This is a genomic window from Nocardia elegans NBRC 108235 (genome assembly GCF_001612845.1).
In the GTDB taxonomy this organism is placed as follows: domain Bacteria; phylum Actinomycetota; class Actinomycetes; order Mycobacteriales; family Mycobacteriaceae; genus Nocardia; species Nocardia nova.
On the sequence record NZ_BDBF01000015.1, the window covers coordinates 113,758 to 167,973 of the forward strand.

Annotated in this window: 46 protein-coding genes and 1 pseudogene (1 of these 47 only partly in view); 25 read left to right on the forward strand and 22 right to left on the reverse strand. The window is 69.7% G+C overall.

The annotated features are described in order from the left end of the window. The 4 genes and pseudogenes from NE2_RS12905 to NE2_RS12920 form a co-directional block, all read left to right on the forward strand. Positions 1-329: the final stretch of a CaiB/BaiF CoA transferase family protein gene (locus NE2_RS12905; protein WP_084494001.1), read on the forward strand. 967 nt of this gene lie to the left of the window's left edge; 329 of the gene's 1,296 nt are visible here — the last part of the coding sequence; its start codon lies off the left edge, out of view; it ends in the stop codon at positions 327-329. After that, positions 316-1,158 carry an enoyl-CoA hydratase/isomerase family protein gene (locus NE2_RS12910; RefSeq protein ID WP_063026190.1) on the forward strand — a complete coding sequence of 281 codons (843 nt, stop codon included), beginning with the start codon at positions 316-318 and terminating at the stop codon, positions 1,156-1,158. Before NE2_RS12905 ends, NE2_RS12910 begins: the two co-directional genes overlap by 14 nt. After that, positions 1,151-2,295, forward strand: a pseudogene (locus tag NE2_RS12915) (thiolase family protein). The gene NE2_RS12910 and the pseudogene NE2_RS12915 overlap by 8 nt, the downstream one beginning before the upstream one ends. A 13-nt stretch (positions 2,296-2,308) precedes the next feature. Then, the gene (locus NE2_RS12920; protein ID WP_063026145.1) at positions 2,309-3,457 is read left to right on the forward strand and encodes an acyl-CoA dehydrogenase family protein; all 1,149 of its coding nucleotides are present in this window, start codon (positions 2,309-2,311) and stop codon (positions 3,455-3,457) included. 60 nt (positions 3,458-3,517) lie between these two features. Here the strand turns inward: NE2_RS12920 and bfr are convergent, their stop codons facing one another. From bfr to NE2_RS12935, 3 genes are all read right to left on the reverse strand, one after another. After that, a complete protein-coding gene (gene bfr / locus NE2_RS12925; protein ID WP_063026146.1) occupies positions 3,518-4,000 on the reverse strand; it encodes a bacterioferritin in 483 nt (160 codons plus the stop codon). Positions 4,001-4,058: 58 nt separating this feature from the next. Beyond that, a complete protein-coding gene (locus NE2_RS12930; RefSeq protein ID WP_063011840.1) occupies positions 4,059-4,250 on the reverse strand; it encodes a (2Fe-2S)-binding protein in 192 nt (63 codons plus the stop codon). 156 nt (positions 4,251-4,406) lie between these two features. Further along, the gene (locus NE2_RS12935; protein ID WP_233429766.1) at positions 4,407-5,402 is read right to left on the reverse strand and encodes a GlxA family transcriptional regulator; all 996 of its coding nucleotides are present in this window, start codon (positions 5,400-5,402) and stop codon (positions 4,407-4,409) included. 107 nt (positions 5,403-5,509) lie between these two features. Between NE2_RS12935 and NE2_RS12940 the strand changes: the two genes are divergently transcribed. From NE2_RS12940 to NE2_RS12950, 3 genes are all read left to right on the forward strand, one after another. Beyond that, on the forward strand, positions 5,510-6,823 hold the full coding sequence (locus NE2_RS12940) for an MFS transporter (protein WP_425438051.1): 1,314 nt from the start codon (positions 5,510-5,512) through the stop codon (positions 6,821-6,823). A 45-nt stretch (positions 6,824-6,868) separates the two neighbouring features. After that, entirely contained in the window at positions 6,869-8,251 is a 1,383-nt protein-coding gene (locus NE2_RS12945; RefSeq protein WP_063909377.1) for a serine hydrolase domain-containing protein, read from the forward strand. Between the two features lie 169 nt (positions 8,252-8,420). Beyond that, positions 8,421-9,527 carry a baeRF11 domain-containing protein gene (locus NE2_RS12950; protein WP_063026147.1) on the forward strand — a complete coding sequence of 369 codons (1,107 nt, stop codon included), beginning with the start codon at positions 8,421-8,423 and terminating at the stop codon, positions 9,525-9,527. Positions 9,528-9,636: 109 nt separating this feature from the next. On the opposite strand, the gene NE2_RS12955 is transcribed toward NE2_RS12950, so the two are convergent. After that, positions 9,637-10,518, reverse strand: coding sequence for a GyrI-like domain-containing protein (locus tag NE2_RS12955; protein ID WP_167356736.1), 882 nt, complete (start codon positions 10,516-10,518; stop codon positions 9,637-9,639). Positions 10,519-10,728: 210 nt separating this feature from the next. On the opposite strand from NE2_RS12955, the gene NE2_RS12960 reads away from it, so the two are divergent. After that, a complete protein-coding gene (locus NE2_RS12960) occupies positions 10,729-11,613 on the forward strand; it encodes a universal stress protein (RefSeq protein ID WP_063026149.1) in 885 nt (294 codons plus the stop codon). Positions 11,614-11,645: 32 nt separating this feature from the next. On the opposite strand, the gene mgtA is transcribed toward NE2_RS12960, so the two are convergent. Next, positions 11,646-14,378, reverse strand: a complete 2,733-nt coding sequence (gene mgtA, locus NE2_RS12965) for a magnesium-translocating P-type ATPase (RefSeq protein WP_084494003.1) — start codon at positions 14,376-14,378, stop codon at positions 11,646-11,648. Between the two features lie 165 nt (positions 14,379-14,543). Between mgtA and otsB the strand changes: the two genes are divergently transcribed. After that, positions 14,544-18,515 (forward strand): trehalose-phosphatase, encoded by a 3,972-nt coding sequence (gene otsB, locus NE2_RS12970; protein WP_267888182.1) that lies wholly within the window; start codon positions 14,544-14,546, stop codon positions 18,513-18,515. Between the two features lie 129 nt (positions 18,516-18,644). Here the strand turns inward: otsB and NE2_RS12975 are convergent, their stop codons facing one another. The 4 genes from NE2_RS12975 to NE2_RS12990 are packed head-to-tail and all read right to left on the reverse strand — an operon-like array spanning position 18,645 to position 21,294. Then, positions 18,645-19,220 carry a hypothetical protein gene (locus NE2_RS12975; RefSeq protein ID WP_174553934.1) on the reverse strand — a complete coding sequence of 192 codons (576 nt, stop codon included), beginning with the start codon at positions 19,218-19,220 and terminating at the stop codon, positions 18,645-18,647. Further along, positions 19,217-19,900, reverse strand: coding sequence for a hypothetical protein (locus NE2_RS12980; RefSeq protein ID WP_063026151.1), 684 nt, complete (start codon positions 19,898-19,900; stop codon positions 19,217-19,219). Before NE2_RS12980 ends, NE2_RS12975 begins: the two co-directional genes overlap by 4 nt. Beyond that, on the reverse strand, positions 19,887-20,837 hold the full coding sequence (locus NE2_RS12985; protein WP_030516380.1) for a universal stress protein: 951 nt from the start codon (positions 20,835-20,837) through the stop codon (positions 19,887-19,889). Before NE2_RS12985 ends, NE2_RS12980 begins: the two co-directional genes overlap by 14 nt. A gap of 46 nt (positions 20,838-20,883) precedes the next feature. Next, positions 20,884-21,294, reverse strand: a complete 411-nt coding sequence (locus tag NE2_RS12990) for a hypothetical protein (protein WP_063026152.1) — start codon at positions 21,292-21,294, stop codon at positions 20,884-20,886. Positions 21,295-21,550: 256 nt separating this feature from the next. Here NE2_RS12990 and NE2_RS12995 point away from each other — a divergent pair, with 256 nt between their 5' ends. From NE2_RS12995 to NE2_RS13010, 4 genes are read left to right on the forward strand one after another with little or no spacing between them, the layout of a single operon-like run. Beyond that, positions 21,551-22,309, forward strand: coding sequence for an SDR family NAD(P)-dependent oxidoreductase (locus NE2_RS12995; RefSeq protein WP_063026153.1), 759 nt, complete (start codon positions 21,551-21,553; stop codon positions 22,307-22,309). A gap of 2 nt (positions 22,310-22,311) precedes the next feature. Continuing rightward, entirely contained in the window at positions 22,312-23,277 is a 966-nt protein-coding gene (locus NE2_RS13000) for an Acg family FMN-binding oxidoreductase (protein ID WP_063026154.1), read from the forward strand. Between the two features lie 4 nt (positions 23,278-23,281). Continuing rightward, entirely contained in the window at positions 23,282-23,887 is a 606-nt protein-coding gene (locus NE2_RS13005) for an Rv1733c family protein (protein ID WP_063026155.1), read from the forward strand. A 40-nt stretch (positions 23,888-23,927) separates the two neighbouring features. Beyond that, positions 23,928-24,848 carry a universal stress protein gene (locus NE2_RS13010; protein ID WP_063026156.1) on the forward strand — a complete coding sequence of 307 codons (921 nt, stop codon included), beginning with the start codon at positions 23,928-23,930 and terminating at the stop codon, positions 24,846-24,848. A gap of 30 nt (positions 24,849-24,878) precedes the next feature. Here NE2_RS13010 and NE2_RS13015 read toward each other — a convergent pair whose 3' ends face one another. Next, positions 24,879-26,597 (reverse strand): GAF domain-containing sensor histidine kinase, encoded by a 1,719-nt coding sequence (locus tag NE2_RS13015; RefSeq protein WP_063026157.1) that lies wholly within the window; start codon positions 26,595-26,597, stop codon positions 24,879-24,881. Between the two features lie 236 nt (positions 26,598-26,833). Here NE2_RS13015 and NE2_RS13020 point away from each other — a divergent pair, with 236 nt between their 5' ends. Next, a complete protein-coding gene (locus NE2_RS13020; RefSeq protein WP_063026158.1) occupies positions 26,834-29,338 on the forward strand; it encodes a cation-translocating P-type ATPase in 2,505 nt (834 codons plus the stop codon). 7 nt (positions 29,339-29,345) lie between these two features. Here NE2_RS13020 and NE2_RS13025 read toward each other — a convergent pair whose 3' ends face one another. The 6 genes from NE2_RS13025 to NE2_RS13050 form a co-directional block, all read right to left on the reverse strand. Then, entirely contained in the window at positions 29,346-30,350 is a 1,005-nt protein-coding gene (locus tag NE2_RS13025) for an Acg family FMN-binding oxidoreductase (protein ID WP_063026159.1), read from the reverse strand. 84 nt (positions 30,351-30,434) lie between these two features. Then, positions 30,435-31,079 carry a response regulator gene (locus tag NE2_RS13030; RefSeq protein ID WP_030516389.1) on the reverse strand — a complete coding sequence of 215 codons (645 nt, stop codon included), beginning with the start codon at positions 31,077-31,079 and terminating at the stop codon, positions 30,435-30,437. Positions 31,080-31,178: 99 nt separating this feature from the next. After that, positions 31,179-31,640 (reverse strand): DUF2267 domain-containing protein, encoded by a 462-nt coding sequence (locus NE2_RS13035; protein WP_063026160.1) that lies wholly within the window; start codon positions 31,638-31,640, stop codon positions 31,179-31,181. After that, complete coding sequence (locus NE2_RS13040) at positions 31,624-32,133, reverse strand: pyridoxamine 5'-phosphate oxidase family protein (RefSeq protein WP_267888183.1); 510 nt, start codon at positions 32,131-32,133, stop codon at positions 31,624-31,626. Before NE2_RS13040 ends, NE2_RS13035 begins: the two co-directional genes overlap by 17 nt. Positions 32,134-32,236: 103 nt before the next feature. Then, on the reverse strand, positions 32,237-33,058 hold the full coding sequence (locus tag NE2_RS13045) for a sigma 54 modulation/S30EA ribosomal C-terminal domain-containing protein (RefSeq protein ID WP_063026161.1): 822 nt from the start codon (positions 33,056-33,058) through the stop codon (positions 32,237-32,239). Between the two features lie 92 nt (positions 33,059-33,150). After that, a complete protein-coding gene (locus NE2_RS13050; RefSeq protein WP_063026195.1) occupies positions 33,151-33,768 on the reverse strand; it encodes a mycothiol-dependent nitroreductase Rv2466c family protein in 618 nt (205 codons plus the stop codon). A gap of 130 nt (positions 33,769-33,898) precedes the next feature. On the opposite strand from NE2_RS13050, the gene NE2_RS13055 reads away from it, so the two are divergent. The 4 genes from NE2_RS13055 (at position 33,899) to NE2_RS13070 (ending at position 37,112) form a co-directional block, all read left to right on the forward strand. Beyond that, positions 33,899-36,052 carry an MMPL family transporter gene (locus tag NE2_RS13055; RefSeq protein WP_063026162.1) on the forward strand — a complete coding sequence of 718 codons (2,154 nt, stop codon included), beginning with the start codon at positions 33,899-33,901 and terminating at the stop codon, positions 36,050-36,052. A 67-nt stretch (positions 36,053-36,119) separates the two neighbouring features. After that, positions 36,120-36,389 (forward strand): metal-sensitive transcriptional regulator, encoded by a 270-nt coding sequence (locus tag NE2_RS13060; RefSeq protein ID WP_030516394.1) that lies wholly within the window; start codon positions 36,120-36,122, stop codon positions 36,387-36,389. A gap of 36 nt (positions 36,390-36,425) precedes the next feature. Next, positions 36,426-36,668, forward strand: a complete 243-nt coding sequence (locus NE2_RS13065) for a YgaP family membrane protein (protein ID WP_063026163.1) — start codon at positions 36,426-36,428, stop codon at positions 36,666-36,668. Positions 36,669-36,707: 39 nt separating this feature from the next. Beyond that, positions 36,708-37,112, forward strand: coding sequence for a DUF302 domain-containing protein (locus tag NE2_RS13070; RefSeq protein ID WP_063026164.1), 405 nt, complete (start codon positions 36,708-36,710; stop codon positions 37,110-37,112). A 63-nt stretch (positions 37,113-37,175) separates the two neighbouring features. Here the strand turns inward: NE2_RS13070 and NE2_RS13075 are convergent, their stop codons facing one another. Both NE2_RS13075 and NE2_RS13080 read right to left on the reverse strand, forming a co-directional pair. Then, a complete protein-coding gene (locus tag NE2_RS13075; RefSeq protein ID WP_084494004.1) occupies positions 37,176-37,958 on the reverse strand; it encodes a GAF domain-containing protein in 783 nt (260 codons plus the stop codon). Continuing rightward, on the reverse strand, positions 37,955-38,656 hold the full coding sequence (locus tag NE2_RS13080; RefSeq protein WP_063026166.1) for a GAF and ANTAR domain-containing protein: 702 nt from the start codon (positions 38,654-38,656) through the stop codon (positions 37,955-37,957). The genes NE2_RS13075 and NE2_RS13080 overlap by 4 nt, the downstream gene beginning before the upstream one ends. A gap of 242 nt (positions 38,657-38,898) precedes the next feature. Between NE2_RS13080 and NE2_RS13085 the strand changes: the two genes are divergently transcribed. Then, positions 38,899-40,146: an APC family permease gene (locus NE2_RS13085; protein ID WP_063026167.1), complete on the forward strand. Its 1,248-nt coding sequence runs from the start codon at positions 38,899-38,901 to the stop codon at positions 40,144-40,146. Positions 40,147-40,152: 6 nt separating this feature from the next. On the opposite strand, the gene NE2_RS13090 is transcribed toward NE2_RS13085, so the two are convergent. From NE2_RS13090 to NE2_RS13105, 4 genes are all read right to left on the reverse strand, one after another. Next, positions 40,153-41,142: an Acg family FMN-binding oxidoreductase gene (locus tag NE2_RS13090; RefSeq protein ID WP_063026168.1), complete on the reverse strand. Its 990-nt coding sequence runs from the start codon at positions 41,140-41,142 to the stop codon at positions 40,153-40,155. Positions 41,143-41,224: 82 nt separating this feature from the next. After that, positions 41,225-43,546 carry a phosphoenolpyruvate synthase gene (ppsA, locus tag NE2_RS13095; protein ID WP_063026169.1) on the reverse strand — a complete coding sequence of 774 codons (2,322 nt, stop codon included), beginning with the start codon at positions 43,544-43,546 and terminating at the stop codon, positions 41,225-41,227. A 103-nt stretch (positions 43,547-43,649) separates the two neighbouring features. Beyond that, on the reverse strand, positions 43,650-45,680 hold the full coding sequence (locus NE2_RS13100; protein ID WP_174553935.1) for an erythromycin esterase family protein: 2,031 nt from the start codon (positions 45,678-45,680) through the stop codon (positions 43,650-43,652). Continuing rightward, entirely contained in the window at positions 45,677-46,885 is a 1,209-nt protein-coding gene (locus NE2_RS13105) for a site-2 protease family protein (RefSeq protein WP_084494005.1), read from the reverse strand. The genes NE2_RS13100 and NE2_RS13105 overlap by 4 nt, the downstream gene beginning before the upstream one ends. A gap of 493 nt (positions 46,886-47,378) precedes the next feature. On the opposite strand from NE2_RS13105, the gene NE2_RS13110 reads away from it, so the two are divergent. The 6 genes from NE2_RS13110 to NE2_RS13135 all read left to right on the forward strand — a co-directional run. Then, entirely contained in the window at positions 47,379-47,630 is a 252-nt protein-coding gene (locus NE2_RS13110; RefSeq protein ID WP_030516404.1) for an SHOCT domain-containing protein, read from the forward strand. Between the two features lie 53 nt (positions 47,631-47,683). Beyond that, positions 47,684-49,729 carry an NAD(+) synthase gene (locus tag NE2_RS13115; RefSeq protein WP_063026170.1) on the forward strand — a complete coding sequence of 682 codons (2,046 nt, stop codon included), beginning with the start codon at positions 47,684-47,686 and terminating at the stop codon, positions 49,727-49,729. A 129-nt stretch (positions 49,730-49,858) separates the two neighbouring features. Next, positions 49,859-51,673, forward strand: a complete 1,815-nt coding sequence (gene acsA / locus NE2_RS13120) for an acetate--CoA ligase (RefSeq protein ID WP_063026171.1) — start codon at positions 49,859-49,861, stop codon at positions 51,671-51,673. After that, on the forward strand, positions 51,670-52,692 hold the full coding sequence (pdhA, locus tag NE2_RS13125) for a pyruvate dehydrogenase (acetyl-transferring) E1 component subunit alpha (RefSeq protein ID WP_218018602.1): 1,023 nt from the start codon (positions 51,670-51,672) through the stop codon (positions 52,690-52,692). The genes acsA and pdhA overlap by 4 nt, the downstream gene beginning before the upstream one ends. Next, on the forward strand, positions 52,689-53,657 hold the full coding sequence (locus NE2_RS13130) for an alpha-ketoacid dehydrogenase subunit beta (RefSeq protein WP_063026172.1): 969 nt from the start codon (positions 52,689-52,691) through the stop codon (positions 53,655-53,657). Before pdhA ends, NE2_RS13130 begins: the two co-directional genes overlap by 4 nt. A 1-nt stretch (position 53,658) precedes the next feature. Then, the coding region (locus tag NE2_RS13135) for a biotin/lipoyl-containing protein (RefSeq protein ID WP_157110935.1) at positions 53,659-54,216 on the forward strand (558 nt) is incomplete at its 3' end.

The window sequence follows — 54,216 nt, forward strand, 5'->3', positions numbered from 1 at the left end:
GCTACAACCGGCCCAGCGAGGTCCTGGCCCACCCGCAACTGTCCGAGCGCGACCGCTGGCGCGGTATCGACACCCCGAACGGGCCGATTCCGTCCCTGCTGCCCCCGGCGGTGATAGAGGGCTACCACCCGCCGATGGGCCCGGTGCCGGGCCTGGGGGAGCACACCGATGCGGTACTGGCCGAAATCGGCTGCAGCGCAGGCGAGATCGCTCGATGGCGGGCGGCGGGCGTGATCGGCCCCCGAGACGCAGGGGTGGCTGCCGCTCATGTGCGTGGCAGGGGGCGTGGCCGCCGCCCGGAACGGGAGCACCGTCATGGTCTCGCATGACCCGGTCCTGCACTGCGCCGATCACGCGGGTGTGCGGACGCTGACCTTGAATCGGCCGCATCGCAAGAACGCGATCGACGCCGAACTGTGGGCGGCGCTGCAGGACGTGCTGCGCGCCACTGCGACAGATCTGGATGTGCGCGTGGTGGTTCTCACCGGCGCGGGTGGCGAATTCTGTTCCGGCGCCGATATTTCCACGCCCGACAACACCCATCCGGCCTATCGGATGCGGGCGCTGACCGAGGTGGCGCTGGCCCTGCACGAACTACCCATGCCGACCGTGGCGAAGGTGCGCGGCGTGGCGGTGGGTGCCGGCTGGAATCTGGCGCTCGGCTGCGACTTCGTCGTCGCCACCCCGCAGGCCCGGTTCTCCCAGATCTTCGCCCGGCGCGGGCTGTCCCCGGATCTGGGCGGCACCTGGCTGCTGCCCAAGATCGCCGGACTGCAACAGGCGAAAAGGCTTGCGCTGCTGGGCGAGACGATCGACGGCGAACAGGCGCGCGAACTGAACCTCGTGACGTGGCTGTGCGACGACGCCGAACTCGACGGCTTCGTCGACGACCTGGCGGCGCGGCTGGCGGCGGGACCGCCGGTGGCGCTGGCTCAGACCAAGGCCCTGCTCAACGAGGGCGCCGACCGCAGTCTGCGGGAGGCGCTGGCCGGGGAGGCGCGGGCGCAGGGCATCAATTTCGCCACCGCCGACGCACCGGAGGCGTTCGCGGCCTTCGCCGACAAACGCCCGCCCCGGTTCACCGGCCGCTGGACGGTTACCAGACCGCCGATCCGCCGTGCGGATCGGCCCGACGACGAAGGTCGAACAGATGCGTGAGGTAGTCATCGCCGCGGCGGTCCGCACCCCGATCGGCAAACGCAACGGCGCCCTGGCCGATATCCACCCCGTGGACCTGTCCGCGCTGGTGCTGACCGCATTGGCCGAGCGCACCGGTCTGGATCCGGCGCTCGTCGACGACGTGATCTGGGGATGCGTCTCGCAGGTCGGCGACCAGTCGTCGAATATCGGCCGCTATGCGGTCCTGGCCGCGGGCTGGCCGGAAGCGGTTCCCGGCACCACGATCAACCGCGCATGCGGATCCAGCCAGCAGGCGGTCGATTTCGCCGCCGCCGTGGTCGGCTCGGGACAGCAGGACCTGGTGATCGCCGGCGGTGTGGAAGTGATGAGCCGGGTGCCGCTGGGCTCGGCCCGCGCCACCGGGATGCCGTACGGGCCGAAAGCCCGTGCGCGCTATCACGATTTCTCCTTCGACCAGGGATCTCGGCCGAACTGATCGCCGAGAAGTGGGGCTTGTCCCGCACCCGTCTCGACGACTACGCCGCGCGCTCGCACGAACTGGCGGCCGCGGCCGTCGACCGCGGGGCCTTCGACGACCAGATCGTCGACGTGCCCGCCGGTTCGGCCACGGTCGGCGCCGACGAGGGCATTCGCCGCGGCACCTCCGCCGATACGCTGGCCCGGCTGAAACCGGCCTTTCGCGCGGACGGGGTGATCCACGCCGGCAACTCGTCGCAGATCTCCGACGGCGCGGCCGCGGTGCTGATCACCACCCCGGACAAGGCACGAGACCTGGGGCTGACACCGCTGGTCCGCTATCGCGGTGGCGCGGTGACCGGCGCGGATCCGGTGCTGATGCTCACCGGCCCGATCCCGGCGACGGAGAAGGTGCTGCGCCGGTGCGGGCTGTCGCTCGCCGAGATCGGCGTGTTCGAAGTGAACGAGGCGTTCGCGCCGGTGCCGCTGGCCTGGCTGGCCGAAACCGGCGCCGACCTCGGCCGGATGAATCCGCTGGGCGGGGCCATCGCGCTCGGCCATCCACTCGGCGCCTCGGGCGCGGTATTGCTGACCCGCATGATTCATCACATGCGCGACAACGGCATTCGCTACGGCCTGCAAACCATGTGCGAGGGCGGCGGCACCGCCAACGCCACCGTCGTCGAACTGCTGAACTGATCGGAGGACCGGCGTGCGCCGAGAACTGTTCACCGCCGACCACGAATCGTTCCGGGCACTGGCCCGCGAATTCATCGACAAGCATGTGGTCGAGAACTACCCGGACTGGGAACGCGCCGGCCGGATACCGCGTGAAATCTTCACGCGGCTGGGCGAATTGGGCCTGCTCGGCATCGCGATCCCCGAGGAGTACGGGGGAGCGGGGCTGCGCGACTACCGCTACAACGTGGTGCTGCAGGAGGAGGCGGCGCGGGCGCTGGTCACGCTGTCGACCGTGCGCACTCAGTTGGACGTGATCCTGCCGTACTTCCTCGACTACGCCGACGCGGCCCAGCGCGAGCGCTGGTTTCCCGGCCTGGCGTCGGGCCGGCTGCTGACGGCCATCGCCATGACCGAACCCGGCACCGGATCCGATCTGGCCGGGGTGCGGACCACTGCCGTCCGCGACGGTGATCACTACGTTCTCAGCGGAGCCAAGACGTTCATCACCGGTGGGCTGCTGGCCGATCTGGTGATCGTGGTGTGCCGGACCTCGACCGATCCGGACAACCGCCGGCACGGGCTGACGCTGCTGGTCGTGGAGGACGGCATGCCCGGCTTCTCGCGTGGCCGGGTGCTGGAGAAGATGGGCTGCAAGGTGCAGGACACCGTCGAGCTCTCCTTCGACGAGGTGCGGGTGCCGGTGGCTAACCGGCTCGGCGAGGAGGGCGCGGCATTCGGCTACCTCGGCCACAATCTGCCTCAGGAACGGCTGACCGTCGCGGTCGGATCGGTCGCGCAATCGCGCGCCGCGCTCACCGCCACTGTCGACTATGTGAAGCAGCGCAAGGCATTCGGCACGCCGGTCGCCTCGTTCCAGAATACGAAGTTCGAACTGGCGGCCATGTCCGCCGAGATCGAGGCGGCCCAGACCATGCTGGACCGGGCGGTGGCCGACCTGGTCGACGGGGAGCTGTCCGGGGCCGACGCCGCGCGCGTGAAGCTGTTCTGCACCGAGGTGCAGGCCCGGGTGGTCGATCGCTGCCTGCAGCTGTTCGGTGGCTACGGCTACATGATGGAATATCCGATCGCGCGGCTCTACACCGATGCCCGGGTGGCGCGCATCTACGCCGGAACCAGTGAGGTGATGAAGACGATCATCGCCAAATCGCTGGCGTTGTAGGCGCTTTCGGCGCACCGGCACCCGGCCGCGATGCCTCGGCGGCCGGGTGCTGTGACGGCGTCAGTCCCCTTCGGGGGTATCGGTGTAGCGCTGCAGATAGAGCTGTTCGCCCAGCGCGCTCAGCAGTTCGAGCTCGGTTTCGAGGTAGTCGACGTGACTTTCCTCGTCCTCGAGGATCGACTCGAAGATGCGGGCGGAGGTGACGTCACCGCGCGAGCGCATCAGCTCGATACCGCCGCGCAGCCGGGTCACGGCCTCCATCTCGATCTCGAGGTCGGCGCGCAGCTGTTCCGGGACGGTCTGGCCGATCCGCAGCGGGTTGAGCTTCTGGTAGTTCGGCAGACCTTCGAGGAACAGGATCCGATCGGTGAGGGTTTCGGCGTGCTTCATCTCATCGAACGATTCGTGGCGCGTGTGCTTGGCCAGCTTGGGGTAGCCCCAGTTCTCCTGCATCTTGGCGTGCAGGAAGTACTGATTGATCGCCGTGAGCTCGGCCGTCAACTGCTCGTTGAGCAGCGCGATGATTTCCTTGTCGCCTTCCATGATGTGTGATCGTGGCACAGATCACAGATCAGGGGAATGAGCGGGGTGCGTGTCGGTGTCAGGCAGCGGTCGACTCGGCCGGTGCGTCGGTGCGCGCCCGGCCTATCGCCTCGGCCAATCGGGCGGTGCACGAGCCGCAACCCGGCTTCCAGCCACAGGCCTTCTTGACTTGTCTGGTCGAACAGGCGCCGGCGGCGACGCAGGTGTGCACGTCCGCTTCGGAGACGGCATTGCAGATGCAGATGTACACGGTCGGCCTCGGATGCTCTGACGACAATTGCAGGGTCTTTTCGAGAGGTAAGCCTCGCCTAAACAGGTAACCCTTGCCTAAGGTAGCACCCGGGTAGCGGGGGTTGTCAATGGGTCGGCGCGTGCGTCGCGGACATGCTCCGGGCAGGGGACGTGCTCACCGCGTGACCGGCTGCTCTCGCTGCGCCCTCGGCTGCCGGAAGGTCCTTCGATAGGCGATCGGCGCGACGCCGAGCTGAGTGCGCAGGTGGTGGCGCAGCGAGGCGGCGGTGCCCATACCGGCGGCCCGCGCGACCTCGTCGACGGTGAGTGCCGTGGTTTCCAGGAGATGGCGCGCGTGGCGCATCCGCTGGTGCAGGATCCAGGCGCCGGGTGCCGTGCCGGTCTCGGCCTTGAAGCGGCGGGTGAACGTGCGCACGCTCATCCGGGCGTGTGCGGCGAGGGTGGTGAGATCCAGATCATCGCTCAGTCGCGCGAGCGCCCATTCCCGGGTGGCGGCGGTGCTTTCCGCACCCGGATCGGGGACCTGCTGTTCGATGAACTGAGACTGCCCGCCTTCACGCCACGGCGGCACCACGCAGTGGCGGGCGGCCCGGTTCGCGGCCGCGCTGCCGTGGTCGGAGCGCACCAGATGCAGGCACAGATCCACCCCGGCCGCCAGACCCGCTGCGGTGCAGACATTTCCGTCCTCGACGAACAGCAGATCCTCGTCGAGCCGCACGGCGGGAAACAGGGCGCGAAAGTCCGCCGCGTATTTCCAGTGGGTGGTGGCACGGCGGCCGTCGAGGATGCCCGCCGCGCCCAGCACGAACGCGCCGGTGCAGATCGAGACGATGCGCGCATCGGACCGGATCGATGCCAGCGCATCCCTCACCGCGGGCGGCAGGACGCCGTCGCGGCGCGGGCCCGGCATGGTCGTACCCGGCACGATCACGGTGTCGGCGTGGGCCAGCAGCTCGGCGCCGTACTCCGGGGTGACGGCGTAGCCGTTGGTGGACGGGATCGGGGACCGGTCCAGCCCGCAAATTTGCACGTCGTAGAGCGAGGAGCCGTCGTCGGCGGTGGCCGCGCCCAGCACGGTCGGCGGAATCGTCATATCGAAGCCGACGATGGGGGCCAGGGCCAGGACTGCCACCAGATGCGTATCGGGCACGGTCGTCTCCTCGTCGTGGCGGGGGTATGGCTGAATCTTTACGCATTATGGCATTCAGGCCACTCGTCGGCGACCGCGCGATTCGGCACGCTCACTCGGTGACCGAAATTCGCCTCACCGACCACATCCCTTCGCCGCCACCGGAGCAGCCCACGCCTCGATTCGCGCGTCGTCCGCATCCCGCGTGGATTGTCGCCGCCGTCGGCTTCGTCGCCCTGCTGGGCGCGGCCGCGTTCCGCTCGGTGCCCAGCGTGCTGATGGATCCGCTGCACGAGGAATTCGGCTGGTCGCACGGCACCATCGGCGCCGCGGTCTCGGTGAATATGCTGCTGTACGGGGTGATTTCGCCGTTCGCGGCCGCGCTGATGGACCGGTTCGGCATTCGGCTGGTGGTGGCGTGCGCGTTGCTCCTCGTCGCCGCGGGCAGCGGGCTCACGGTCTTCATGACCCAGCCGTGGCAGTTGATGGCGACGTGGGGGCTGCTGGTCGGCGTCGGCGTGGGATCGATGTCGATGCCGTTCGTGGCCACCATCACCGGACGCTGGTTCGTCCGGCACCGCGGCCTGGTCACCGGTGTGCTCACCGCGGCCGGCGCCACCGGACAGCTGGTGTTCCTGCCGCTCGTCTCGATGCTGGCCCGCGACCACGGCTGGCGGGCCCCGGCGCTGGTCGTCGCCGCGAGCGCCCTGGCCGTGGTGCCGCTGGTGGTGCTGTTCATCCGCGACTTCCCCGGCGATATCGGACGTACCGCCTACGGCGCCGGCCCCGGCAGCGACGCGGGCCTGCGCACCGTGGCGGCCGGCGGGGCCGCGCGGGCGCTGACCGTCCTGGCCGCGATCGTGCGCCGGCCCGTATTCTGGCTGCTGGCAGGGGGTTTCGCGATCTGTGGCGCCTCCACCAACGGATTGATCGGCACCCATTTCGTCAGTGCCGCACACGATCACGGCATGCCGCCCACCACCGCGGCCGGACTGCTGGCCACCGTCGGCATCTTCGACGTCGCGGGAACGATCGCCTCGGGCTGGCTCACCGATCGCATCGGCTCGCGGTACCTGCTGACGATGTACTACGCGCTGCGCGGCCTGTCGTTGCTGATTCTGCCGATGCTGTTCGCTCCCGATGTGCGGCCGAGCATGTGGGTGTTCGTCATCTTCTACGGTCTGGACTGGATCGCGACGGTGCCGCCGACGGTCGCGCTGTGCCGCGAACACTTCGGCGCCGACGGGCCGATCGCCTTCGGCTGGGTGTTCGCCTCACATCAGATCGGTGCCGCGATCGCCGCTTCCGGGGCCGGCGTCATCCGTGACGTGCAGGGCAGCTACCAGCCGGCCTGGTTCATCGCCGGAGGTCTGTGCGCGGTGGCGGCGGTGATGTCGCTGAGCATTCGCCAACCGCGTCCGCGAGAGGCGCTGGCGCAGTAGAGTTTCAATCCCGGCTCCACCGTTCCCGATGAGGGAGGTCGTGCAGTGCCCGTGGTTTCCGTGCCGTTCCGGCCCCGGCTGATTGCCGGGGCGTTGGCCGGCGTCGCAGTTCTGTTCGTCGCCTGCGGGTGCGGATCGTCGTCGAAACCCGCGCCCGCGAGCACCTCGTCCGCCGCGGCGACCACCTCGCCGGCTCCTGCCGTCCATCCGCTCGACGAGCCCACGCTGCGCGGCATCGTCGAGTCGGTGGCGCGTCCGGCGTCGGTGCCGGGCGTCGTGGCGTTCGTCCGCACCGCCGCCGGCGACGTCGGCACCTCCTACGGCACCCGCACTTTCGGCGGCGGTCCGGCGGTCACCGCGGCCGACCACGTCCGCATCGGATCGCTCACCAAGACCTGGACCGGCACGGTAATCCTGCAACAGGTGCAGGAACGCAAGCTGGCCCTCGACGATCCGGTATCGAAGTACCGCACCGATGTGCCCGGCGGCGCGGCCATCACCATCGCCCAGCTGCTCGACATGCGCAGCGGCCTCTACAACTACAGCGAGACCCGGGAACTCGCCGAGGCCATGGACGCCGATCCGGGCCGGGTGTGGCAACCCGACGAACTGCTCGCCATGGCATTCGCGCACCCGCCATATTTTCCGCCGGGACAGGGCTATCACTACTCGAATACCAACACGATCCTGCTGGGGCTGATCGCCGAGCAGCTGGACGGCAAACCGCTCGAGCAAATCATGCGGGATCGGCTGTTCGGGCCGCTCGGGCTGACCCAGAGCTCGTTCCCGGCGCGCACGTCGGCGGCCATACCCGACCCGCATCCGCAGGGCTATATGTACGGCACCAACGTCTTGACCATGGGATCTCCACCGGCGCTGCCGCCCGAGATGCAGGCCGAGACCAAGGCGGGCCGGCTACTGCCCGGTGATCGGACCGCGGACAATCCCTCCTGGGGCTGGGCCGCGGGTGCCGGGATCTCCACGGTCGGGGACCTGGCGACCTGGGCCGAGGCGCTCACCGACGGCAAGGTCCTCGACGCCGACATGCAGGGCCGGCGCATGAGCAGCCTGCAGGCGACCGATCCGGCCAACCCGCCGGAGGCGCCGCAGTACGGTCTCGCCATCGCGAAATTCGGTGCGCTGTACGGACATACGGGCGAGCTGCCCGGCTTCAACACCTTCGCCGGATCCGATCCGGCCCACAAGGTGACCGTGGTGGTGTGGGCGAACCTGGAACCCACGGCCGACGGCAGCGCGGCGGCCACCGAGATCGCCAAGCACATCATCGAGCACCTCTACGGAACGGGCGCCGCGACGACCACCACCGCACCCGCCACGACGACCCGGGCCACCGCCACTACGGCCGCCACGACCCCGGGCAGGCCGACCCCGCTGTCGCCGACCGCCACGCCCGCACCCAGCCGGTGAGTCGCCGAAACGAACGCAGCAACGTTTCGGCATCCGATGCCCGGATGCGTACCGGCCCGTGCCCATGTCCAGTAGCGTCGATGTGGTTACGAGTTGGCTAACGATACGGCCGGTATCCGGCACGGCCCGTGCACCCGTCGCACAGTTCGGGCAACGAAGGAGGATCGAAGTGCTGCACACCGACATCCCGACCCGCCGCGAGATCGAAACCCTCGCCGAATGGACCGGCCCCTGGTCGGTGTCGATCTACCTGCCGACCGAAGCCGCCACCGCGAATCCGGAGGCGAACCGGATCGCGTTCGGCAATCAGGTCCGGGAGGCGGTCGGGCTCGTCACCGATGCGGACAGCCGCGCGGCCATCGCCGAACAGCTCGACGATCTGGCCGAGGACGCAGATTTCTGGCGCTTCCAGTCGCACACCCTGGTCGTGCACGTATCCCCGCAGCGCATGTGGACCTTCCGGATCCCGAACCGTCTGGGCGCGGCGGTCACCGTCTCGAACCGGTTCCTGCTCAAGCCGCTGCTGCGAGCCGTCACCTTCCCGCAGGCCGCGTTCGTCCTGGCGTTGGCCGAGGGGTCCGCGCGGCTGGTCGAGGTGACCCCGGACCGACCGGCCGAGGATGTCCGGGTTCCCGAAATGCCCGCCGGCGCCGTCGATTTCGCGGGCGAGTCCGTGGACGATCGCGCGCCCAAGCGGCGGTCGACCGACAGCGAGAGGAAGAAGGTGCTGGCCCGGCAGTACGCGCGTGCCGTCGACCGGGCGCTGCGTGACATTCTCTCCGGGCGCGACACCCCGCTCATCCTGGCGGCGGCCGAGCCGATCGACGCGATCTACCGCTCGGTCGCCACCTACGCGGAACTGCTCGACGACGGAATTCCCGGCAACCCGGAACACCTGTCGGATCAGGACCTGGCCGACAAGGCCCGCCACATCCTCGACGGCCACTACGCGGCGCAACTCGCCGATCTGCGTCAGCTGTTCGACAAGCGCCGGAGCGAGGCGCGGGCCACCGCCGACCTCGCCGATATCGCCCGTGCGTCCACCTTCGGCATGGTGCAGACGCTGCTGGTCGATATCGACACCGCCGTGCCCGGCACGGTCGCCCCGGACACCGGCGCGATCGAATTCGGTCCCGCCTCCGAGACCGAGATACCGGGAATCCTCGACGAGATCGCCCGCCGCGCACTGCTTTCGGGCGCGCGGGTGCTGGCGGTGCGCAAGGCCGATATCCCGGACGAGGCGTCGGCCGCCGCCATCCTCCGCTATTCGATGTGACCGAATCACCTGCCCGGCAACATCTTTCGCGATGAGCATCAGCTGCCGAGGCAGCGGTGGTGGCATCGTCGCCGTAGGCGGGCCGTCCACTCACCGCTCGTGCGCGGGCCTAGCCGTCGGTCGCGGTCGCCGTCGCGGCGAGGTCGTCGATGGCCGTGATGAGGTGGCGGCGGCTGTCGGCGGCGAGGGCCAGGAGTTCTTCGTCGCCGAGTGCGCGGGCCCAGATCGTCGGGTCGAGGGCCTCGACGACGACGGTGTCGCAGCGCTCCCGGACGACCACCGGATGCGGCACGATCATGTCGGCTTGGTCTTCGCCGGCGAGTTCGGCCGCGAGCAGATTGCGGCGGCAGATCTCCAGGATGGTGTGGTGGGCCAGGCGCCGGGTGCGGCCGTCGTAACGCGCCGTGTTCAGGTCCATCTCGGCGAGGATGGTGAAACCGTTGGACCGCAACGCGTTCCGGGTTCGATCCAGGGCGGTGTCGAAGTCTGCGAGCACCCGGGTGACGATCGTCGGCGCGGGGGCCACGGGCAGCCGGATCTCGGTGACGAGTTGGCGCGGGTCGCTCACCTCGTCGGGGCCGATGAGATACACCTCGGTCGGCGGGCCGGTGATCCGATAGGCGTTGCGATCCACCCACTCCGCCAGACTTCGATAGGCGGCGCCGAGATCGTGATAGCTGCCGCGGTGGCAGGCGCGGGCCACCGTCGTGCCCGAGGTGACAACGACTTCCGCACCCGAGGCCGGGCTGAGTTCGGCGGCGGGCTCGACGGGCACGCGGAAGTCGACGCTCGTCGCGATCGCGGATCGTTCGGTGTCGGTGTAGGTGATCGCGGTCGGGCCGCTGGCGGTGAGGCCGCATCGGGTCACGGTCGCGAACAGTTCGCGCATCCCGGCGGTGATGTCCTCGCCGGGCCGATCGGCCCGGATAGCGCGAGGTAGTCGCAACAGGGCTTGTGGCGGCACTTCGCACACGTCCACCCGGTAGTCCATGGCGTCCTCTTTCTCGGTGTCTGTCTCGACAATGCCCGCGGCTTCGCGCATGCGCGAGGGACCAAGGACCTGTCCTGGCGGGCCATCCGCGCCGATTTCGCCCAGGTGGACGACCGCGGACGAAGTCGGCCTGCGGTGGCGACTTTCGGCCCTAGATCGACGGTCGGCGCGGCCGGACGATCGGAGCAGGTCCGGCAGCAGGAGGCGGCGATGAGCAGTGACAACGGGACCGAGCCGACGATCGTCGCGGCGGTCGACGGATCCGGTACGGCGCTGCAGGCGGTGCGGTGGGCGGCGGCCGAAGCGGGCGTGCGCCGATGGGGCTTGCGGATCCTGCTCTCCTCGGCCTCGGCGCCGCGGACCGGACTCAGCGCGATGGAGATCGTCGGCGGCCGCGAATGGTTGTACTGGAATGGCGAAGGCGTCCTGTCGGAGGCCGCGGCCATGGCCCGGCATGTGGCCGACGGCGTGGAGGTCACGACCGAACTGACCGCGGATCCGGTGATCGACACGCTGGTGGAGCGCTCGCCGCGCACGCCGATGATCGTGGTCGGCAGCCACGGCCGCGGCGCGGTCCGCCGCGCGCTGCTGGGTTCGGTCAGTTCGGCGGTGACGCGGCAGGCTCGGTGCCCGGTCGCGGTCGTCCACCGCGAAAGCCTGTTCACCGTGGGCGAGGACGCGCGACCGGTGGTGGTCGGCGTCGACGAGCAGGGCACCGCGGTCGGCTGCGCGTTCGAGGAGGCGGCGCTGCGCGGGGTCGGTCTGCAGGCCGTCCGGTGCTGCGACGACGAAGTCGGGGGATTCGTCCTGGACGGAGAACTTCAGCAGTTCCGCGCGGACGAGACGCGGGCGCTGAACCGGCAATTGGATCCATGGCACCGCAAGTATCCGGAGGTCCCGCTCGAATCCGAGGTGATGTTCGGCGGGCCCGCGCAGGTCCTGCTGGAACGAGCGCGTGACGCGCAACTGCTGGTGGTGGGCCGGCACCGCTGGACCGGCCTGGTCGGAACCGCGATGCGGTCCACGCGCGCGGCGGTCCTGCATCGCGCCCACTGCCCGACGCTCGTGGTGCCCGAGCACGTCGAGCCGGAGTAGATCATCGGCCGCTGCGCTGCACCGACGCCGAATCAGCTGTGCGACAGCAACATTCGGATCCGGTGACGCCGGCTCGCGCGATCCGTCCGAGGCGGCGTCGCGTCGATCGGCGAGCGCACCCCACGGACGCTGAAGCGCGACGCTCGCCGCTGTACCCGGCGACCGGAACGCGGCGGGTGGGCCGGCGTCGGTGCCGGCGTGCGGAAGAACCACCGCTTGGCGGCTTCGGCGAGAACCAGATAGACCAGCACCGTCGCGGCCAACGCGCCGAAGAACGCGGCGGGCAGCGGGGTGAGGCCGAGATCGGGCGCCACCGGCGTGTACGGCAGCACCACACCCACGCCGACCGCGGCGAGCACTGCGAGAAGCAGCGGAATACTCGGCCGGCTGCGGTAGCTGGGACTGCGGCGGGTGCGAATCACGAACAACACCAGCGTCTGCGTGCACAGCGATTCGACGAACCAGCCGGTGTGGAACAGCTCCGCGCCGGCATGGAACACACCGAGCATCAACGCGAAGGTCGCGAAGTCGAACACCGAGCTGATCGGGCCGAAGACGAGCATGAAACGCCGGATCAGGCCGATATCCCAGCGTGCCGGGCGGGCGAGTTGTTCCGGGTCGACCGTATCGGTCGGGATGGCGAGCTGGCTGGTGTCGTACAGCAGGTTGTTGAGCAGGATCTGTCCCGGCAGCATCGGCAGGAACGGCAGGAACGCCGAGGCACCGGCCGCGCTGAACATATTGCCGAAATTGCTGGACGTGCCCATCAGCACGTATTTCATGGTGTTGGCGAAGATCCGGCGCCCGGCCATGACTCCGTCGGCGAGGACCTGCAGATCCTTTTCCAGCAGCACGATATCCGCGGCATCCTTGGCGATATCGGTCGCCGAGTCGACGGAGACGCCGACATCGGCGACGTGCAGGGCGAGCGCATCGTTGACTCCGTCGCCGAGGAAGGCGACATCGCGTCCGGCATGCCGTTGCAGGCGGACGATCCGCGCCTTCTGTTCCGGGTCGACGCGGGCGAATATCGTTGTGGTGGGGAGTAATTCGGTCAACGAGTCGTCGTCGAGGCGATCGAGGTCCGCGCCGGTGAGCGGCCGGCCGGGGTCCAGGCCGAGGTCGGCGCACACCCGGACCGCGACCGCGGGATTATCGCCGGTGACCACCTTCACGGTGATGCCCAGGCCGGCCAGACGCCGCAACGCGTCGCGCGCACTCGCTTTCGGAGGATCGAGGAAGACGAGGAATCCGCGCAGTGTCAGCTCGCGTTCGTCGTCGGTGGTGAGCCGATCGGCGCGGACCGCTGTCCGAGTCGCGACGGCGACGATGCGGTGACCGGCCGCGAACTCGGCGTCGAGGGCGGTGCGAGCGGCTTGCGGGACGTCGCGGCAGCGCGCGAGCACGGCCTCTGGGGCGCCCTTGGCGATGATCGTGGGGGTGCGGTCCGGGCCGGCGACGAGAACCGACACCATACGGCGGTTGTGGTCGAAGGGCAGGACCGCGCGGCGGGCGAAACCCGCTGCGGCAGCGTGTTCGGCCGCGCACGCGCTCCACAGTGCCGTATCGAGCGCGTCGGCGCCGGCCTGGCGTCCGTCGTGGACGGTCGCGTCGGTGCAGACCAGACCGTAGACCACCGGCTCGTCGCCGGGGGAGCCGTCGGCCGCCAGCGCGTGCAGATATTCGATGCGCCCTTCGGTGAGGGTGCCGGTCTTGTCGGTGAACAGGACCTCGATATCGCCGAGGTCCTCGATGCAGACCATCCGCTTGACCAGTACCTTGCACCGCGCGAGCTGCCGTGATCCGGCAGCGAGGCTGGTGGACACCACGGCGGGCAGCAATTGGGGTGAGATGCCGACGGCGATCGCCAGCGAGAACAGCAGGGCATCGAGGATCGGGCGGTGCAGGGCCAGGTTGACCGCGAAGATGCCGGCGGTGAGGGCGGCGGCCACCCACACCAGCAGCATCGAGAACTGACGGAGCCCGATCTGAAATTCGGTGTCGGGCTGTCGTTTTCCCAGGCCGAGGGCGATCCGGCCGAACTCCGTCGCGCCTCCGGTGGCGACGACGACCCCGCGCCCGTGGCCCGCGGCGACGACCGTGCCCATCAGGGCGCAGCACGACAGCTCGGCGACGCCCGACTCCGGTGGCACCGGGTCGGTCGATTTCTCGACACTGTCCGATTCGCCGGTCAGCACCGATTCGTCGCACTGCAGCCCGGTCGCCGACAGCAGCCGCACATCCGCCGGGACCAGCTGCCCGGCCCGCATCTCCACCACATCGCCGGGGACCAGATCGACCACGTCGACCGATGCGGGCCGGCCGTCGCGAATCACCGTGGCGCCGTGGCGGATCCGCTCGTGCAGCGCGTCGGCGGCGCGTTCGGCGCGAAACTCGTTCACCGCCCCCAGCCCGACCGACACCAGCAGGATGATCCCGATGACGATCGCGTCGGAACGTTCACCGACGAAGAACGACACCACCGCCGCGACCCCGAGCAGCAGCAGAAGCGGCGAGCGCAACTGCCGCGCGACCACGGCGAGCAGCCGGGCACGATGCGTGCGAACAGCGTTGGGGCCGAGCAGGTGACGTCGGCGCGCGGCTTCCGTGCTCGTCAGGCCGGTGTCGGTGGTGGTCACCGCGGCCAGCACCTGTGCCGGCGTCGAGGTGGCGGCCGATGTGGCCGGCAGCGGGCCGATCGACGGGGCGGCATCGGTCCGGGACGTGGCCGTCGAGACGACCGCTCGCACGGCGGCACGGTTCATACCTCGATGGTTGTCGGAGCTCCCGGGATTCGCCAGGGACCAAAGACTCTGCCGGATTGCCACGGCGGTCACCGCCGCTGCCGATCGGCGGCCGGGGACCGGTGGCCGTGCGGATGAGGACTTGTGTACCTTGCCGGGGCCCGCGCACGGGCGGAGGCTGGGGGAGTGCACCCTGACAAACCGGTGGCCGGGCCGGTGATCGACGCGCGTCGCTACGACGCGGTGATCTTCGATATGGACGGCGTGGTCACCGACACGGCATCCGTCCACGCCGCGGCGTGGACCCAGGTGTTCGACGGATTCCTCGCCGCCCGCAAGCCCGGTCCCGGCGAGAACTGCGCCCCGTTCACCGCCTCGGACTACCAGGACTACGTCGACGGCAAGCCGCGGTACGACGGTGTCGCGGATTTCCTTGCCTCCCGGGCGATCTCACTGCCGCGCGGCGAGCCGTCGGATACGGCGGCCGACGCCACGATCTGCGGACTCGGAAACGGCAAGGACGAGGTGTTCCTCGCCCGGATCGCCGAATCGGGCGTACCGGTGTTCGCCACTACGGTGGCCCTGGTGCGCCGCCTGCGCGCCGCCGGGGTGCGGACCGCGGTGTTCTCGGCCAGCCGCAACGCGGCCCAGGTGCTCGACGCCGCGGGGCTGGGGGATCTGTTCGCCGTGCGGGTGGACGGTGTCGTGGCCGAAGAACTCGCGCTGCCGGGCAAGCCGGACCCGGCCACCATGGTGCTGGCCACGCAGCGGCTGGGCGCCGAACCCGAGCGGACGGTCGTCGTCGAGGATGCCGAGGCCGGGGTGAGCGCCGGGCGGCGCGGCGGCTTCGGACTGGTGATCGGCATCGAACGCGGCGGAGATCCGGACCGGCTGCTGTGCACCGGAGCCGATGTCGTGGTCGCCGATGCCGACGAGATCCGGGTGCGCAGTGGTTTCCGCCGCCTGTCGGAGATCGCGGACGCGCTGGCGTGGTGGCCGTCGATCGCCGACGCCGTCGAGGACGAGCACGTCGCGGTGCTCCTGGATTTCGACGGCACGATCTCGGAGATCGTGCCCGATCCCGATGCGGCGATCCCGATCGAGGGGGTGCGCGCCACCTTGGCCGCGCTGGCCGCGCGGTGTCCCGTCGCCGTGATCAGCGGTCGCGGACTCGAAGATCTGCGCGCGCGCGTGGGCGTCGAGGGAATCTGGTACGCCGGTAGCCACGGCTTCGAACTGATGGCGCCCGACGGCACCGAACACGTACACGAAGGCGGCCCGAAGGCGGAGCGGGCGCTGGTGCAGGCGGCGGCCGAACTCGCCGAGCGGCTGAGCCGGATTCCCGGAGTGCTGATCGAGCCGAAGCGATTCGCGGTCGCCGTCCATCACCGCAAGGTCGCCGCCGATGCCGTGGCGACGGTGGTGGCCACCGTGCACGACATCGCCCGCGGGCAGGGTTTGCGCGTGACCGCGGGTCGCAAGGTCACCGAATTGCGTCCGGATGTGGACTGGGACAAGGGCCGAGCCCTGCACTGGGTGCTGGATCTGGTGGGTCGCTCGGTGATGCCGGTGTACCTCGGTGACGATCTGACCGACGAGGACGCGTTCGACGCGATCCAGGTCACCGGCATGCCGCTCGTGGTTCGCCACGGCGATACCGGCGACCGGCGCACCGCGGCGCGGTTCGCCCTCGACAGTCCCGCGCGCGCCGGCGAATTCCTGGAGCGGATCGCCGAATTGCTCACCGGGGAGAGCGACTGGGCGGTGGGACGGTCGTGGCTGCTCACCTACGACGGCTACGACCCCGATGCCGAGCGGCTGCGCGAAGCGCTGTGCGCGGTGGGCAACGGCTACCTCGTCACCCGCGCGGCCGCACCGGAGACGCGTGCCGGAGTCCACCACTATCCCGGCACCTATGTCGCGGGGATCTACAACCGGCTCGGCGACGATATCGCCGGGCGGCACGTCGAGAACGAGAGCCTGGTGAATCTGCCGAACTGGCTTCCGTTGACCTGGCGCGTCGCCGACGAGGAATGGTTCGATGTCGATGGTGTCGAATTGCTGGACTACACACAGCAATTCGATATGCGCCAGGGGCTGCTCACCCGCCGGCTGCGCTGTCGCGACACCGCGGGCCGGATCACCGCGGTGGTTCAGCAACGTTTCGCGTCGATGGACTCCCCGCACACGTGTGCGATGCGAACCTCCCTGACGCCGGAGAACTGGAGCGGGCCGCTCACGGTCCGCTCGTCGATCGACACCTCGGTTCGCAACACCGGAGTCGACCGGTACCGCGACCTGTCCGGAACGCATCTGAGCGAACTGCGCATCGACACCCCGGACGCCCACACCGTGTGCGCGCTGATGCGGACCACGCAGTCACTGGTCACCGTCGCGGTGGCCACCCGGACCACCGTGACCTCGGAGGCGCAGGAGACGGCCGGCTCCGCACTCGCCGACGGCGCGGCCGGCCACGATTTCGTCGTGCCCGCCGAATCCGGTCGCGACATCGTCGTCGACAAGACGGCAGCGGTGTTCACCGGCCGCGACCGCGCCATCTCCGCACCCGACGAGGCCGCCGCGCGCCTGCTCGACGAGGCGCCGGGCTACGACGCGCTCTGCGCCGCGCACACCGATGCCTGGGAGCATGTGTGGCGGCGCCTGCGCATCGATCTGGATGCCAGTGAGGAATCGGTGCGAGCGCTGCGGCTGCATGTCCTGCAGGTGGCGCAGACGCTGTCGCGCCACACCGCCGACCTCGATGCCGGGGTGCCGGCGCGGGGCCTGCACGGCGAGGCCTACCGCGGTCACGTGTTCTGGGACGAGCTGTTCGTCCTGCCGGTGGTGAGCCTGCGCGACCCGGCGCTGACGCGAGAACTGTTGCGGTACCGCTATCGCCGGCTGCCGCAGGCGCGTGCCGCGGCCCGCGCCCAGGGCTGTCGCGGCGCCCTCTTTCCGTGGCAATCCGGCAGTGACGGCCGGGAGGAGAGTCAGCGCCTGCACCTGAATCCTCGTTCGGGACATTGGAATCCGGATGCCAGCGCTCGCGCTCAGCATGCCGGTCCGGCGGTGGCCTACAACGTATGGCACTACTATCAGGCCACCGGAGACCGGGCGTTCCTCGTCGAGTTCGGCGCCGAACTGCTGGTGGAGATCGCCCGATTCTGGTCCGACCGCGCCACCTACGATCCCGCCGACGACCGGTATCACATCCGCGGCGTCATCGGACCCGACGAATTTCATTCCGGCTATCCCGGGAAGCCCTATCAGGGGATCGACGACAACGCCTACACCAATGTCATGGCGGTGTGGGTCATCCGGCGGGCGCTGGACGCGGTCGAACTGCTGCCGCCGCGCGTGCGGTCGGAACTGCTGGACCGCCTCGCGGTGCCGGCCGTCGAATCGGAGCGCTGGGCCGAGGTCGCCGATCGGATGTTCGTGCCCTTCCACGACGGGGTGATCAGCCAGTTCGCCGGATACGACCGGCTGGCGGAACTGGACTGGGACGACTACCGGCGCCGCTACGGCGACACGAGCCGGCTCGACCGCATCCTCGAGGCCGAAGGTGACGACGTCGACCGGTATCGGGTGGCGAAACAGGCCGATGTCCTGATGCTGTTCTATCTGTTCTCCGCCGATGAGCTGGGGCGGTTGTTCGCCGGGCTCGGTTACGACTTCGGCGGTGCGGACATCCCGCGCACCGTCGACTACTACCTGGCCCGCACCTCGCACGGCTCGACGCTGAGTGCCGTCGTCCACGCCTGGGTGCTGGCCCGGGCGAACCGGGACCGCGCGATGGAATTCTTTGCCAGCGTCCTGGAATCCGATATCGCCGATATTCAGGGCGGCACCACGGCCGAGGGCATTCATCTGGGCGCCATGGCGGGCAGTATCGATCTGGTGCAGCGCTGCTTCACCGGACTGGAGACCCGTGACGACCGCCTGATCTTCGCCCCGTCCTGGCCGCCGGAACTGGGCACGCTGACCTTCGCGATCATCTACCACGGCCATCGCCTGACCGTGCGCATCGACGCCCGGCGGATCGAGATCAGCTCCGATACGGACGGAGCGCGTTCGATCACGATCGAATGCCGCGGCCGCACCGTCGTGCTGGCGACCGGGGAGAGCGTCACGCTGCCGGCGACCGACGAACACTGACAGCGCGAACACTGACAGCGCGAACACTGACAGCGCGAACACCGGCAGCGAGAACACCGGCAGCGCGAACACCGACAGCATGGGAGCGCCGAACCGTCCGGGCGGAGGTTCGGCGCGTCGTGCTTCGAATTACGCTGCGGTCGAACGGAATTCGGTGACCTGCCACCATTCCGTGCCGCCCGCGGTGTGACCGGTGGCCGCCACCGGCAGGTCGCGGCGGCGCAGGCCGGGCAGCACTCGATAATCGATCGAGCCCGGGACGCTGACCAGGGCGAGCACCCGCCACAGCGCGCGGGCGTAGGCGTCGGCGGACGCCGCCCCGTCCCATTCGTAGAGCCCCCGGTACACGCCGCGTTGATCGTGCGCCAGCCACAATTTGCTGATCATGCCCGGGAATCCGGCGAAGAGCACGGTGTTGAGGATGCTCTCGCGACGGAACCACGCATGCCCGCGTCCGCGCACGCCTCGCAGCTCGAAACGCACCAGCAGCACACACGGTTCGGGCGAGGGGATCCGATCGATCACGGTTTCCTGGTAGACGTAGGCCGACGTTCCGTCGCCGAAACTCAGCCACGTCCCGACGTTCCGGGCCGGGCAGTGGATGCGGTGGCGTGCCAGCAGCCCGACGGTCGTGATCATGCACCGGCCGACCGCGAGGAAGGCCGGCGCGATCGGCAGTGGTGTCGGTGTGCCGGTGGTGGTCACGGTGTCTTGCTCCCGATCCGCACGGGTTCGGCGACGGGGTGCGCTTCGGCGCGTTCCTTGATGCCGCGCAACATCTTCTGCTCCATCACCAGACTGCCCGGTTCCAGGAAGAAGGTGTCGAACAGTCGCAGCGCGGTCGAGGCGCCGGGCGTCGCGATCCGATTGCGGCTGACCAGGCGGGTGCCCTCCGGGCACGGATACAGCCCGAATTCCCAGATCCAGTTCCCGTCGTCGGTGCGGAAGACGAGCGTTCGCTCGGGCTCGAGCACCGCCACCCGGGACGGGGTGCTGTCGGAATTCACCGTGACGACGTCACCGACGGCGAGGTCCTGGAACTGCGGCAGGATCGACCGGGCGCTGTGCACGTCGACACCCAGGAGCCGGTCGATCCAGTCGTAGCTGTAGATCCCGCCGCGTCCCGGCCCGAACTGCACGAGCCAGGGCCAGACCGCGGACGGATCGGCCTCGATCGTGATCGCCCGGGTCGAGAGCATGTCGGGAAGCAGGAGCAGATCGTCGCCGGGCATGCGGCGGCGCACCTCCTCCTCGGTCGCGCCCCAGCTCAGACACCACCGGCGGGCGAAGAGCCGGTAGCCGGTGGCCAGCCCGCCCAGAAACGATGCGACGCCGACCGCGGCCGCGGCACCGCGCCGGGCCGCCGAATGCTCAGTCCTTGTCATGCGCCTGCTTCTCCTCGGGCGAACGCACCACCATGACGGGGCATTTCGCATGCTGGACAAGAGAATTCGACACCGAACCCAGCAGCAGCCCGCGGAAGCTGCCGCGGCCGTGGCTGCCGACCACGATGAGCTGCGCGGATTCGCTCCACCGCTGCAGATGGGCAGCGGGCTCGGCCATGCTGATGTGCCGGCGCACCGAGACATCCGGATACTTCTCCTGCCAGCCGGCCAGTCGTTCGGCGAGGATCGCTTCCTCGTTGACCTCGATATCCGACATCGGGAACCAGGTGTACGGGTCGCCGACGAACGAGCCGAAGGTCAGATCGCTCCACGCGTGCACGGCGACCAGTTCGGCGCCGCGCTCGGCGGCTTCCTCGAACGCGGCCGCCACGGCGCCCTCGCTGAGCGGGCTGCCGTCGACGCCGACCACCACCGGGCCGGTCTCGCGCGGTCGTGACTGCTGCTCGGACTCGGTGCGTACCACCACGACCGGGCCCTCGGCGTGGCTGGTGACCGACAGCAGAATCGAACCGATGTGGGTGCCGAAACCGCCGGCGCCCTGTGCGCCCAGGGCTACCAGATAACCGGTGGCGCTGTGCCGCAACAGCATTCGCGCCGGATGCTCGGAGGAGACCTCCGTGCTGACCTGGACCTCGGGCAGGGTGTCGCGGACGGCGAGCGCCTCGCGGGCGACCAGGGCGGCGCCGTGGGCGCGCAGGCGTTCCAGGACCGCCGGCTCGGAAATGTCGTAGTTGTTGAAAACCCGGCTCGCGCTCGGCAGGTCGAGTCCGTAGGCGATGCGCAGGTCACGTCCTCGGTCGCGGGCGACCTCGGCCGCCCACAGCAGCGCGGTGCGGGCACCGGCCGACCCGTCGACACCGACCACGATCGGCGCGGAGACGAGGTGGTGCGCGTCGTCCGCATACTGAGAGCTCATCGGTATTTCCTTTCACCCTGATCGATCCGCCGCGCGCATATGCCGGTCATGATTCGATCTCCTCGGTTTTGATATGCAGTCCCAGCCCGGCGACGACGATGCCGAGGACGAGATACAGCGGCTGCGCCCAGTCCAGCGTGCGGAGCGCGGTCATCTCGGCGAGCAACCAGCAGATCAGCAGTAAGCCGCTGATCACCGCGGCCGTGGCGACGCGCCGATCACCGGTGAGGGCGCCGCCCGCGGTGACCGCCATCGGTATCCCGACGATGAGCGCGAAGGCCACCGCTCCGGCGGCTACGCCGGGCCCGGCCGGAGTGCTGTCCAGCGGCGCGCTCAGATGCAGGCCGATGCCCAGCGCGACCGCGAGCGCGAAGACACTCGCCGCGACCACACCTGCGGACCCGGCCAGCAACACATGCCAGCGTCCGATGCCGTCGCTGCGAGTGATTCCTGCCATACCCCGACCTTTCCCGACGCCGGGGAAGGGCCGCCAGGGCCTTTGGTCCCGCGCTGCCGCCCCGAGGGTCCACCGGAGCCGGCCGATGCGGCGAGCGCCCGCCGCTCACGGCGCCGGATCCGATCGGCGCGACGACTGCCCGGCGGTCACGACTGTCCGAAGACTCGGCGTTCCGGTGACTTTCGGCCGTGCCCCGCCCACCGCCCGGGGCGCGATGCTGAGTGCGACAACGCACCAGTGAAAGGGGCGACAGACAATGGGCACGTTCAGTGGTCGCAGTGCGATCGTCACCGGGGGCGCGCGGGGCATCGGTGCCGCCGTGGCGGCCGAGCTCGCCAAGGAGGGGCTCGGCGTGGTGATCGCCGATCTCCTCGAACGCGACGGCACCGCCACAGCGACGGCCCTGGGCGCCGGCGCGATCTTCCGCCGCCTCGACGTCGCCGACGAAGATGCCTGGCAGCGGGTGATCGCCGACGCCGAAGCCACGTTCGGCCCGCTGGCCGTCCTGGTGAACAACGCCGGCATCGTCGATTTCGGCGGCGTGGACACCGAGCCACCCACGATGTTCCGCCACGTTTTGGATGTGAACCTGTACGGCTCGTGGCTCGGCATGCACCTGGCCGGTCCGCGCCTGCGCGCAGCCGGCGGCGGAGTAGTGGTCAACATTTCCTCGACCGCCGGCCTGATGGGGTACGCGGGCATCGGCGCCTACGTCGCCAGCAAATGGGGATTGCGCGGACTGACCAAGGCGGCGGCGCTCGAATGGGGACCGTCGAAGATCCGGGTCTGTTCGGTGCATCCCGGCCCGATCCGCACCGCGATGACCGCCGGGATGGACGAATCCGTCACGGCCGCACAACCGTTGGCCCGTTTCGGGGAACCCGAAGAAGTCGCCGCCATGGTCCGGTTCATCGTCACCGAGGCGACGTTCTCCACGGGATCGGAATTCGTGGTGGACGGCGGCGCGACGACCGGCCAGGTACTGGATCTGCCCACCGCGGTAGGAGACCGATGATCATGACGAGACATCCGGACTACGACACCCTGATGACGGCGGTGGACCTGGCGGTGCGCGCACCGTCGGTGCACAACAGCCAGCCGTGGCTGTGGCGCATCGGGGACGACACCGTTCAGCTGTACGCCGACACCAGCCGGCAGCTGCGGCGGACCGACCCCGACCAGCGCGATCTGATCGTGAGTTGCGGTGCGGCACTGCATCATCTGCGGGTCGCGGCCGCGGCGCTGGGCTGGGCGACGGTGGTGCATCGATTGCCGAACCCGGCGGTGCCGGAACACCTGGCGGCCGTGGAATTCCGGCCCGCCCCGGCGACGGCCGAAGCGGTCGGCCTTTCCCGCGCGATCCCGCTGCGCCACAGCGACCGCCGCCACTACACCTCCTGGGAGGTGCCCGGCATTCACATCGGCTCCTTGACGGCCGCCGCGGCGGCGAACGGCGTGCTGGTCCGCGATGTGGTCGCCGACGGCGAGCGGGTGCGGCTGCTGCACGCCTTCGAACGTGCCGCCGCCGCGCACAACGCCGACGCCGGCTACCGCGCCGAATTGGCGCGCTGGAGTGGCCATCACGCGGCACCCGACGGCGTTCCGGCCCGCAGTGCAGTCGCCGCGACCGACGCGTCGGCCCGGCCGTTCGCCGATCCCCGGCTGCCGGAGGCGGTGGTCCGCGATATCGCCGACGCCGATCACATGCTCGTGCTCTACACCGCGGGCGACGACACGGTGAGCCGGCTGCGCGCCGGGGAGGCGACCAGCACAATTCTGCTGGCCGCGACCACATTCGGGCTGGCGACCTGCCCGCTCAGCGAACCGCTCGAAATTCCGGAGGTGCGCGCGGACCTGCGCACCGACCTCCTCGACGACAGCGGATATCCGCAGATGATCATCCGAATCGGCTGGGCCGCAACCGGTTCCCCGCTGTCACCGACACCACGACGACCGCTCGACGACGTCGTGACCCGGCTGTGAGGAGATGACCGACATGATGACGCGGTATCCGCCGTTGGCACTGCGCGCGTGGCGCACGGGTCCGTGGGCGGCGAACCGGCTGATGCGGCCGTCGGACCGGATCGAGGCCGTCATCCGGATCCTGGCCGTGGTGGTGGTTCTCGGCGCGGTGCCGGTCTGCGCGGCGATGGGCACCGCCCGCTACACCGATGCCGCCGTGCAGATTCGCGACGAGAACGCGGCCAAGACGGCGGTCGCCGCCACGATCGTTGCCGATCCGGTTCGCACGACGGCGACGTCGATGGACGTCTCCGCCGATCGATACGAGGCCACGGTTCGGTGGACGCACGACGGGCATTCCGCCGAAGCCACGACGCCCGTGGCGGCGACCGCGCATCCCGGGCAGCAACTGACCATGTGGCTGGCGCCCGACGGCCGCCCGACCGCCGCGCCGCTACCCGCCGACACCGCCGCGATGCGCGGGGTCGGGCTGGGAATGGCCACATTCGTCGAAATTTGTTTCGCCACAGCGGCACTGGTATGGCTGACGGCCTGGGCCTTCGCTATCCGGCATCGTGCCGGCTGGGCCCGGGAATGGCGAAATATCAGCCGCCCCATCGGAACTCCGTGAACACCCGATCCACAACCACCCGATCCACGAGGAGAACATCATGACCGAGCACCACGCGGTACCGCAGCGGCACACCGATTCGCCGATCGTCGCCGCGGTCGACGGCTCGGCCGTCGGCTACCACGCGGCCGCCTGGGCCGCCGCCGACGCCGCACTGCGCGACTGCCGCCTGCATCTGGTCACGTCGATCTCGGTCGCGGGCGGGCTGGGTCCCGCACCGATCCTCACCGAGGACGATATGAGCTGGCTGCGCGTGGACGCCGAACGCATCCTCGTCGAGGCCGCCCGCATCGCCCGCGCCGCCACACCGGACCGCACGCCGGTGATCACCACCGAGATCACCACCGACGCGATCATCGGGCACCTGATCGCACAGTCCGATCAGGCGCAGGGGATCGTGGTGGGCAGCCGTGGCCTGGGCGCCATCCGGCGCGGCCTGCTGGGGTCGGTGTCCTCCGCGATCATCCGGCACGCGAATTGCCCGGTGACCGTGGTGCATTCGATCTCGGCGACGGATGCCGTCACGGCGGTGAAGCCGGTTCTCGTCGGCGTCGACGGCACGGCGAACAGTGTGCCTGCGCTCGAACTCGCCTTCGAGGAGGCGTCGCGGCGCACTGTGGGGCTGGTGGTGCTGCACGCGTGGAGCGACCGCAGCAGCGGCCTCGATCCGGCGATCGTCGGCTGGGACGCGATCCGGGAATCCGAGGATGCGGTACTGGCCGAAACGCTGGCCGGATACTCCGAACGGTATCCGGATGTGAAGGTGCGTCGCGAAATGGTGCTCGACCGGCCGGTGCGTTCCCTGCTCGATGCGTCGGAGAACGCGCAGCTGGTGGTCGTCGGCAGCCACGGCCGCGGCGGATTCACCGGCATGCTGCTCGGCTCCACCAGCGCGGCATTGGCGCAATCGGTGGAATGCCCCATCACCGTGGTACGGCAACCGGCCGGAAAGACCGCGTAACAACAGGTTCGGTAGCAGTCGGCGGGGTGGTCAGCTCAACGGAGCCGACCACTCCAGCCGCGTACCCGGCCGCCGCGAGCCCGCCCCGCGGGGAACGGCGCGGAAGGCGCCGCCCAGCGAGCGCGCGCGTTCGGCGAGATTGGTCAGCCCGCTGGGGGTGATGTTGTCGCCGATACCGCAACCGTCGTCGGTGACGGTGATCGTCAGGTCGTCCCCGACACCGATCACAACCTCCAGCGTCGTGGCGCCGGCGTAGCGAACGGTGTTGCTGACCGCTTCGCGCACAACGGCTTCCGCGTGGTCGGCCAGCTGCGAACCAACCACCGACAGCGGTCCGGCCACCCGCAGCGAGGTTCTGATGTCGACATCTCCGCACTGCTGGCGGATCGCCTCCTCGATGCGCTGGCGCATCCGGGTGCTGGTCCCACCGTGTAGATCGAAGATGGAGGTGCGGATCTCCTGTACCACGTCCTGTAAGCCGTCGATCGCGTCGGTGAGCCGGGCCTTGACCTCGGGAACGCGGGTGCGCGGCACCGCGCCCTGGAGCGAAAGGCCGATGGCGAACAATCGCTGGATGACGTGATCATGGAGATCCCGGGCGATCCGGTCCCGGTCGGTGAGCACGTCGAGTTCGCGAACGCGCTGCTGGGTGGCCGCCAGCTGCATGGCCAGTGCGGCTTGGTCGGCGAAGGCGGCCGCCAATTCCAGCATCTCGTCGTCGTAAGGCGCGGTGTCCTTCGCGCGGACGGCGATGAGAATCCCCTGCGGGGTATCACGCGTGTGCAGGGGGACCAGCAGCACGGGTCCGCCGGTGGGGAACAGTGCGGCGAAGTCGAGGTCGCTGACATCATCGAACCGCAGCGGCTTCCGTTCGGTGAAGGCCGCGCCGATCGTGCCGGTGACATCGAGTGAACGCCCTGCGGCGTCGGTCTGTTCGCCCGAGGACTGGTCGACGATGAGTTCGGTGACTTCCTCGGCAGGCACGTCGGTGTCGGTGACCGTTGCGAGCAGCACCCATTCCGAGCCGGTCAGTACCCGCACGTGGTCGACCAGATGTGCCAGCACGCTGGCGGGCTCGTCGGCGGCGAGAAATTCCGTCGTCAGATCGCGGGTGGCCTCGATCCATGCCTGCCGGTTGCGGGCGGCCTCGTAGAGCCGCGCGTTCTCGATGGCGATGCCCGCGGCGGCGGCGAGCGCCTGCACGATCAGCTCGTCGTCCTCGGTGAATTGCTGACCGCCGGCCTTCTCGGTGAGGTACAGGTTGCCGAAGGTCTCGTTGCGGATGTGCACCGGAACACCGAGGAAGGTACGCATCGGAGGATGGTGGGCCGGGAAGCCGACCGAGGACGGATGATGAGCGAGATCCTCGAGCCGGATCGGTTTCGGCTGGGTGAACAGCATGCCCAGCACGCCGTGTCCCTCCGGCAGATCGCCGATGAGCCGACGGGTCGGCTCGTCGATGCCTTCGTAGATGAACTGTTGCAGGTGCTCGTCGTGGCCGCGAACCCCGAGTGCACCGTATTGCGCATCGACCAGGCTGATCGCGGCGTGCACAATGGTGCGAAGCGTCTCGGCCAGGTCGAGTCCCGCGGTGACCGACAACATGGCCTCGACCAGACCATCCATCCGATCCCGCGAATCCATGATCTCATCGACGCGGTCGCGCACCTCGGCGAGCAGCTCGCGCAGCCGCAGCTGCGAAAGGGTGTCGCGCACCGAGTAGGAACCGGTTCGCTCTTCGTCGGGCATGTCGTCAGTCCTGCTCTCCACTGTCCGAATGCGCGAAACGTCGGTGTTTACGCTTGCGAAAAGCCTACCGCGCTCCTTCGTGCCGCGACACATATCGGCAAGCCGGACGGCGGATGCCGCCCCGACGAAGGTCGCCTCGCGGGCCGCCGAAAGGCCCTGGCTTCGGAGGACCCTGAGGCGGATCGTCGAACTGTGAGGAGCTGCTACGGCACATCCCGTCGGAAAGGTGTCGCGCGATGACCGGTTCCAGCACCACTCGGACACTGCCGGAGGGGCTGACGTCGGCCGAGGCGGCTCGGCGGTTGGCCCGCGACGGCGCCAACACCGTGCCGCGCCGGCCGCCGGCGCCGTGGTGGCGACGGGTGCTGCGGCAGTTGCGAGACCCGCTGATCCTGGTGCTGCTCGTCGCCGTGGTGCTCACGGTGGCAACCGGGGACTGGACCGATATGGCGGTCATCCTGCTGGTCATCGTGGTCAACACGGCGGTCGGCGTCGGCCAGGAGATCCGTGCTCAGCAAGCCATCTCGGCGCTGGAGCAACTGACCGCACCCACCGCGCGGGTGATCCGCGATCGCGAGCAACGGCAGATACCGGCGGCCGACGTGGTGGTGGGCGATATCGTCGTGCTCGGGGAAGGAGATATCGTCGCCGCGGACGCGACGGTCGTCGAGGCCGCCGCGCTGATGCTCGACGAGTCGGCGTTGACCGGGGAATCGTTGCCGGTCGACAAATCCGTGGGCGGCGACCCGGACCTGTCGGCGGGCACCGTCGTCGTCAAGGGCAGGGGGATCGCGGTGGTCACCGCGATCGGCGCCGCCAGTGCCACCGGCCGCATCGCCGGGCTGCTGGACCGCCGGACCGGCCCGACACCGCTGCAACGACGTCTGGTCGACATCGGGCGCCTGCTGGCCGCGGTCACGGTCGTGCTGTGTGTGGTGGTGTTCGCGCTGGGGATGGTTCGTCATCAACCGCTGGAACTGATGTTGGTGACCGCGATCAGCCTCGCCGTGGCGGCGGTTCCGGAATCGCTGCCGGCGGTGGTCACCCTCGGACTGGCGCTGGGCGCCCGCCGCATGGCGGCCCACCGTGCTCTGGTCCGCACGCTGCCCGCGGTCGAGACGCTGGGTTCGGTCACCGTGCTGGCGACCGACAAGACGGGAACGCTCACCGAGGGCCGGATGGTCGTCGGAGATATCTGGACGGTGGCGCGGCGGTCGTCGGAGGACGATCCGGCGGTCGTCGAACTGCTGGCGGCCGCTGTGTTGTGCAACGACGCGCAGTTCGTCGCACCCACCTCCGAGACGGACGAGACGACGGTGCTGGGCGACCCGACCGAAGCCGCATTGCTCTGTGCCGCAACCGATGCCGGCATCGATGAACGGGAGTTGCGGAGCCGGCAGCCGCGCGTCTCGGAACTGCCGTTCGACAGCGATCGCAAGCGCATGACGACCGTGCACCGCCTACCGGACGGGACCTACCGCACCGTGTGCAAAGGCGCGCCCGAGGCCGTTGTGCGCGAGGGGCTGGTCGATGCCGGCCCGTCGCTGCGCGCCGAGGCGCTGGAACATGCGGCCGCCTTCGCCGGCCAGGGATACCGGGTGCTGGCGGTCGCCGCGGCGGATCGTCCGGAGGCCCCCGGCGATCATCCGGAGGACGGCCTGCACCTGCTGGGCCTGGTCGCGATTCTGGATCCGCCGCGGGAGGAGGCCGCCGCGACGGTGGCGGCCTGTCGCCGCGCCGGGATCCGGCCCATCCTGATCACCGGCGATCATCCCGGCACCGCCGCGGCTGTCGCCGCCGACCTGGGCATTCTGGCCAGTGGTGAGGCTGTCGTCGACGCGCGGGGCGCGAGCGACGCCGAACTGGGCAGCGCCGCGGTGTTCGCGCGCGCGACACCGGACCGCAAACTCGACATCATCAACACCCTGCAGGCCGGCGGCCAGATCGTCGCCATGACCGGGGACGGGGTCAACGACGGCCCCGCGCTGCGGCGCGCCGATATCGGGGTGGCGATGGGCCGGCGCGGTACCGAGGTGGCGCGTCAGGCCGCCGATCTCGTGCTGGCCGACGACAACCTCGACACCCTGGTGGTCGCCGTCGAGGAGGGCCGCCGCGTCTACGCCAATATCCGGCGCTTCCTGATCTACGGCCTCTCCGGTGGGGCGACGGAAATCGCGGTCATGCTGTTCGGCCCGCTGTTCGGACTCGCGCTGCCGCTGCTGGCCGCCCAGATCCTGTGGGTCAATCTGCTCACCCACGGTCTCACCGGGGTCGCTCTCGGTGGTGAACCGGCCGATCCGGCGATCATGCGGCGCTCGCCGCGCCCGCCCGCGCAGAGCATCCTCGGCGCGGGCCTGTGGCAGCGGATTCCGCGCATCGCGTTCGTCCTCACGGTGATCACGCTCGCGGTGGCGGTGTGGGCCCACCACACCGATCGGCCCTGGCAGACGATGGCCTTCTTCACGTTGGGTGTCACCCAGCTCGGTGTGGCGCTGGGATCGCGCACGCGTCCGTGGTCGACGGCCAATCCGCTGTTGCCGGTGGCGATCGCGGTCTCGTTCGCGCTGCAGGTCGCCGCGGTGTATCTGCCACTGCTGCAGCGGCTGCTGGAGACCGAGGCGCTGAGCTTCACCGACCTGCTGGTGGTGAGCGGCGTCTCGGTGTTCGGCTACGCCGCCGTCCGGATGGATCGGTTTCTGCATCCGGGATCGGAGCGTGAAGCCGGCGCCGGTTCGAGCTGAAGCAGCTTCACCGGCCGGTGAAGGTCAGCACCTCGTCGACGGCGCGGCGCGGGGTCGAGGGCGGGCCCGGCTCGTCCGTTGGCGAGCTGCCGATGCGGACGAGGACCTGCGGGAAACCGTGATGTGAGAGCAGCGCCGCGAGGGCGCGGCGGGCCGCCGGCACCTCTGTGAGGTGAGTGACCGGGCAGGTTCCCAATCCGGCGGCGGTGCATTCGAGCAGTACCGCCGACAGCGCCTCGCCGGTGCGGAGCCAGTACGCTCGCGAATCCTCCGGCGAGCTGATCGCGACGAGCCGGGCGTGGTCGAGGCGACCGGGCCGGCGTTCCGAATGCGGCCCCGCGGGGAACGTCCGGGCGACATCGACTCGCGCGAGTTCGGCGTCGGAGATCAGACCGCTGGCGGGGACGCCCTCGGTCGCCTCGAAATTCCCTGTCCACCAATGCAATTCGTCCTGATACATCCAGTCGTCACGGCGAGCCGCCGAGGCGGTGCGCGAGATCGCGGCGACTTGGGTGCGGGCGTCGCCGGCGAATTCGTCGAAGTCGAGCCCGTGCGGGGTGACGAGAGCGCGCAGCCTCGGCGCCATTTGCTCCCAGTGTCTCGGCGCGTCCATCGGCAGCCGATCGGTGTATCGGCGGGTGATGGCCGCCGCGCGGTGCGGGATTCCGTTCGGTGGATCGGACCAGGGCCGGAAGTCCAGGACCGCCAGCAGGTCGGGTCGCGCGGGATCCGGCATCCGCACGATATCGGTGTGCCAGTCCCGCGCGGCGAGCGCGGTCCGGGCGTGGTGCAGTACCACGCCGCAGCTGATCACCTGCTCGCGGCCGTGCGGATCGGCTCCGGGCAGGACGCGATCGGGATCGGAGTACAGGAGCATCCGATCCCGGTCGAATATCCAGCGCCAGGGTTGAGTGTTGTGGACCGAGGGTGCTCGCTGCGCCAGCTCGACCACTGCCGCGACCGTCCGGTCGTCGGGCTTGTCGACGATTGTCGAAGGCTTTGCCGTGGTCATGGTGTCCAGTCTCACAACCACGAGGCGACCCGGATACGGGCGTTGATCCCGGCAAGTGGGGCCGATGGTCACCGGCCCCACCGGCTACTCCGCCGGAGTCCTCGAATGCAGTTTGGTGGCGTAGACGGCCGCCTGGGTGCGCCGCTGCATACCGAGTTTGGCCAGCAGCCGCGAGACGTAGTTCTTGACGGTCTTCTCGGCGAGGAACATGCGGTCGGCGATCTCGCGATTGGTGAGTCCCTCGCCGAGCAGATCGAGCAATTTGCGTTCCTGCTCGGTCAGCGTCGCCAGCGGACCGTCGGGCTCGGTGCCGTGGCGCAGCTGCTCCATCAATGCGGCGGCGGCGCGGTTGTCCAGCAGTGATTTACCGGCGCCGACGTCCTTCACCGCGCGGGCCAGTTCCATGCCCTTGATGTCCTTGACCACATAACCGCTGGCACCGGCCAGGATCGCATCGAGCATCGCGTGCTCGTCGGTGAAGGAGGTGAGGATCAGGCAGCGCAGGCCGTCGACCTTGGACAGCAGTTCCCGGCACAGCTCGATGCCGTTTCCGTCGGGAAGGCGGACATCGAGCACCGCGACATCGGGGCGCAGCGCGGGGATGCGAGCCAGTGCCTGGGACACCGATCCCGCCTCGCCGACGACCGACAACTCCGGGTCGCCGTCGAGCAGGTCACTCAGCCCGCGACGAACGATTTCGTGGTCATCGACCAGGAACACCTTGATCATGGCGAGTGCGTCCAATCGGAGTAGCAATGAATGTACTCACCATAATGGCCTGATCAGTGCCTCAGCATGGACGAAAGTCCCTTTCCTGGTTGCTGGCCCCTATACCTCGCCGGGCACTGTCGCGGCCGTCCCGTTGAGTTCGCTGCCGAGCATCACCGCGCGCAGCGGCTCGGGCACCACCGCGAGGATGTGGTCGAGGTGTCCGGGGGAGAACACATCGGACAGCGCGATCGTGACCGCGCCGATCAGCGCCACCGCCTCGTCCGCGGACACGCCCGCCTCATGGGCGAACGCGTCGACGAATGTCGCGACGTCGTGGTGCACCGGAACGTGGGCGGGCACCCAGCCCTCGTAGAAGATGCCGCGGAGCAATTCGGGCAGCTGGGCGCTGAAATGCGCGGCGACGGGGACGTCGAGGCGGTCACGCACGGTGTGCAGCCAGGCGCGCAGCGCGCGCAGCGCGAAAGTGCGGTCCTCGGTGGCCAGCCGGTCGGCGACGGTTCGCAACCACGTGTGGGCGGTGTTCAGGGCCGGAGCGAACGGATCATCGTGGTATGTCATGGTTGTCGACTTTCGGCGAGAGGGTCGGTGGCGCCGGCGGTCCCGGAGTATCCGGTGCGCCGACGAGACGGATACCGGTCACGATGGTGGGTTCGATTTCGACGACGGTATCCATGGTCGCGGCTATCCATGGTGGCAGCAGTCTCTCGTATCGCGCGACGCGGTGCGGGTCGGCGACCGGCCGCGCCAGACCGGTCACCACGACCGACCAGCCGGTGCGGGTGCCGGGGTCGATCTCGTCGGCTTCGTAGGCGACGACCACTCCGGGATCGGCTCGGATCGCCGACGTCAGCCGGGACGTGAGCCGAGTGCGTACCACGACGCGCCCGTCGGCTTCGACGAAATGGTTGACCGGGCGGATGGCCGGCAGCGCGTCGCGGGTGAAAACGACTCGGCCGTAGGCGATTCCGGCCAGCAGCCGCATCGCCTCGGCACGGTCGAGGGCGACGGTGGAGTTGGATGCGCCGTCGTCGGTGCGGTCGGGCGGAATCACGATGCGGTACCTCTCGGGAGCTGAGCATCCGGTCTGTCCATGCCACCACCGCGCGGGCGGTGCTGGTAGGGGCAAAGGTCCACCACTGCGGGGCCTTCGCGGCTCATCGCCGCGACGTGATGAATCCGTAGTGGCCGTCGTAGCGGTGGTACAACACGCAGCCGCGGTCGAGTTCGCGATCGCGGTAGAAGAGGAACGGTGAACCGCTCAGCTGCAGCCGGCTCAGGGCCTCCGCACGGTCGAGAACCGGGGCCGGGGCATCGGCGACGGTGAGCGGCAGATTCGCCGAATCGGCGGTTGCCGCGCGTTCATCGAGCCGAATCAACCGATAGTGCCCGCCTGTGGTGCGCGCGAGCACGCTTTCGGTATCCGCGCCGGACTCGGTGAACAACCAGAAGTCGTAATCCATCAGCGCCATATCGGCCGCGGCCTCCGCCGCGGTGCGGTCGAGCAGATGAAAACACTTGGTGCGCAGGATCTTCCGCTGCGTGACCGGCCGGAGATAGAGCAGTGTGGCGGCCGGCGGTTCACACCGCCGTCGCCGCGCCGCTCCACCGCCGATCGGCAGGCGCAGCCGGGCACGCGTCCGCGCCTGCAGCAGATCCACCGCATCGCGCGCCGTTGCTCCCGTCACCTGCACTCGCAACGGGCGCGCGGCGACGATGTCCGCCTGTGCCACGAACGGATTCGCCAGCGCCGACTCGCGATGGTCGGCCAGGCGGACCCGGATCGACGCCACCGGCGACGGTGCACAGCGCGCGGCGTCGCCGATGCGCCGCCGCGCGTACTCACCGAACATGCTGGGGACTCGGTCACCGAGCCGGATGTCGACGGTGGGCAGGTCGTATCCGGTGCCCTGGTCGTCGGATTCGGCGCGGCGTGTGGTGCCGCGCCGAGCGCCCGGCGCGGTGCTCGCGAAGTTCATGGTCACGCTCCTTCGCGTCGATACCACCGCATTCTCGGTGCTGTCGGACAGGGCCGAAGGTCACCGGCCCCCGGGCGTTGTGCTGCGGTACATCAGGCGTCGACGGCGGGTTCCGTGGTGTCCGGCGGCCCGGAATAGGGGCTCTGCATCGCGGCGAAGCCGGGCGTGGAGGCCACGGTGACGAGTGCGTCGAACAGCTGTTTCCCCTCCCGCGGCCCGGGAATCTCCGTCAGTACCGGACCGGAGAAGCCACGGCCGTCGATCACGACGATAGGGCTCCCGCTCCGGTCTCCGAGTGCCTGCTGGCTGTGTCGATGCGCGTCGGCGACGGACTCGTCCAGCCCGATATCCTCCGCGCCCTCGGCCAGGGTGGGGTCCATCCCGGTTCTCGTGAGCAAGGTTCGCATCGTCTCGTCGGTGATCGGTTCCCGGCGCGTATGCGCCACGGTGCCGAACTCGTGATACAGCCGGGTGAATCCCTCGACGCCGTACAGTCGCGTCGCGGCGGCGAAAACCCGCCCGATCCGCCGGGATCGCTCGATCATCGGGCGGTGATCGGCGTCTACCTCGTGCCCCTCGTTGAGTACGGCGAGACTCATCTGCCGCAGGGTGACGCGAGCGCCGGCGTCCGCGGCCGCCGTCTGCAGCCAGCGGGCGGTCACCCAGCTGAACGGGCAGACCGGGTCCACATACAGCGCGATATCCGTCATGTCGTCTCCTTTCGCATCCATTGCCGGTGTACCCGCCTGTGGGCGAGCGCACCTTTGCGTCCCAGATACCCCCTGGGGTATGTTGGCCGCTATACGAAATATACCCCCTGGGGTATCGAAGGGAGGCGTGATGACCGAATCGCAGGTCGTGTCACCGCCGGCGGCCACCACGCGGGGCTCCGGCGGAATGCTGGGCAGACTGGGGGCCGCCATGGCCGGCCACACCCGGATCGTGTTCGGGGTCTGGCTGCTGGTGCTGGTGGCGCTCGGAGCCGCGGCGCCGAGCGTGTTCAATTCCCTCGCGGGCGCCGGCTGGCAGGCCAACGGGTCGGATTCGGTGCGGGTGCGCGAGCTGGCGCAGCAGCACTTCGGCGGCAATTCGTCGGCCGCGGTGCAGGTCGTGGTGCACTCCGACACCCGGACCGTCGAAAGTCCTGAAGTGCAATCGGTGCTCGGCCGGATGACCGCGATCTTCGCCGGTGATTCCCGATTCGGCGAGGTGGTGGCGCCCCAGCCGGGGATGTCGATCAGCCCCGACGGGCACACGGGAATCCTCATCGCCGGCGCCGCGGCCTCGACCGATGACATGGTGAAGGCGGTCGATGCGCACAAGGACGCGCTGACGGCGTTGTCGGGCAACGGAATCGAGGTCTATCCCACCGGCGCGTCGGCGCTGTGGAGCGACTTCAACAAGGCCAATCACGATGCGATGCTGAAGGCCGAGATGTTCTCCTGGCCGGTGACCCTCGCCATCATGGTGGTCGCCTTCGGCTCGCTGGTGGCGGCCGGGCTGCCGTTGCTGCTCACCCTGGCCGGCTTGATCGCCTCGGCCGGTGGGCTGGTGCTGCTCAACCACGTGACGCCGATTTCGGTGTGGGCCATGAACTTCGCGATGATGTTCGCCCTGGCGCTGGGCATCGACTACGCCCTGTTCATCGTCGCCCGCTTCCGCGGCGCGCTCGCGGCGAGTTCCGATCCCCGTGCGGCGGTGGCCGAGACCATGAGCACGGCGGGTAAGGCCGTGGTGCTGTCCGGGCTGACGGTGCTGGTGAGCCTGTCGGCGGTGCTGATCGTGCCGGCTCCGGCGGTGCGGACGATGGCCGTCGGGATCATGTTCGCGGTGGCGTTCGTGCTGCTGGCGACGCTGACCCTGTTGCCGGCCGCGCTGGGCGCGCTGGGTGGCCGGATCAATGCCGGGTCGCTGCCTCGCATCGGCCGCCAGCATCACCGCTCACCGCGGTTCGCGGCCTGGGGCCGGATCCTGCACGACCGGCCGTGGCCGTTCGCGATCGCCGCACTGCTGGTCCTGGTCGCGCTCGCGATCCCGGTGACCGGATTGAAGGTCGCGATGCCGTCGATCCAGGTCGTGCCCTCGGACGCGCCGGTTCGTCAGGGTTACGAACTGGTGCAGGCACAGATGGGCGAAGGCGCTCCCGGAATGTTGCAGATCATCGCGCCCGCAACGGAATCCGGCGCGGTGGCGAACGCCGCCTCGGCGGTCGACGGCATCGCGATGGTCACTCCGCCGCAATTGGCCCGCGACGGAAGCGGACTGGCGATGATGCAGGCGCTGCCGAACGTCGACCCCTCCGACGCGCGGATGACCACGATCCTCGATCACCTGCGAGACCGGCTGCCGGCCGGAGCGCTGGTGGGCGGTGCGCCCGCGGAGAATCTGGATCTGCAACACGCTCTGAACCACTACTTCCCGATCATCGTGGGAATCATCCTGGTGCTCGGCTTCGCCCTGCTGCTGGTGGCGTTGCAGGCTCCGCTGATCGCGGCGCTGGGCACGGTGGTGAGTCTGCTGTCGACGGCCGCGGCGTTCGGAGTGGCGAAACTGATCTTCCAGGACGGGCACGGGGCCGGCCTGCTCGGTTTCACCCCGCAGGGATTCCTCGACGGCTGGGGTCCGGTGTTCTTCTTCGCGATGATCTTCGCCATCGCGATGGACTACACGGTCTTCCTGCTGGCGACGGCGAAGGAGCATTACGAGCGCTCCGGCGATCCGAGTCACGCTCTGGTGGACGGACTGGCCCACTCCGGCCGGGTGATCTTCGCGGCCGCGGCGGTCATGGTGGCGGTGTTCTTCACCTTCTCGCTCGCCGATCCGCTGCCGCCCAAGGAGATGGGCATCATCCTCGGTGTGGCCGTGTTGCTGGACGCCGTCGCGGTGCGACTGGTGCTGCTGCCGGTCCTGCTGCGGCTGACCGGGCATGGTGCCTGGGCATCGCCGCGGTGGTTGCGCCGGATGCTGCCGTCGATCAGCTTCGCGCATGACTGACGCCACAACCCTCCAGCATACCCCCAGGGGTATGCTGGAGGGGTAGGCGACGAGAGGACGGACAGCCATGGTCGGCAACGAGGAAACGATCGCACAGGTACTCAACCGGTTGCGCCGCGCCCAGGGGCAACTGGGCGGTGTGATCGCCATGATCGAGCAGGGACGCGACTGCAAGGACGTCGTCACCCAGCTCGCGGCCGTGTCGCGGGCCCTGGACCGGGCCGGATTCAAGATCGTCGCGACCGGCCTGCGCGAATGCCTCACCGGCGAGAGCGCCGACGGCGCCGAACCGATGAGCGAAGCCGAACTCGAGAAACTGTTTCTCGCCCTCGCCTGAAAAGCGAAGGCGCCCAACCTATCCGGAAGTGAACGCATGCCGAACCTACCTCGCCACGAAGGCTGGTCCATCGCCCGCGTCGTCCCGCTGCTGGCCGGCACCATCGTGCTGATCAGTGTGGTCGCGGCCGCGGCATGGTCGGGCTGGTGGCTCGTTCTCACCGGGTTCGTCGGCGCGAATCTGCTGCTGTACGGCGTTGCGGGCTGGTGCCCGGCGACCCTGCTGCTACGGCGGCTGGGCCTGCCGGCCACGGCCGGTTGCGCCGTCTCGCGGACCTGACCCGGTTCACCACCCCCATCGAAAGGAAAGCGGGCGATCATGAATCTGGCGATTTCCACCACGCTGCACACCGACCGGTTCGACGAGGCCGTGGAACGGACGCGGGCCGCACTGGCCGAGCAGGGTTTCGGAGTGCTGACCGAGATCGATATGGCCGCGACCCTCAAGGCCAAACTCGGCGAAGACATGGAGGACTACCGCATCCTCGGAGCGTGCAACCCGCCGCTGGCGCATCGCGCGGTCGGCGTCGACCGCCGCATCGGATTGTTGTTGCCCTGCAACGTGATCGTGCGGCGCGACCCCGACGACGCGGGCGCCGTCATCGTGGAAGCGATGGATCCCGAGGTCATGGTGCAGGTCACCGGCGATTCGGAATTGGAACCGATCGCGACCGAGGCCGCCGCGAAACTCCGCGGCGCCATCGACGCTCTCACCCGGGCCTGACGGCGTCTGCCCGGTGACCGCGGCCGCGGCGGCACCCACTGCCGCGGTCCAATCCGGAGAACGTCAGAGTGACCGGTCCAGAGCGGACCAGTCGAAGGTCCCGTCCGTGATGCTGCGAGACAGCGTGGTCGGCACCATTCCGCTGTCGCGGGCGTGTGCCTGGAGCAGTGCGTCGGCACGGTCGGTATCGGTATCCAGCCGTCCGGCCGCCATGCCGACGGCATGTTCGTGCCGGACGCGGTCGTCGAAGGCGGCGAGGACGCGGCCGGCCAGCATGTCCGACCGTGCCTCGTCGCTGTCCTGGCACAGCGACAGCGTCGTCAGATCGGCCACCGTCTGCACCACGGCGCGGTGGTCGCCGCCGAATTCGGTCGGCGCGTCGTAGAACAGCGCCAGACTGCCGACCGCACGGGTTCCCAGCACCATGGGGGCCGCGCATATCGCGTGGTATCCGAGGGCGAGCGCGTCACGCGTGAGGGCAGGCCAGGTGTTGTCGTCGCTGTCGTTCTCGACTTCGGCCACCTCCATGGTGGCCATGCTTCGGCTCCAGGGGCCGCGGCCGGCGTGATTCTCGAGGAGCCGAACGAGATCTCTGTGCTCGCCGCGTGCCGTGACGACCCGTACGACGCCGCGTGAATCCACCCCGATCACAGCGATGGCGGCGGCGTTCAAGACCTCGGAACACAGGTGGGTGACCATCGGAAGCGTGTCCGCGAACCTGGCATCGCGAACGAGGTCGGCGGTGAGCCGCGCCAGCGGACGGACCAGCGGTTCCGGCACCGCGGTCTGCTCGGTCGCGGCCGTTGGTTCAGGATCTCGTCCAGGGGTCTGGGGGTCACCGGTCATTCGCTCGCTCCGTCGAGGTCGACGCGTCGTTCCAGGACACTTCGCGCCACGTCGAGCAGAGGACTGTTCGTGGCGAAGGCGAACGCCCGCAGGCGCAGAAATGCCTCGTCCAGGGGAATGCCCATTCGCGCGGCGACCATTCCTGTCGCCACATTCACGTCCGGATGTGTGGTTGCGACCGGCACAGCTTCCGGCTCCGGCGTGACGAGACCCTCGAGCAGGGTGTAACTGATCAGATCGGCGAGCAACGTCGCGTCGATCTCGGCGCGCGTCGGCATGTCGCCGGGCTCGAACCGATACAGATCGAGGGCACCGATCCGGATGCCGCCGACCCGGAGAGGTAAGGCGGCGACCGCGCACAACCCCAGACGAGCTACCTCGTTCGCATACATCGGCCACCGCTCGAAATCTCTCGTCCCGGCGCTCGCCCGCACGGTGTCACCGGTGGCGAACGCCGTGAAACCGGGGCCTTCTCCGAGAACCATCTGGACGTCCTCGATCTGTTCGGCGCCCGAATCGCTGCACCCGATCACCTCGACGATCGCACCGGCCGAATGCAACGCGAGCGCGACCGAATCGACCCCCGCCAGCACGTCACGACATGCCACACAGACTCGATATCCCCAATCGTCGGCGCAGCGTGGGCGGACGATCGCGGCCACCGCCGCCTCCAGCCGGCCCATCGAGCGCTCGTCCACTGGTACTTCCTGGCTCCCCATCACACTGTTCGCGCCGGCGGATCGACGTGCCGACGAATCGAGGTTTTCCGGTTCGGCGTGCGCCGACCGTGCCTCTGCACCCGAGACTAGTCACCCGGCGCCGCGGTGCCGACCGTTCTCCGGCGCCGGTTCCCTTTCGGTGACCCAAGGCTCCGTTTCGACGACGGCCGCCCGGGACCAAGGACACTTCTTCCGCGGTGACGTCCGTTATCTTCGAGCTCATGAATCTCGAGACGCGGACGCCGACCGGCCTGCGCCGCCGGCTCGGTCTCGGCGACGCGGTGGTGATCGGGCTCGGTTCGATGATCGGGGCGGGTATCTTCGCCGCGCTCGGCCCGGCCGCCGCCGCGGCCGGATCGGGATTGCTGATCGGCCTGGCGATCGCGGCCGTCGTCGCCTACTGCAACGCCACCTCCTCGGCGCGGCTGGCCGCGCGCTATCCCGCCTCCGGCGGAACCTACGTCTACGGCCGGGAACGCCTGGGGGAGTTCTGGGGTTATCTCGCCGGCTGGGGCTTCGTCGTCGGTAAGACCGCCTCGTGCGCGGCGATGGCACTCACGGTCGGTGCCTACGCCTGGCCCGATCATGCGCACGCGGTGGCCGTCGCGGCGGTTGTGGCGCTCACCGCGGTGAACTATCGGGGCGTGCAGAAGTCGGCGTTACTGACCCGGATCGTCGTCGCGCTGGTGCTGGCCGTGCTGGCCGCGGTCGTCGTCGCGGCCGGTGCCGGCTCCGCCGGCCGGTTGGCAATCGGATCCGACACCTCGGTGCGGGGGATCCTGCAGGCCGCCGGACTGTTGTTTTTCGCCTTCGCCGGCTACGCCCGTATCGCCACTCTCGGTGCGGAGGTCCGCGACCCCGCCCGCGTCATTCCGCGTGCGATCCCGCTGGCTCTGGGTATCACCCTGGTCGTGTACGCGGTGGTCGCCGTCGCGGCGCTGCTGGTGCTCGGCCCGCACGAATTGGCCTCGGCCACAGCGCCGCTGGCCGATACGGTGCGCGCGGCGGGCCGGCCCGAGCTGGTGCCCGTGGTGCGCGCCGGGGCGGCCGTCGCCGCGCTCGGCTCACTGCTGGCATTGATCCTCGGGGTCTCGCGCACCACCTTCGCCATGGCCCGGGACCGGCATCTGCCGCATCGGCTGGCCGCGGTGCATCCGCGTTTCGCCGTCCCGCACCGAGCCGAACTGGCGGTCGGCGCGGTCGTGGCCGTGATCGCCGCGACCGCCGATATCCGCGGCGCGATCGGGTTCTCGTCCTTCGCGGTGCTCGGCTACTACGCCGTCGCCAATGCCTCGGCCTGGACGCTGACCTCGGCGGAAGGCAGACCGCCGCGTGTGGTTCCGGCGGTCGGCGCCGCCGGCTGCGCGGTGCTGGCCTGCACCCTCCCGCTCACATCGGTGATCTGGGGTGCGGTCGTGCTGGCGATCGGTGCGGCGATCTACCTCGCGCGCCGGTCTCGCGTGCGGTAGCGCCGCTCAGCCGGCGCCGTCGGTGACGCGCAGGATCTCGTGCAGCGGCAGTCGCGGCGTCGGTTCCGGGTGCGGTTGATTCTCCGGAGCCCGCCCGACGCGAATCAGTACCTGTGGGAAGGCATTCCGGCCGATCAGCCGCGTGACGATGCTGCGACTGCGCGGAACCTCCGTGAGATGGGTGAGCGGACAGGTGGCGTAGCCGGCGAGGGTGCATTCGAGCAGGACGGTGGACAGCACCCGGCCGCATGCCAGCCATTCGGCGGGGCTGTCGCCGTAGGTCGACAGCGCGAGGATCTTCGACCGGTCGGCGCGCACCTCGGTGCGGCGCGGTTCGCCGGTGACCGTGGGCAACCTCCGCCCGACGTCGACGCGTCCGCGTTCCTCGTCGCTCACCAGCGCGTCGCGGGGGACGCCGGTATCTGCCACCACATGCCCTGTCCACCAATGCAATTCGGCGTGATAGTCGGCGTCGTAGCGGCGCACCGAGGCGGTCAGCTCCGAGGCCCGGGCCAGTTCCGCGCGGCTGTCGTCGGGCAGGACGTCGACGATGGCGTCCTCGGGGTCGAACACCGTGCGCAGGACTGTCTCGAACGGCTCCCAGCCCTCCGGTTCGTCGAACGGGAGCCGGTCGGTGTACCGGCGAGCCATGGCGTCGACGCGTTCGCGGTCACCGTCGGTGATGTACGGCGAGGGCTCGAAGCGCACATCGGCGAGGTGGGTGCGGTCGTTGGGGTTCGGGAAGGTCGCCACGATCGTGCGCCACCCCTGGGCGGCCATCGCCGCGCGCAGGTGGTCGAGCACGATGCCGCAGCTGATCACGAGCTGTCGGCCGGTGCTGTCCGTGGTCGGCAACATGCGCTCGTGCACGCTGAACAGCCGCAGCTGCGCACCGTCGAACGTCCACCGCCACGGCTGGCTGTTGTGCAGCGACGGCGCACGGCCGGCCATCCGGACCGCTGTCTCGACGACGTCGCGTGTGGGCACTGTGTTCATATGTCGACGGTAGGTTCGCGCCGCGCGTGGCGGAGGGGCCGTTGGTCCCGAGGTACCGCGACCATGGTCCGCGCCACCGGCCTCACGGCTGCCGGCCCTCGCCACCGTGCACGCACCGTTCGAGCAGCAGCCGGCGCTCGGCGGCGGCCACCGTGCGGCGGGCGTTGCGGACCGCGTCCGGGGTGACCGAAATCGAGGTGATCCCCGCCGCGACGAGATGTTCGGCGAACTCGGGCCGGGTGGACGGGGCCTGCCCGCACAGCGACGACGTGATGCCCAGTTCGCGTGCGGAGGTGACGATGCGCCGGATGGCGTGCAGGACGGCCGGATCCGATTCGTCGAACAGTTCGGCGCATTCCTCGGAATCGCGGTCCACACCCAGGATCAGCTGGGTGAGATCGTTGCTCCCGATCGACACCCCGTCGATCCCGAGCCGCACGTATTCGGGCAGCCAGTGCACGACCGACGGCACCTCGGCCATGATCCACCGGTGCATGCTCCGGTCGTGGCCCAGCGGCGAGGCGTCCACCAGTTCCAGGCACGCGGCCAGCTCCCAGCGCGTGCGCACGAACGGGATCATCAGATGCAGATTCGGGGTGTATTCGCGCACGCGTGCCAGCGCCGCCAGTTCGAGCCGGAACACGTCCGGTTCGTGGACATAGCGGTAGCAGCCGCGGTAGCCGATCATCGGGTTGCGTTCGTTCGGCTCGAAACCCTCGCCGCCGGTGAGCGTGCGAAATTCGTTGCTGCGCAGGTCCGTCGCGCGGTAGACGACCGGCCGCGGGGCGAAGGCCACGGCGATGCGCCGCAGGGATTCGGCCAGGGTGGAGACGAACTCGTTCTCGTCGCCGGCGGCGATCACCGCGCGGGGATGGCGGCCGCCCAGCGCGCGCGTCAAGAGGGTTTCGGCGCGCAGCAGACCGACGCCGTCGACATCGGAATCGGCGACGCGCTCGGCGATTTCGGGCAGGGCGAGATTGACATAGATCTTCGTTCCGGTGGTTTCGGTCACCGAAACCGCCGCCGGCGCGGTGGTGGCCGCGGAGACGGCCGCTGTCGCGGCGCTCTGCTCGTCCGGGCTGTCCGCCCGAATCCGGCCGGCCTTGGCGTCCACGACGATGCGCTGACCGTCGTGCAGGGACGTGGTGGCGGTCCGCGCGCCGACGATGCAGGGGATGCCCAGTTCGCGGGCCACGATCGCGGCGTGACAGGTCATGCCGCCGCTGTCGGTGACCAAGGCCGCCGCCCGCGAAATGGTCGGCAGCCAGTCCGGATTCGTCATCGGCGCGACCAGGACCTCGCCGTCGCGCAATGCCGATCCCTCGGCGGGTGAGTGCAGGATGCGCACGGCGCCGCGAGCTCGTCCGGGAGCCGCCGGCAGGCCCTGCAGCAACACGGCGGCAGGTGCTGTTTCCGTTGTCGCCGAGGGCAATTCGTCGGGCAGAGTAGTGATCGGCCGCGACTGCACCAGCCACAGCCGCTGGTCGTCGAAGGCCCACTCGACATCCTGCGGACTGCCGTAGTGCTGCTGGACCTCGAGCGCCAGGCGCGCGACCGCGGTGGCCTCGTCGGTGGTCAGTACCGGCCGATGCGCTTCGTCGTCCGGGATGTCGACTCGCCGGTCACCGTCCTCGCCGGCGAAGATCGCGAAACTTTGCGCGCCTCTGCGGGATTCCGTCAGCGTCGGGCCGTCCGCCGCGAACACGTAGGTGTCGGGCTCGACCGCACCGGATACCACCACCTCGCCCTGTCCGCGCGCGGCGTCGATGACGACGCGGTCGCGCCTGCCGGTGGTCGGGTCGGCGGTGAACGCCACGCCGGCGCACCGGACGGTCACCATCTGCTGCACGACCACCGCCATCTCCGGCCGCCGGTTCATGCCGCGGCGGGCGCGGTAGGTGAGAACGCGCGGAGTGAACAGGGAGGCCCAGCATTGCCGGACCGCCTCGAGCAGTTCGGCGTCGCCGCGAATATTGGTGCGCGAGAGGTTCATTCCGGCGAAGGAGGAATCGGCGCTGTCCTCGCCGACCGCCGAGGACCGGACCGCCACGCGTACGCGGTCGCCGAGCCGGTGGTAGGCGTCGACGATCGCCTCCTCGATAACGCCGTCGATCCGGGTCTCGTGTACCAGGTCGCGCATGCGCGAACACAGTCGGTCGAGCTCGCCGCGGCCCGCGTCGTCGGTGGCGACGGCGCTGCGCAGCGCCTCGGCATGCAGCGAGTCGAGCTCGGACCCGTGCGGCCCGTCGGCGACGGCGGTCTCGTAGGTCGATCGCAGGATCACGAATCCTGGCGGCACCGGGAGTTTGGCGGCGACCATCTCACCGAGATTGGCCCCCTTCCCGCCCACCTGGCCGTCATCGCTGAGCCGAATATCGTTCAGACTTGCCACATAATCGCCCATCACGGCTCCGATCTGCTGGAAGTGTCTCGATGCCCAGACTCGCGCGTCGCGGCGGCCGGGAACATGGCCGAAGGTCCTCGATCCGGACGCCCACCGCCCCGGATCACAGACCGCTGGGGTAGGTGTCCGGTGTGCTCGCGGCGGTCCATCGATGTGACGGTTCCAGCGGCCGCAGGGCGGTGGTCCGGTCGATGTGGATGATCGCGTCGTAGCGGTCGGCCGGCCGCGAGTGGAAGTAGTGGCTGTGCCGCTCGGTGGTCGGCTGATAGATGACGCCGATGGCGCGTTCGAGCCGCGGGTCGCGCAGCAGTTCGGTGGCGGCGTCGGCGGTATCGGTGCGGATCAGGAAGCTGTCGCGCCCGGTGTCGTGCAGCAGCTCTTCGACGCTGCTGCGCAGGGCCGGGCGGACGTCCTTGCACTCGGCCTCGCCGTCCCATTCACTCGCCGCGGTCACGGTGCCGTGGCTGGTGGTGAAACCGATGGTGCGGCAATCGTTTCCGTGGCGTTCGCGCACGAGCTGTCCCAGTGACAGTTGGCCCTCGGCGCCCATTTCCGTCGCGCGGGCGTCACCGATATGGGAATTGTGCGCCCAGACCACCACTCGCGCGGGAGTGCCGTCGCGCCCGAGGTGGCCGGCCAGCTCGTCGAGGGTGTCGGCCATGTGTTCGTCGCGCAGGTTCCACGACGATATCCGATCGCCGAACATCGCCCGGTAGTAGGCCTCGGCATTGCGGACCGTCCACGCGTTGCGCAACGCGTCGAACGAGGCCTCGCCGTCGCCGGCCTGTCGATGCGCCGCGGCGTTGCGTTGCAGGTCGACCAGCTGGCGCACCACCTCGGCCTGACACGAGTGGCCCGCACCGAAGGCGGCGCCGAACCCGTAGGCCTGCCCGTCGTGGTCGCTGGTGCGATCGAAACAGGCGTAACGGTGCTCGGCGCGCTGCGCCGCGTCGGGATCGACCTGCCACAGATAGTCGATCACGTGCCGCATCGAACGGTGCATGCTGTACAGGTCGAGCCCGTAGAACCCGGCCTGCGGCGCGCCGATCCGGCGCTGATAGTCGTTGTGCAGCCGCAACCAGCCCACGAAATCGCGGACCACGGTATTGCGCCACATCCAGGTGGGGAAGCGTTCGAACCCGCGCAGCGCGAGCGTCGGGGAGGAGTGGTCGATGCCGCGGACGAAGCGGTCGACGAGGTAGGCATCGGGCCAGTCGGCCTCGGCGGCGACCGCGGTGAACCCCTTCTCCGAGATGAGCCAGCGCGTGATGGCCGCGCGGGCGGCATAGAACTCGTGGGTGCCGTGCGAGCTCTCGCCGATCAGGACGAACCTGGCATCGCCGATGAGCTCGTCCAGTACGTGGTGCGGCGGCACGCCTTCGGGAGCCTCGATCGCGGCGGCATCGATCACGGCGGCGGGATCGATGAGGGTGGCGGAATCGGTACCGGTGGCCGCCGCGTCGACGGTCGGCGTCGTCAGCAACTGCCGCACCTCGTCGTCACCGACCTGGGTGAAATCCCAGAACGACTCGCCGACCGCGAGGAACGGCGACGGCATGGTGGCACAGACCATCTCGTCCACCAGCGCGTCGAACTCCCGGCAGGTCGATTCGGGGGCGGCCGGCACCGCGACCACGATGCGGTCGGGCTCACCCGCGCGAATCGCTTCCACCGCCGCGAACATGGTGGCTCCGGTCGCCAGACCGTCGTCGACGAGGATCACCGTGCGGCCCGCGATCGGCGCCGGCGGCCGGTCATCGCGATAGGCGCGTTCCCGCCGCGCCAGCTCCGCCGCCTCTTCTCGTGCGACGGATCGGATCTGTTCGGCGGTCACGTGCAGTCCGCGGATCGCATCGTCGTTGACGACGATCCGGCCGTCGGGTGCGAGGGCGCCGATGGCGAATTCCGGATGTCCCGGCGCCCCGAGTTTGCGGACGACGAGCGTGTCCAGCGGCGCGTGCAGGGCGGCGGCGACCTCCCAGGCCACCGGTACCCCACCGCGCGCGAGGCCGAGGACGACGAGACCGGAGTGGTCGCGGTAGTGCTCGAGTAGTCCGGCCAGCACACGACCGGCCTCGCGGCGGTCGCGGAAGATCGGCTGTGAGGAATCACGCAGGACAGGTGCTGCCGTCATGGCTGTGTCCTCCGGGAGTGAGTAGTGGTGACCGGCGGATGGGATGTGGGCGCGGTTCCCGGTCTCGCGGCGGCGCTGCCGGCGGGCAGGCCGAGCGCGGATCGGTCGCAGGCGGTCGCCAGATCGGTGGCGGTGACGACGCCGGTCAGCCGGCCGGCCGGGTCGACCACCGTGATCGCATCGAGTTTGGGACGCAGCACGACTCGGGTGGCGACATCGGCGAGCAGATCGTCCTGTCCGACGATCGCGGCTGTCCGTAACGGACGTGCGACCGAGCGCAGAAAGGTCGTGTCGCGAGCCGGTACGGCGGTCGTCGTGAGATCCGACCAGGCGACGACACCGATCGGATGGCCGAGGGCGTCGACGACCGGAAATATGCTGTGCCCGGTCTGCGGGGCGCTGGAGGCCAGCAGCTGGGTGATCGTCCAATCGCCCGGCACCGCCATCGGATTCGCGGTCATGACCTCGCGAACCGTGGTGTTGCCCAGCCGATGCCGCAGCCCCGCTGCCGCGAGTTCGCTGTTGGCGGCGGTCTGCAGGAACCAGCCCAGCAGCATCAGCCACAGCCCGCCGAACTGGCGGAACACGATGATGTCGACGGCACCCAGCACGACGAGCACGGTGCCGAGCAACCGGCCGCCGCGCGCGGCCACGGTGGTGGCACGCAGCCGGTCGCCGGTCCGCCACCAGACCACGGCCCGCACCACCCGGCCGCCGTCGAGCGGCGCGCCGGGCAGCAGATTGAACAGTCCCAGAACGATATTCGTGGCCGCCAACCAGGCGAGCGCCGCGGTGACGGCGCTGTCGGGCCGCCCGCTGTCCACGGCCACGGCGACGGCCGCGAACAGTCCGCCGAGCACCAGACTCGTCGCCGGACCGGCGATCGCGATCCGGAAATCGCTGCGCGCGTCGGGTGGTTCGTCGCCGAGTTCGGACGCCCCGCCCAGCAGCCACAGCACGATGCGCTCGACCCGTACCCCGTGGCGCCGGGCGACGATCGAATGGGCCAGTTCGTGCGCGGTCAGGGAGGCGAACAGGGTCACCGCGGCGAGCGCCGCAACCGACCAGGTGAAGGCCGGGCTGCCGCTGCCGCGCAGCTGCACGCCGAGCAGCCAGACGAACAGCGCCACGGTGACCAGCACCGACCAGTGCGCGCCGATGCGGATACCCGCCACCCGGCCCAAAGGGATTGTCTCGTGCAACATCCGGCCACCTCGCTCCCGGTGTCATCACACCGGCCCGCAGAACATTTCGGTCGTCGCGCGCCCGCCCGGGCCACGCGCCGAGGCGCGTCGATGCGTCGAACCGGCGATCGGCGCGCCTACCGCCAGTCTGTGCCGGTGCCGGGCCCTGGGGGAGGGGCGAGATTCCCGGCCTCCCGGGACCAATGTCCCTCGGGGACGCCGAGCACATCCGGGCCGGCGCCGACGTTCCGGCGTGGGGACCGACGGCCGGTCGATGAGGTCTTTCGCCCCTGCCACCGGCCGGTCGCGTCGATCAGGCTGGATCGCGGACGCGGAAGTGAACCCGCGCCCGGAGGAGATGATCGAGATGGATATGCAATCGCCGATGATGCAAGCAATGCACGCCGTGATGATGTGGCTGGCCCAGATGGGGATTTGCCCGATGCCGATGCCGATGTGATCCGGTCGGGTCCGAGGAGAACGCAGATCCGTCGATGGAGTGAGGAATACGGCGATGATGATGTGGTACGGCACCGGCCTGGGCGGTTGGGGTTACGGGTTGATGTTCGCGGGCATGGTGATCTTCTGGGTGCTGGTGGTCGTGGCGATCGTGGCCCTGCTCCGCTACGCCGGCCGGCCCGATACCGCCGCCCTCGACCGGGACGGCCGGGGTCCGTCCCCGCAACAGATCCTCGCCGAGCGCTTCGCCCGTGGTGAGATAGACGACGAGGAATACACCCGTCGAATGCGGACGCTCGGTCCCTAGCCGGCCCCGGCGCCGGACGCCGGCCCGGCGGCCGTGGATTGCAGGAGGCTGCCGTGGCGCGCGAGTTACCGTTCCGATCGCTGTACCGGCACGGATTCGTGCGCGTGGGCGTCGCCGTGCCCGCGATGCGGGTCGCCGATCCCGAGTACAACGCCGAGCAGACACTGCTGCTGGCGCGGCGGGCCGCCGCCGATTCCGTGGTGCTCACGCTGTTTCCGGAACTCGGCCTCTCCGGCTACTCCGCCGAGGACCTGTTCCACCAGGAGGCGCTCGACGACGCGGTGCGAGCCGCTGTGGACCGCGTGGTCGCCGAGAGCGCGGACATCGACAGCGTGCTGATCGTCGGGGCTCCGCTGCGGGTGCGGGAGCGACTGTTCAACTGCGCGTTGATCATCGACCGCGGCCGCGTCCTGGGGGTCGTGCCGAAGAGCTACCTGCCGAATTTCCAGGAGTTCTACGAGAAGCGGCAGTTCTCCGCGGCCCGCGACGCCGTCGACGACCACACCATCGTCGCCGGGCAGCGGGTGCCCTTCGGCGCCGACCTGCTGTTCGAGGCGGTGAATCTGCCCGGATTGGTGCTGGCGGTCGAGATCTGCCAGGACGCGTGGGTTCCGTTGCCGCCCAACATTTTCGCGGCGCTGGCCGGCGCCACGGTGCTGACGAATCTGTCGGCGAGCAATATCGTCGTCGGCAAGGCGGACTACCGCAGGGAACTGTGTGTGTCGACCTCGGCCCGCAATATCGCGGCCTATCTGTACACCGCGGCCGGGCAGGGCGAGTCCACCACGGATATGGCGTGGGACGGTCAGGCGCTGATCTGCGAGAACGGCAACCTGCTGGCCGAAAGTGAGCGCTTCGCCGCCGAACCGCAACTGATCACCGCGGATATCGACCTGCAGCGGCTGGCCGCGGATCGGCTGCGGCTCAACAGTTTCACCGACAACGGTCACGATCACCTCGAGCGGGTCACCCGCTTCCGGCGGCTCGAATTCGAGGCGCCGATCCCGGACGGCGCACCACCGCTGCGTCGTGAGGTCCCGCGCTTTCCCTACGTCCCGGCCGATCCCGGCAGCCGCAACGTGCGCTGTGCCGAAGTCCACCACATCCAGGTCGCCGGGCTCGCCACGCGGCTGGCCGCCACCGGATCCCAGCACCTCGTGATCGGGGTGTCCGGCGGCCTCGATTCCACTCTCGCGCTCATCGTCGCGGCGCAGACCATGGACCGGCTGGGCCTGCCGCGGTCGAATGTGCTCGCCTACACCATGCCCGGCTTCGCCACGAGCACGCGGACGCTGGAGAACGCGCGCCGGCTGATGCGCGCCGTCGGAGCGAGCGCCGGCGAGATCGATATCCGGCCGTCGGCGACGCAGATGCTGCGCGATCTCGGTCATCCGGCGGCCGACGGCGCGCCCGTCTACGACATCACCTACGAGAACGTGCAGGCCGGGGAGCGCACCTCGCATCTGTTCCGCCTGGCGAACATGCATCACGGCATGGTCGTCGGGACCGGGGACCTGAGCGAATTGGCCTTGGGCTGGTGCACTTTCGGCGTCGGCGACCATATGTCGCACTACAGCGTGAACGCCTCGGTGCCCAAAACGCTGATCAAATATCTGATCGCGTGGACCGCCGACCGCGGTGAGCTCGGCCCGGAGGCGAGTGCCGTGCTGCACTCGGTCCTGGAGACCGAGATCTCACCGGAGTTGGTTCCCGGCGCGGCGCTGCAGAGTTCCGAGGCCACCGTGGGCCCGTACGAGTTGCAGGACTTCCACCTCTATCACCTGCTGCGGTTCGGATTCCGGCCCAGCCGCATCGCCTATCTCGCCGAGCACGCCTGGGGTGACCGCACCCGGGGCGGCTGGCCGGACCTGATCCCCGAGGATCAGCGTCACGAATACGACCTCGCCACGATCAAGCACTGGCTGGCCGAATTCCTGCGCCGCTTCGTGCAGACCAGCCAGTTCAAACGATCGACCCTGCCGAATGCGCCCAAGGTCGGGTCCGGCGGATCGCTGTCGCCGCGCGGGGACTGGCGCGCGCCGAGCGACGCTCCGGCCGCGGCGTGGCTGGACGAACTCGCGCGCAACGTTCCCGACTGACCATGGGCCCCGGTGGCATCGCCGCGACGGATGTCATCGCCGCTAGGGTCTTTCCGCCCTCCCCGTGACCGGGCGCCGCGCCGTTGACTGGAAGTCGAGCAGACGGACGGCACGGGAGACGGAGGCGCGATGAGCCGGAACGACGCGAGCCCGTACGACGCGGACACCGCGACGCCGTCGCGATGGGCGCCGATCGAGAAGTCGGCGGCCGAGATCGCGGCCGCGACCCTTCCCGACTACGGCCGGGCGCGGCGCGACTTCACCTGGTCGGCGGCCCGCTCCGAGCTCGCCGGGCTACCGGGCGGCGGAGTCAACATCGCCGTCGAAGCCGTCGACCGGCACCTCGAGGCGCCGATCGGGCCCGCCCCGTCGTTGCGCTGGTTGCCGGTCACCGGTGGCGTGACCGAGCTCGACTGCGCGGACCTGGTCCGGCTGAGCAACAAGTTCGCCCACGTGCTGCGCGACCTCGGGGTGTATCGGGGTGAGCGGGTGTGCCTGCTGCTGGGACGCACTCCGGAGTTGTATCTCGCGTGCTTGGGCGCGTGGAAGGCCGGATGTGTCGTCTCCCCGCTGTTCTCGGCGTTCGGCCCCGAACCGGTGCGTCAGCGGCTGGACCTGGCCGAGGCGAGCACCCTGGTGACCACCGCGGCCCACTATCGCCGCAAGGTCGCCCCGATCCGCGACACACTGCCCGCACTCCGGCACGTCATCGTCGTCGACGGCGAGACCGACCTGCCCGGCGTGGTGTCCCTGCCCGCGGCAATGGCCGCCGCCGACAGCGAATTTCCCATCGTGCGAACCCAATTCGAAGACCCCGCACTCCTGCATTTCACGAGCGGAACCACCGGCCGTCCCAAGGGCGCGGTGCACGTGCACGGTGCCGTCGTGGCGCACCGGGCCACCGCGCGCGCCGCGCTGGACCTGCGCGGCGGCGACGTGTTCTGGTGCACCGCCGACCCGGGCTGGGTGACCGGCATGTCCTACGGCGTGATCGCGCCGCTGTGCCTCGGTGCCACGGTGATCAGCGACGAGGCGGAATTCGATCCGCAACGCTGGTACGACATCCTTACCGCGGAGCGGGTGTCCGTCTGGTACACCGCGCCCACCGCCCTGCGGATGCTGATGCGCCGTGGCGACGAGCTGCCGCCGAGCACGGATCTGTCATGCCTGCGCTTCGTGGCCAGCGTCGGCGAGCCGCTCAATCCCGAAGTCGTGGTGTGGGGGCAGCGGGTGCTCGGGCACCCGGTGCACGACAACTGGTGGCAGACCGAAACCGGCGCCATCATGATCGCCAATATCGCTGCGGCGCAGGTTCGTCCCGGTTCGATGGGGCGGCCACTGCCCGGCGTGGAGGCCACGATCCTGCGCCGCGGCGCAAGCGGGCGCGCGGCGATCACCGACGGCGACGTGACCGCCGCCGATACCGGGGAAGTGGGGGAGCTGGCACTGCGGGCGGGCTGGCCGTCGATGTTCCGCGGCTATCTGAACGACCCCGCTCGCTACGCGGACGCGTTCGCCGGCGGCTGGTACCTCACCGGCGATCTGGCCCGGCGCGACAGCGACGGTTACTTCTGGTTCGTCGGGCGCGCCGACGACGTCATCAAATCCGCCGGACATCTGGTCGGGCCGTTCGAGGTGGAAAGCGTTCTCATGTCACATCCCGCGGTCGCCGAGGCCGGTGTCATCGGAACCCCCGATCCGGTGGCCGGGGAGCTGGTCAAGGCATTCGTGGTGGTGCGCAAGGGCTTCCAGCCGAGTGACGACCTGCGCGACGAACTCACCGCGTTCGGCCGCCGCGCCCTGGGCGCGGTGGCTCCCAAACGTATCGACTTCGTCGACGCGCTGCCGCACACCCGCTCCGGGAAGGTGATGCGCCGGCTGTTGAAGGCCCACGAACTCGGATTGCCCGAGGGTGACGTATCGACCCTGGAGACGGTGCGATGAGCACGATCGAGACCGACGGCCACGCCCCCTCGCCGGCGGTGGCGACGCCCGGCGACGCCGCCGGAACGGATCGAAAGGCGCTGCTGCGGCAGATGATCCGGATCCGGCGCTTCGAGGAACGCTGTGTGCAGCTCTACAGCGCCGAGCGGATCCGCGGATTCCTGCACCTGTACGTCGGGGAGGAGGCGGTGGCCGCCGGACTGCTGAGCGAGATCGGCGCCGACGACGCGGTGGTCTCGACCTACCGCGAGCACGGCCACGCGCTGGCCCGCGGCATCCCCATGACCGACCTCATGGCCGAGATGTTCGGCCGCACCACCGGCTGCAGCCACGGCCGGGGCGGCTCGATGCATCTGTTCGACGCGCGGCGGCGCTTCTACGGCGGGAACGCTATCGTCGGCGGCGGACTGCCCATCGCGGTGGGCCTGGCACTGGCCGACGCCATGACCGGACGCGATCGGATCACGGTGTGCCTGTTCGGTGACGGCGCGATGGCCGAGGGCGAATTCCACGAATGCATGAACCTGGCCGCGCTGTGGCGGCTGCCCGTGCTCTTCGCCTGCGAGAACAACCGCTACGCCATGGGCACCGCGCTGGCCCGCGAACACGCCGCGACCGACCTCGCGCTGCGCGCTACGGGCTACGGCCTGGCGGCCTGGCCGGTCGACGGCATGGACGCCACCGCCGTCGCCGCCGCGACCCGGCGCGCCGTCACCTCGATCCGGGCCGGAGGCGGCCCCTGCTTCCTGGAACTGCGCACCTACCGGTTCCGGGCGCATTCGCTCTACGACGCCGATCGATATCGCGACAAGGCCGAAATCGCGCGGTGGCGCGAACGCGATCCCCTCCGGCTGCTGACCGAACGGCTGCGCGACGCGGGCGAACTGACCGACGAAGACGTGCGGCGGTACGAGGCGCAGGCCGACGAGGAACTCGACGCCGCCATCGCCGCCGCCGAGGCCGCACCGGCGGAGCCGGTGTCCGAACTGACCCGGCACGTCTACGCGGAGCGGCCATGACCACCTATCGGGAGGCGATGCGGGATGCGTTGCGCGAGGCGCTGCTTCGCGACGAACGGGTATTCCTCATGGGCGAGGATGTCGGCGCCTACGGCGGCTGCTTCGGCGTGAGCCGCGGACTGCTCGACGAATTCGGGCCCGAACGGATTCGCGATACGCCGCTGAGCGAATCGGCGTTCGTCGGCGCGGGGATCGGCGCGGCCCTGGCCGGCATGCGGCCCATCGTCGAGATCATGACCGTCAACTTCAGCCTGCTCGCGCTGGACCAGATACTCAACAACGCCGCCACGCTGCGGCACATGTCCGGCGGACAGCTCGGCGTGCCGCTGGTCATCCGGATGGCGACCGGTCCGGGCCGCCAGCTCGCCGCCCAGCACTCGCACAGCCTGGAGGCGTTCTACGCCCACATTCCCGGTCTGCGGGTGGTGTGCCCCGCCACCGTCGCCGACGCACGAGGCATGTTGTGGACCGCGTTGCAGGATCCGGACCCGGTGGTGATCTTCGAGCCGATCTCGTTGTACAACAGCGGATCCGAGCTGCCCGAGGACGCCGGTGCCGTCGATATCGACGCGGCGGCGATCCGGCGCAGCGGCACCGACGTCACTCTGGTCGCCTACGGCGCGACGGTGCCGGTGGCCCTGGCCGCCGCCGACCTCGCGGCAACCGAGGGGATCGCGGTCGACGTCGTCGATCTGCGCTCGCTGCGCCCACTGGACGAGGCGACGGTGCTGGATTCGGTACGCCGCACCCATCGCCTCGTGATCGTGGACGAAGCCTGGCGCAGTGTGAGCATCGCCGCCGAGATCGCCGCTCGCGCAGCCGAATACGCATACTACGACCTCGATGCGCCGATCGGCCGGGTATGCGGCGCCGAGGTGCCGATTCCGTACGCACGTCAACTGGAGGACGCCGCACTGCCGGACCCGTCCGGGGTGCTGGCCGCGATCCGGAAGGCGGTGGGATGACATGACGGAATTCCGGATGCCGTCGCTGGGCGCCGACATGACCGAGGGCACCGTGACGCACTGGTTCGTGCACCCCGGCGACGCGGTGAAACGCGGCGACATCGTCGCGGAGGTCGACACCACCAAGGCCGCGATCGAGATCGAATGCTTCGACGACGGTGTCATGGACGAGATCCGCGTGCCCGAGGGACGGACCGTTCCGGTGGGCGCCGTGCTGGCGACGATCACCGCCGGCGCCTCGAGCAGTGGGAACGGAAAGGTGGAGACGGTCCGAGAGGGGCGTGGCGAACCGGTGCCGTCCGTCGCGACCTCGGAATCGGCCGGACCGCCGGAATCGCGCGACCGGGCGGAATCGGTCGCGGCACCGTCGCCGGTCGCGGAACCCGCTCGGATGACACCTCTTATCCACCGGCTGGCCGAGGAGGCGGGACTGGATCCGGCGACTGTACACGGCTCCGGGCCGGGCGGCCGGGTCCTGCGCGGTGATATCGAAGCCGCTGTTGCACAGCATAATTCCGCGCCCGCGCCCGCGCCCGAGGCTGCGCCCGCACCCGCACCT

Excerpts from the sequence above, each read along its gene's own strand:
- NE2_RS12910 (WP_063026190.1), top strand. The coding sequence starts at position 316 with ATGGTCTCGCATGACCCGGTCCTGCACTGCGCCGATCACGCGGGTGTG.
- bfr (WP_063026146.1), bottom strand. The coding sequence starts at position 4,000 with ATGGAAGGCGACAAGGAAATCATCGCGCTGCTCAACGAGCAGTTGACG.
- NE2_RS12955 (WP_167356736.1), bottom strand. The coding sequence starts at position 10,518 with ATGGACTACCGGGTGGACGTGTGCGAAGTGCCGCCACAAGCCCTGTTG.
- NE2_RS12960 (WP_063026149.1), top strand. The coding sequence starts at position 10,729 with ATGAGCAGTGACAACGGGACCGAGCCGACGATCGTCGCGGCGGTCGAC.
- mgtA (WP_084494003.1), bottom strand. The coding sequence starts at position 14,378 with ATGAACCGTGCCGCCGTGCGAGCGGTCGTCTCGACGGCCACGTCCCGG.
- NE2_RS12980 (WP_063026151.1), bottom strand. The coding sequence starts at position 19,900 with ATGACAAGGACTGAGCATTCGGCGGCCCGGCGCGGTGCCGCGGCCGCG.
- NE2_RS12985 (WP_030516380.1), bottom strand. The coding sequence starts at position 20,837 with ATGAGCTCTCAGTATGCGGACGACGCGCACCACCTCGTCTCCGCGCCG.
- NE2_RS12990 (WP_063026152.1), bottom strand. The coding sequence starts at position 21,294 with ATGGCAGGAATCACTCGCAGCGACGGCATCGGACGCTGGCATGTGTTG.
- NE2_RS12995 (WP_063026153.1), top strand. The coding sequence starts at position 21,551 with ATGGGCACGTTCAGTGGTCGCAGTGCGATCGTCACCGGGGGCGCGCGG.
- NE2_RS13000 (WP_063026154.1), top strand. The coding sequence starts at position 22,312 with ATGACGAGACATCCGGACTACGACACCCTGATGACGGCGGTGGACCTG.
- NE2_RS13005 (WP_063026155.1), top strand. The coding sequence starts at position 23,282 with ATGACCGACATGATGACGCGGTATCCGCCGTTGGCACTGCGCGCGTGG.
- NE2_RS13010 (WP_063026156.1), top strand. The coding sequence starts at position 23,928 with ATGACCGAGCACCACGCGGTACCGCAGCGGCACACCGATTCGCCGATC.
- NE2_RS13015 (WP_063026157.1), bottom strand. The coding sequence starts at position 26,597 with ATGCCCGACGAAGAGCGAACCGGTTCCTACTCGGTGCGCGACACCCTT.
- NE2_RS13020 (WP_063026158.1), top strand. The coding sequence starts at position 26,834 with ATGACCGGTTCCAGCACCACTCGGACACTGCCGGAGGGGCTGACGTCG.
- NE2_RS13025 (WP_063026159.1), bottom strand. The coding sequence starts at position 30,350 with ATGACCACGGCAAAGCCTTCGACAATCGTCGACAAGCCCGACGACCGG.
- NE2_RS13030 (WP_030516389.1), bottom strand. The coding sequence starts at position 31,079 with ATGATCAAGGTGTTCCTGGTCGATGACCACGAAATCGTTCGTCGCGGG.
- NE2_RS13035 (WP_063026160.1), bottom strand. The coding sequence starts at position 31,640 with ATGACATACCACGATGATCCGTTCGCTCCGGCCCTGAACACCGCCCAC.
- NE2_RS13045 (WP_063026161.1), bottom strand. The coding sequence starts at position 33,058 with ATGAACTTCGCGAGCACCGCGCCGGGCGCTCGGCGCGGCACCACACGC.
- NE2_RS13050 (WP_063026195.1), bottom strand. The coding sequence starts at position 33,768 with ATGACGGATATCGCGCTGTATGTGGACCCGGTCTGCCCGTTCAGCTGG.
- NE2_RS13055 (WP_063026162.1), top strand. The coding sequence starts at position 33,899 with ATGACCGAATCGCAGGTCGTGTCACCGCCGGCGGCCACCACGCGGGGC.
- NE2_RS13060 (WP_030516394.1), top strand. The coding sequence starts at position 36,120 with ATGGTCGGCAACGAGGAAACGATCGCACAGGTACTCAACCGGTTGCGC.
- NE2_RS13065 (WP_063026163.1), top strand. The coding sequence starts at position 36,426 with ATGCCGAACCTACCTCGCCACGAAGGCTGGTCCATCGCCCGCGTCGTC.
- NE2_RS13070 (WP_063026164.1), top strand. The coding sequence starts at position 36,708 with ATGAATCTGGCGATTTCCACCACGCTGCACACCGACCGGTTCGACGAG.
- NE2_RS13075 (WP_084494004.1), bottom strand. The coding sequence starts at position 37,958 with ATGACCGGTGACCCCCAGACCCCTGGACGAGATCCTGAACCAACGGCC.
- NE2_RS13085 (WP_063026167.1), top strand. The coding sequence starts at position 38,899 with ATGAATCTCGAGACGCGGACGCCGACCGGCCTGCGCCGCCGGCTCGGT.
- NE2_RS13090 (WP_063026168.1), bottom strand. The coding sequence starts at position 41,142 with ATGAACACAGTGCCCACACGCGACGTCGTCGAGACAGCGGTCCGGATG.
- ppsA (WP_063026169.1), bottom strand. The coding sequence starts at position 43,546 with ATGGGCGATTATGTGGCAAGTCTGAACGATATTCGGCTCAGCGATGAC.
- NE2_RS13100 (WP_174553935.1), bottom strand. The coding sequence starts at position 45,680 with ATGACGGCAGCACCTGTCCTGCGTGATTCCTCACAGCCGATCTTCCGC.
- NE2_RS13105 (WP_084494005.1), bottom strand. The coding sequence starts at position 46,885 with ATGTTGCACGAGACAATCCCTTTGGGCCGGGTGGCGGGTATCCGCATC.
- NE2_RS13110 (WP_030516404.1), top strand. The coding sequence starts at position 47,379 with ATGATGATGTGGTACGGCACCGGCCTGGGCGGTTGGGGTTACGGGTTG.
- acsA (WP_063026171.1), top strand. The coding sequence starts at position 49,859 with ATGAGCCGGAACGACGCGAGCCCGTACGACGCGGACACCGCGACGCCG.
- pdhA (WP_218018602.1), top strand. The coding sequence starts at position 51,670 with ATGAGCACGATCGAGACCGACGGCCACGCCCCCTCGCCGGCGGTGGCG.
- NE2_RS13130 (WP_063026172.1), top strand. The coding sequence starts at position 52,689 with ATGACCACCTATCGGGAGGCGATGCGGGATGCGTTGCGCGAGGCGCTG.